Genomic DNA, 57,066 nt, shown 5'->3' with positions numbered 1-57,066 from the left:
CGTAGGGCATCACCGCGACGGCCGGTCCTCCCGGTGACCATTCCGTATCGAAACCAGGACTCCGCCGCCCCGGCCCCGGGCCTTTCGAAGGCCTCCGGGCGCCACGTTCCCGGTACGGCCGGTCATCGCCCCGACACGCGACGCCGTACTACATCTGGGGTCGCTTCAGGGAGACACCACTACATGTATGCTCGCTTCTGCTGTCGATGCAGGGGAACCCGGTGCGAATCCGGGACTGCCCCGCAGCGGTGTGCGGGCGGCTGGAGCAGCCGTACCCCGCGAGTCCGAGTACCTGCCGACGGTGTGCGCCACGGCCCTCCCGCAGAGGCCGCGCCGGCACGAGCAGTACCCCTCCGGGCCTCGCGGGCGGGCCGGGGAGTCACCGTCGCGCGACGCCGTCTGCGTTCGTGCCGTGCTCCCCTGCCCCGATCGGCCCGGTGCCCCCGATCACCGCCGCCGATCGCCGCCAGGAGAGAGCGCCTTGACCACCGCCGCCTCAGCCACCCTGCCCGCCCAGGGCTCCGGTACCGCCTTCACCGACCCGACGGTCTCCGACCCCGGCGGCGCCCTGCTGCGGCTGCTCACCGACCGCAGCTCCGACCTCACCGAGGTCGACCCCGGCCATGTCGCCGCCGCCGCGCTGCGCGGCCGTCACGCCGGCTCGGACTTCGCCGAACTGCGCGGGCTGGCCGTGGACGCCGCCGCGTCGATGATCGCCGAGGACCCCCAGTACTCGAAGCTGGCCGCCCGCCTGCTCGCCCTGGAGATCGTCGACGAGGCGAACAGCCAGGGCTCGGTGTCCTTCTCCGCCTCGATCGCCGTCGGCCACGCCGAGGGCCTGATCGGCGACACCACCGCCGCCTTCGTCGCCAAGCACGCCGCCGCCCTGGACGCGCTGGTCGACACCGAGGGCGACGACCGCTTCGAGTACTTCGGCCTGCGCACCGTGCAGTCCCGCTACCTGCTGCGCCACCCGATCACCCGCAAGGTGATCGAGACCCCGCAGCACTTCCTGCTCCGCGTCGCCTGCGGCCTGGCGGTCGGCGACAGCGAGCAGTCGGTGCGCGAGGTGGCCGAGCTGTACGGCCTGATGAGCCGCCTGGAGTACCTGACCTCCTCTCCGACGCTCTTCAACTCCGGTACCCGCCACCCGCAGATGTCGAGCTGCTACCTGCTCGACTCGCCGCTGGACAACCTGGACTCGATCTACAACCGCTACGCGCAGATCGCCCGGCTGTCCAAGCACGCCGGCGGCATCGGCCTGTCCTACTCGCGCATCCGCTCGCGCGGCAGCCTGATCCGCGGCACCAACGGCAAGTCCAACGGCATCGTGCCGTTCCTGCGCACCCTCGACTCCTCCGTCGCCGCCGTCAACCAGGGCGGCCGCCGCAAGGGCGCGGCCTGCGTCTACCTGGAGACCTGGCACGCCGACATCGAGGAGTTCCTGGAGCTGCGCGACAACACCGGCGAGGAGGCGCGCCGCACCCACAACCTCAACCTGGCGCACTGGATCCCGGACGAGTTCATGCGCCGGGTCAACGCCGACCAGGACTGGTCGCTGTTCTCCCCGGCCGACGTGCCGGAGCTGGTCGACCTGTGGGGCGCCGAGTTCGACGAGGCCTACCGCAAGGCCGAGCTGGCCGGCAAGGCCGTGCGCACCATCCCGGCGCAGACCCTGTACGCCCGCATGATGCGCACCCTGGCGCAGACCGGCAACGGCTGGATGACCTTCAAGGACGCCTCCAACCGCGCCGCCAACCAGACCGCGCTGCCGGGCCGCACCGTGCACTCGTCCAACCTGTGCACGGAGATCCTGGAGGTCACGGACGACTCCGAGACCGCCGTCTGCAACCTGGGCTCGGTCAACCTCGGCGCCCACGTGGCCGCGGGCGCGTCGGCCTCCGACCTCCTCGGCGCGATGGACTGGGAGCGGCTGGACGCCACCGTCCGCACCGCCGTGACGTTCCTCGACCGCGTGGTGGACATCAACTTCTACCCGACCACCGAGGCGGGCACCTCCAACTCCCGCTGGCGGCCGGTGGGCCTGGGCGTGATGGGCCTCCAGGACGTCTTCTTCAAGCTGCGGATCGACTTCGACTCCCCCGAGGCCGCCCGGCTGTCCACCCTCATCGCCGAGCGCATCATGCTCACCGCGTACGAGCGCTCCGCCGACCTGGCCGAGCAGCTCGGCCGCCACGAGGCGTACGGCGAGACCCGCGCCGCGCGCGGCGAGCTGCACATCGACCACTTCCCGTCGGCCGCCCCGCAGTGGGCCGAGAAGTGGGACGCGCTGCGCGCCCGGATCGCCGAGACCGGCCTGCGCAACTCGCTGCTGCTGGCCATCGCGCCGACCGCGACCATCGCGTCCATCGCCGGCGTGTACGAGTGCATCGAGCCGCAGGTGTCCAACCTGTTCAAGCGCGAGACGCTGTCCGGCGAGTTCCTCCAGGTCAACCCGTACCTGGTGCGCGAGCTCAAGGAGCTCGGCGTCTGGGACCAGCAGACCCGCGACGCGCTGCGCGACGCCAACGGCTCGGTGCAGGAGCTGAACTGGCTGCCGGCCGACGTGCGGTCGCTGTACCGGACGGCCTGGGAGCTGCCGCAGCGCGCGCTGATCGACCTGGCCGCGGCGCGGATGCCGTACCTGGACCAGAGCCAGTCCCTGAACCTGTTCATGGCGGCGCCGACCATCGGCAAGCTCAGCTCGATGTACGCCTACGCGTGGAAGGTCGGTCTCAAGACCACCTACTACCTGCGTTCGCGCCCGGCCACCCGCATCGCCCAGGCCGCCTCCGGCACCGCGCGCACGGCGGCGCCGGCGCCCGTGCCCGTGAACACCCCCGCCCTCACCCCGGAGCAGGAGGCCGCCATCGCCTGCTCCCTGGAGAACCCCGAGTCCTGCGAGGCCTGCCAGTAATGTCCCAGTCCGAAGACCGCAAGATGCTGCTCGACCCCGGCTTCGAGCTGACCCTGCGTCCGATGCGCTACCCGTCGTTCTACGACCGGTACCGGGACGCGATCAAGAACACCTGGACCGTGGAGGAGGTGGACCTGCACTCGGACGTCGCCGACCTGGCGAAGCTCAACGAGGGCGAGCGCCACCTCATCGGGCGACTGGTCGCGTTCTTCGCGACCGGCGACTCGATCGTCTCCAACAACGTGGTGCTGAGCCTCTACAAGCACATCAACTCCCCGGAGGCGCGGCTCTACCTGTCGCGCCAGCTCTTCGAGGAGGCCGTGCACGTCCAGTTCTACCTGACGCTGCTGGACACCTACCTGCCCGACCCGGAGGACCGCGCGGCCGCGTTCGCGGCGGTGGAGAACATCCCCTCCATCGCGCAGAAGGCCAAGTTCTGCTTCAAGTACATGAACGCGGTCGACCACATCGACTCGCTCCGGACGAAGGAGGACAGGCGGGCGTTCCTGCTCAACCTGATCTGCTTCGCGGCGTGTGTGGAAGGGCTGTTCTTCTACGGCGCGTTCGCCTACGTGTACTGGTTCCGGAGCCGTGGCCTGCTGCACGGTCTGGCGACCGGCACCAACTGGGTCTTCCGCGACGAGTCCATGCACATGGACTTCGCGATGTCGGTCGTGGACACGGTGCGCGAGGAGGAGCCCGACCTCTTCGACGACGAGATGGCCAAGCAGGTCACGGAGATGCTGGAGGAGGCCGTCGAGGCCGAGCTCCAGTTCGCCCAGGACCTGTGCGGCGACGGTCTCGCGGGCATGAATACCGAGTCCATGCGCCAGTACCTGGAGGCCGTGGCCGACCAGCGCCTCGCGCGGCTCGGCCTGCCGATCCGCTACGGGTCCACCAACCCGTTCGGCTTCATGGAGCTCCAGAACGTCCAGGAGCTGACCAACTTCTTCGAGCGCCGGGTGTCGGCGTACCAGGTCGCCGTCGAGGGCTCGGTCTCCTTCGACGACGACTTCTAGGAGTACGGATACGACAGGGGTGCCCCGCACGGCCACAGCCCGTGCGGGGCACCCCCGTTGTTTCATTCGGTCGGAAACTCCCCCGGCTTGACTCACTCGGCGCTGAACTCCCCCGCTGCTGCCCGGCGTTCGCGCCGGGCAGCAGCGGTACGGCGCTCAGGCCCGGGGCCGCGCGCCGAGTTCGGCGTCGGCGGCAGCCAGGATGCGGTCGAAGGTGCGGGCGATGAGGGGCTTGGCCAGCGCCCGGGTGAGGGCCGCGCCGAAGGGCAGGCGGACCTGGAAGGTGGTGGTCCACACGACCTCCGTCCCCCCGGCGGCCTCGGTGAAGGTCATCCGGCCGAGCTCGTGCCGGGACGGCGGCACGCTGCGCTCGACCGTGTAGTCGAAGCCGTGCGGCCGGTCGTAGGTGGTGACCCGCTCGCGGAACCAGCCGATCGCCCAGGTGTGCAGCCGCACCGCGCCCACGCCGTACGGCGCGCCGGCGCCCGGGCGGGCCAGCCGGGCCCGCAGGACGAGCGGGGAGCGGGTGTAGTTGGTGGTGGTGGCGCACCAGTCGAAGACGTCCTCGATCGGTGCGGCGATGACGCGTCGAACGGTCAGGGTCTCCACGGTCGTTCCCCTCTCTCGGCGGCAACGGCACGGACGTCGGCGCCCGCACCCACCCGGTGGACCGGGCACCGCCACGAGACGTGACACGGACACCTCCGCCCGTCGCGCGCGGGAAGTCGACCGGTCCGACGTCCCGCGCTGCCGTCGCTCCGAGCAGCCCGGCCCGTGCCGGTCCCGCGTACCGCCCCGCCGGGGCGACTCCGGGCGCGGGTGCGTGCGGGTGCGTTCACCGCCCCGCGCGCCGACGCGCGCCCCCGGGAGCTCGACTGTGCGCTCTACCGCACGGGTGACGGCCCCCCGACCATGAGGCGGACCGGAGTCGATCGGCAGCGAACGACGGTGGCGCGGCCGGATGTTCGACACCGTCCCGCGCCGTCGCGCACCATCGCCGTCGTCCGCCCCGGGGAGCGCAGCACTCCGCCGAAGACACCCACCGGGAGGATCGACATGACCGTCCGACTGCGACTGCCCCGCCGGGCCGCCGCCCTGGCCACCGCGGCCTTCTTCGCCGCCGCGGCCGCCGTCCCGCTCACGGCCACCGCCGCGCGGGCCGCGACCCCGATCTGCATCAGCGGCGCACTCCAGTACGACTACCGGTCCGCCGAGGACGGAACGGCCAAACCCACCCGCACCAAGCCGCTCCGCGACGCCGTCGTCGAGCTGTGGGGCGCCGAGAAGAGCACCGACACCGCGCACGCGCTCAATGTCGTGGGGGCCACCAGCCTCGACGACGGCAGCTACAACCTCTGCTACACCCCCACCACGACCACCTCGCTGAGCACCGTGTGGGTGAAGGTCTGGGCGGCATCCCTCGGCGCCGAGTGGCGGGTCGTCGACAGCGGCCGGTACTACACCATGGAATTGCCGGCCCTCTCCGACGTCACCGGCAACCGGAACATCGGCACGGCCAAGCCCCCGGCGGCCACGGCCCGGGCCTGGCACGTCTTCGACACCATCAGTTCCCTGTACTGGAAGCGCGCGAACCCCACCAGCTGGTGCTGGACCGCCAACGAGCCGAACGGGCACTGCACCACGCTCACCGTCGACTGGTGGGACCCCGGGAGCAACGGCACCGGGTGGTACAGCCCCTCGCAGAACACCGTCTTCCTCACCGGCGCCAACGCCGACTCCGAGCACCTGATCCTGCACGAGGCCAGCCACTTCCTCATGCACCACCTCTTCAACGGCCCGTGGCCGGACAGCTTCACCTGCCAGTCGCACTCCATCCGGTACGACATCCCCGCCGGGTGCGCGTGGGGGGAGGGCTTCGCCACCGCCTCCGCCGCCTACGTTCTCGGCGACTCCCGTTTCGTCTTCAGCGACGGCAGCAGCCAGGACTTCGTCTACGGCGCCGACTGGGGCGTCGGCGACGTCGTGGAGGGCAACGTCGCCGGCTCGCTCCTCGACCTGTGGCGCGGGGTCGACTCCGACTGGAGCGGGACCATCTCCGCGCTCGCCGCGCAGAAGCCGCTGACCTTCTCCGCCTACTTCACCACCGCCCGCCCGGCGGCGAACCCGCCGCTGCCCACCGGCAGCACGGCGCTCGCCAAGCTGGTCCCGCACGCCATCGACTACGGGCCCACGATCGTCGGCGACGGGAAGTCCCACGTCCTCACCGACGGCGGCTACCAGGTGCTCAACCGCGTCGGCGGGTGCAACGGCGCCACCGGCGCGAACGTCGAAGTCACCACCGCCGCCGCGCTCTCGTGGGGGCAGCAGTGGAAGGTCGACGCGAACTCCGACGGCACCGTACGGGTCTCCGACGCCTGCTACCAGCCGCTCACCCTCACGGCCCCCGCCGCCGCGGGCGGCACGGTCACCGTCAAGGCCTTCGACCCCGCCAACGCGTACCAGAAGTGGAAGCTCACCAGGAGCAACGGCACCGTGACGCTCACCAACCCGCAGACCGGACTGGCCCTCGACCGGACCAGCACCTACCCGGGCGACTTCGCGACCACCAAGGCCCCCAGCGGCTCGAACTCCCAGTCCTGGGCCCCCATCAGGTGACCTCGGCCGGCCCCGCCGCCCCGCAGGCGCGCGGGGCCGGTACGGAATCCCCGTACCGGCCCCGCCGACTGCCGCCCTGCGCCTACTCGTTCGGGACGGTCGCGTACTTCGGGGTGCCCTCGGCCATCTGCTTCAGGGCGTCCTTGCGGTCCCGCTTCGACAGCTTGTCGATGTAGAGGGTGCCGTACAGGTGGTCGGTCTCGTGCTGGAGGCAGCGGGAGAAGAAGCCGGTGCCCTCGACGCGGATCGGCTTGCCGTCCTTGTCGACGCCGGTGACCGCCGCGTAGTCCGGGCGGGCCAGCTCGGCGTAGGCGGTGGGGACGGAGAGGCAGCCCTCGTTGCCGTCGTCCAGGACCCGGCGGCGGTCGGCCGGGTACTCCTCCAGCACCGGGTTGACCACGTGGCCGATGTGGCGCACGCCCTCGTCGTCCGGGCAGTCGTAGACGAAGACCTTGAGGTCGACGCCGATCTGGTTGGCGGCGAGGCCGACCCCCTCGGCGGCGTACATCGACTGGAACATGTCGTCGATGAGCGCGGACAGCTCGCCGTCGAAGACGGTGACGTCCTTGACCTCGCGGTGCAGCACCGGGTTGCCGACGACGGTGATCGGGCGCGCGGTGCCCTTGCTGAGGTCGGGCTCCTCGCCGATCACCTTCACGGGCGTCTCGGGCGCCGTCCCCTCCACGTCGTGCTCGTGCTCGTGCTGCTCGGCCTGCTCCGCCATGTCTTCCGCTTCCGTCGGTGTACGCGTTACCTCACCAGGGTACTCAGCACACTTCTTCGAGATCCCGGTAAGCCCGGCTTCCGGGGGCGGCCGCGACCCAGCGGTCCAGCAGGGTGCGCACCAGGTGGGCCGGGGCGGCGATCCCGCACTCCCGCTCGACCAGCCAGGACATCCCGGCGGCGCCGCCCTGGCTGAGGTGGCTGAGGTGGCCCGGGTGGGCGGCGTCACCGTCGTCGTGCGGGTCGTGGTGGGCGGCGACGCCGTCGTCGGAGGCCATCCGGCTCTCCGAGCAGGCCCGGCACAGCAGCCGCACCGAGGAGGTCCAGTCCTCGGCGGCGTAGCCGGCGTCGGCGACCAGCCGTTCCAGCGCGTCGCGGTCCCCGGCGGTGGCGGCCTGGAGCAGCACCACGTAGGTCGGCACCGGGGAGGGCGCCCACAGCTCGATCTCGTCGAACACCGGGTAGGCGACGCCGTCGGTGACCCGCTCGCCGTGCGGGGCGCCGTCGTGCAGCACCACCTCGCCCCAGCGGCGGCCGGAGGACGGCAGCGGGATGGACAGCACCTCGATCCGGGCCGGGTCCAGCCGACGGCCCCAGACCACCTCGGACTCGCCGTCCGGGGAGAGCCGCACCGGGGTGGTGCCGAGGTCCAGGCTGACCGGGCCGTCCTGCTGCGCGGCGCCGCCGGGCAGCTTCAGCCCGTACGCCTGCCAGGCGCGGCGGGCCAGCGGCCAGTCCTGGAGGGCGGTGGCGGTGATGCCGAGGTTCCACCAGTCGGGGGCGCCGTGCTCGCGGTCCAGCAGGGCGACGGCGCGCAGGCCGGCCGAGCGGGCCTGCTCCCAGTCCCGGCGGAACTTGTGCAGCAGGGCCAGGTTGAACCAGGAGTCGGAGAGCCAGGGCTCCAGGTCGGCGGCCATCACCAGCAGCGCGCCGGCGTCCTCGTAGCGGCCGTCGCCGATCAGCGTGAAGGCCCGGTCGGTCGTCTGCCGCCAGGTGGCGGACGGCCGGTGCCGTGCCCGGTGGAAGATCCTCACGTTCGTCCCTGCCGTCGTCGTCCGCTCAAGTCCCGTGCCACCGTGCCCTTACCGCCTCGCACGGCGTTCGGGGCCCGGTGCCCCGGGTCGGTGTTCCACGCTACGACCGCATCCAACCACGCCCGCCCCCGCCCGCGCTCCCCACCGTCGAGGTTGGGGCCCGCCCCTCCCCAGCCTGCCTGTCCGATCCCGCCCGCTCAACCCCTGACGGCCGGAACCCGGCTCCCGGGCCCCGCACCGCGCGCGGACGGCCGGAGCCGCGCGCCCGGCCGCACCCCGGCCCGCGCACTCCCCGGCCCGGGCACACCCGGCCGACCCGCGCACGCCCCGGCCCGGGCGCGGCGACAGAGCCGCGCGCGGCGACAGCCCGCCCTCAGCGGCAGGCAGCCCGGCCGCCCACCCTGGCCAGCGCGTCCACCACGCGCGCGTCGTAGACCCGGCCACGGCCCAGCCGCAGCACCTCCAGCGCCTCCAGGTGTCCGACGGCCTCGCCGACGCCGCGGCCGCGGGCGGCCGTCAGCAGCTCGTCGTGGACGTTGGCGACCCGGATGATCCGGGAGGCGAGCGGCACCGCGCCGTCGCCGCAGGCGGGCCCGGTGCAGGGATCGGCCAGCCGGGCGACCTGCTCGGCGACCTCCCGGGGCACCCCGGTGCGGCTGATCACCTCGCTGCCGAGGCGGGCGATCCGCTGCTGCTCCGCGCAGGGCAGCAGCGCCGTGGCGCCGTCCGGCACCGGTTCGACCAGGGACAGCTGGCCGACGTCGTGCATCAGGGCGGCGTACTCCAGCAGAGCGAGCTCGCGGGTGCCCAGGCCCAGCTCGCGGCCCAGCGCGCACGCCGTGTCCGCGACCCTGCGCGCGTGCCCGTGCGGGGTGTAGCCGGCCAGCTCGGTGGCCCGGGCGAGGCTGGCGATGGTCTGCCCGGTGGTGGCCCGCACGGCGGCGGCCCGCCGGAAGGACATCTGGGCGAGCAGCAGCGGGGTGCAGAACAGCGGCAGCGCCCACAGCCCGACCTCGCCGGCCGCCAGGCTGACCAGCATCCCGGTGGCGACGATCGCCGAGCCGATGCCGAACAGCGAGCGCAGCTCGTCCTCCAGCGCCGCCGGGAACCGCGGCCCGCCGCCGGAGCGGCGCAGCAGCGCGGCGAGGGTCGCGTCGCAGAGCGCGGCCAGCGCGGCGACGGCGGTCAGGAACGCCCCGTACGCCGGGCCCTCGGGCGAGAACCGGTCGACCAGGCCGCCGTTGTAGAGCGGCTGGAAGACGGCGGCCGCGAAGCCGACGGCGAGCACCCGGCGGGCGGCCCCGTCGAGGCGGGCCGGGTCGCCCCCGGGCGTCCGACCGGGCCCGGGACGGCCGGACGGACGCCCGAGACGGCCCAGCTCGGGCCCCGGAAGGCTCGGCGCATCCCCCGGACGGCCGAGCGCATGACCCGGAGCGCCGCGCGCGTCCCCCGGAGCGCCGGGCGCGGGCCCGGGACCGCCCCGCAGAGCGCGCCGCGGCAGGACGAGGTCGGCCAGCCGCCCCAGCAGCAGGCCGGCCGCGGTCACCGCGACCACCTGGAGCGTCCCGTGCGCCGTCGGCACCCCGCGCAGCGGCCCGAGCAGGGCGTACGCCAGCGCGCCGGCCGCACCGATCGGCGCCTGCTCCCGATCCCCCGGAAGGGTGATGCGCACGCACTCGCCGACCGCGATCAGCGTGGCGAACGCCAGCGCGACCCCGGGCTCCGCGACCCCGCGCACCGCGACCGCGCCCAGGGCGAGCACGACCAGCGCGGCGGCCGTCGCGTGCACCGCGCGCGCGGTGCGCCCACAGGGCGCGCACCCCGACGCCCCACGCCCCGACGCCCCGTGCCCCGACGCCCTGACCCCCGAGGCCCCGACCCCGGGGGCCCGGGGCCCGAACACCGCCCGCCCGACGGCGGCGCGCCCCGCGACGCCCCGCCCCGCGACACCCCGGCCGACGGCGGCGAAGCCGGCGGCCGCCCGCCCGGCGGCCCTCACGGCTGCCCGGCCGCGGTGACGCCCCCGCCCTGGGGCGGTACCCCGCCCGGGGCCGCCCGGGCGGGCTCGGGCACCCCGAGCGGGATGTCCGGCACCGCCTGGAGGCAGTCCTCGTCGTGCACCACCGGCTGCCAGTCGTGCTCGGCCAGCGCGTCGATCAGCGCCCGCACCATCACCGGGTCGAACTGGCTGCCCGAGCAGCGCTCCAGCTCCGCGACCGCCTCGCCGACCGGCCGCCCGCGCCGGTAGGAGCGGGTGGAGGTCATCGAGTCGAAGGCGTCGGCGACGGAGATGATCCGGGCGAACTCGGGGATCCGGTCGCCGGCCAGCCCGCTCGGGTACCCCCGGCCGTCCAGCCGCTCGTGGTGGTGCAGGATCCCGGCGTGCGCCTCGCCGAGGAAGTCGATGCCGCGCACCAGCTCGTACCCGTAGACCGGGTGGATCTCCACCGCCCGGCGCTCCGCCTCGGTCAGCGGACCGTTTCTGCGCAGCAGCTCGGTGGCCACCCCGAGCTTGCCGACGTCGTGCAGGATCCCGGCGAAGCGCAGGGTGCGCAGCCGCTCGGCCTCCATGCCGAGCTGGGTGGCGATCAGCACCGAGGCCCGGCCGACCCGTTCGCTGTGCCCCCGGGTGTAGGAGTCCTTGATCTCCACCGCCTGCACCAGCGACTGCACGGTGGCCTGGTGGGCGTCCAGTTCGCGCTGGCCCTGGGCAAACACCCAGGCCGAGATGGACAGCGGCAGCAGCGCGAGCAGCGCCGCGAACGCGCCGTACGGGCCCTGCCAGAGCACCGCGACCATCAGCCCGCCGGCCGCGTGCACCAGCACCGGCAGCCCGCACGCGGAGTGCGCCCCGCGCAGCAGCACCCAGGCGCGGCGGCCCTCGCTGAGCATCAGCATCACGCCCACCACCGCCCCGTTGACCAGGCAGAACACCGCGACGGCGGCGAACCCGGGCAGCAGCGCGGCCGGGAAGCGGGAGCCGAGCAGCAGCTGCGGGCCGTGCAGCAGGTGGAAGGCGGCCGAGGAGGCGAAGGCGCACAGCGCGAGCTGGGAGCCGTTGAACAGCTGGCGCGGGCGGCAGCCGCGCCCGGTCGGCCCGCCGAGCAGCGCGGCCGGGGCGGCGACCAGCGCGGAGGCGGACGGCGGGAGCATCAGCGCCCCGGCGAACAGCACCGGGAAGAAGGCGTTCACCCCGGGCCGGCCGGGCGCCCGCTCGGGCGGCGGCGGCCGGCGCAGCAGCCGGCGCACCAGCACCAGGCAGGGGGTGGGCAGGCCCCGGGCCACGGACTCGCAGCAGCCGTGCAGGAAGGCCAGCAGCCCGACCTTGGGCCAGTCCACCGGCGCGCCGAGCCAGTGCGGCGTCCGGGGGGCGGCCGCGGCGGGCAGCAGCGGCACCAGGCAGCACAGCGCCGCCACCGGGACGGCCACCAGGTAGCACGCCGCCCCTCGCGGCAGGGTCGATCCTCCACAGTCGGTAGCGATCTCGACCTCCCCGCCGTACGGACACCGTGTTGCCCCCACGCGTCGGGCGGACCGACGGTGAGCGTCCGTCAGGAGAATAGGCCGCCGCCCCGGCGCAGGGACGCATGATGGCGCGATGGCGCAGTTGGCGCACCGCTAACTCACTCGATCGAGTGAGGGGCGCATGCGAGCAGAACGGGAGCGGCCCCGGGAGCGTGTGCTCCCGGGGCCGCTGCCCTTCTTGTCCGAACCGTCCGACGCGCACCCTCCGGCGGGCGGGCGGGCTACCGCACCCGGCACCCGACCACCCGGCCGGGCACCGTACGGCCGTTCGCCCGCGGAGCCGCCACCGAGCCCGGCCGACGAGCCGTCACCGGACGGGACCGTCCGGCGCCCCCGGGGGCGCCGAAACGTCACTCCACCTGGGCGCCGGCCTCGACGGGGGCTCCGGAGCGCTCGCCCGGCTCCGACCCCGCGCTCTTGCCCGGCCCGGGCGCCGGCCGCGCCGACTCGGCGTGCAACTCCACGGTGGTCTCCACCGAGACCACCAGCTGCTCGCCGGAGCGCTGCCCGGCCCGGATCGAGTCGATCCTGGCCAGCACCTTGCTGCGCAGGTCGGCCGGGGTGTCGTCACACCCGCAGGAGCGCTTGATCAGCGCCTTGATCGCCTGCTCCAGCCCGTACTGCCGCAGGCAGGGCGAGCACTCCTCGAAGTGTTCGCGCAACTTCGCGCAGTCGCCCTCGGGCATCTCGTTGTCGAGGAATTCATAGAGGTGGTCGAGGACCTCGCCACACTCCGTCTCGTGCGGATCGCCGCAGCTCATGAGCCCGAGCCCTTCGCTTCCTGCCCTGCCCCGCTGCCGGCCGGGACGAGCCCGCGCTCACGGGCGTAGTCCTCCAGCATGCCGCGCAGCTGACGGCGGCCGCGGTGCAGCCGGGACATCACCGTACCGATGGGAGTACCCATGATGTCCGCGATCTCCTTGTACGCAAAGCCCTCTACGTCCGCGAGATAGACGGCGATCCGGAATTCCTCCGGGATGGCCTGGAGCGCGTCCTTCACGTCGCTGTCGGGGAGGTGGTCGAGCGCCTGGGTCTCGGCCGAGCGCAGACCGGTCGACATGTGCGACTCGGCCCGGGCCAGCTGCCAGTCCTCGATCTCCTCCGCCGCGGTGCGCTGGGGCTCCCGCTGCTTCTTGCGGTACGAGTTGATGAACGTGTTGGTGAGGATGCGGTACAGCCAGGCCTTGAGGTTCGTGCCCTCGCGGAACTGGTGGAAGGACGCGTACGCCTTGGCGAACGCCTCCTGGAGCAGGTCCTCCGCGTCGGCCGGGTTGCGCGTCATGCGCAGCGCCGCCGAGTACATCGGATCCAGGTAGCCCAGGGCGTCGCGCTCGAAGCGCTCCCGCCGGGCCTCCTCGCTCTCCTCCGCCGACACCCGGTAGGTGTCCTCACCGATCGCCTCGGCCAGCTCCTCACCGGTGAGCGCCTCGCCCGTGGGCAGGGCGTCGCCCGGGCCACGGCCCGGATCGGCCTCGTGCTCGGTCCCGACGACCGGACCCACCTCCTCGGCATGACGGGTACGGCCCACGGTGGGCCGCCCAGAAATGGAGGATATCGGGCTGACGGGCTTCTCGCCCGCGTCGATCCAGTCCGACCACGAGGGGGCGAACGCCGCGGTGGCCTCGCGCTCCTCAGGCCGTTCGGGGCACGCGATCGAACCCATCTGCCCTGCCTCTCACCGGTGACTCGTGCTGACGGACACGACAACCACCCGCCCCCCGCCCGCATTCCCGCCCCGGCCCACCGTTCACTCGTACGCGTGAGCGAGCGGGAGCTCCCCGCTCACGGCCTCACACCAGCCGCAGCACGAAGTCCCCCACCGACGAGCAGATCAGGTCCAGCACCTCCTCCTGCCCCACCGGCGCCCGCTTGGGCACCTCGAAGCCGTGGCTGCCGTACGGCACCGCCACCAGCTCGTGCCCGGCCGGCAGGGGCGGGAACTCGGCCGGCCCGCCGAACGGGTCCGCCGCGCTCTGCACCACCAGCGTCGGCAGCCCCGACTCCAGCAGCTCCCCGGCCCGGCTCTTCTCCGGCTTGCCCGGCGGGTGCAGCGGGAACGCCAGCGCCACCACCCCGACCGCCCCGCTCACCGCGCCCGTCCGGCAGGCCACCCGCGCTCCGGCGCTGCGCCCGCCGACCACCAGCGGCAGCCCCTGCCCGGCCAGCCGCGCGGCCACCGGCCGCCAGGCGGCGTCCAGCGCCGCGGGCGCCGGGCCGAGCTTCTTCCCCGCCACCCGCCAGGGCTGCTCGACCAGCGCGACGGTGATCCCCCGGGCCGGCAGCCGCCCGGCCAGCGCCGCCAGGTCCCGGGCCCCGATCCCGCCGCCCGCGCCGTGGCCGAGCGCCAGCACGGCCGCCGGCCGCTCGGCCCGGTGGTAGCTGATCCGGGCGTCCCCGGCCTCGGTCGGGACCAGTTCGGTGGTGCTCATCGCGGTGCTCCAGGCGGGTTCGGATCAGAACAGGGTGGTCTCGTACTCGTCCTCGGCCCACGGCTCCTTGAGCTCCGGACCGTTGTTGCGGATGCTGCCGACCGCCGGGGAGACCGGCGTGGCCAGCAGCGCGCCCGGCGGCGGGGGCACCAGCAGCGGGCGCAGCCCGTCCGGGTCCGTGCGCCGCGGGTCCAGCCACGCGTCCCAGTCCGCCGGGTCCAGGAACAGCGGCATCCGCTCGTGGATCGGCGCCAGCGCCTCCTCGGCGTCCGTGGTGACGATCGTGAACGTCACCAGCCAGGCCTCCGGGTGGCCGGGCGGCACCGCGCGGTTGCGCCAGAACTCGTACAGCCCGGCCAGCGCCAGCGGGGTGCCGTCCGCCCGGGAGACGAAGTACGGCTTCTTGCGCGCCTTGCCGCGCTCCCCCGGCACCGTCTGCCACTCGTAGTAGCCGTCCACCGGCAGGATGCACCGGCGCGCGGCGAAGGCCTGCCGGTACGAGGGCTTCTCGTGCACCGTGTCGGACCGGGCGTTGATCATCTTCACCGCCGTCTCGGCGGAGTTCGACCACTGCGGCACCAGCCCCCAGCGCAGCACCCGCAGCTGGCGCAGCGGCTGCGGCCGCTCCTTCGCCGGCCGCTCCAGCACCACGAACGCGCTGTCGGTCGGCGCGACGTTCCAGTTCGGGTCGAGGGTCTCCGCGGGATCCCAGTGCTCGACGTCGAACAGCCCGACGATGTCCTCGGGCTTGCTGCTGGCTGCGAACCGACCGCACATGCGGGCCAGCTTGCCATGCCGCCCGCGGCCGGGGCCCGCCCGTCCGTCCACCGGTCCGGCCATCGGCTCATCCGCCCATCCGTCCGTCCGCTCATCCGCCCGCGGAACAGAACCGCCCCCTGCCTCCCGCCCGTCCTCCCGTGGGAGGCTGCCCCGAACGGCCGTACCCGGCGGCCGCGCGGCGAGCGCAGGCGGAGAGGACCCGATGCTGTACGCGAACGACGAGACCCTCGGCGGCCTGTGGAACCAGGTGACGGGCACCCAGGCCGCCCCGCCCGGCTGGCTGGTCCTGGCCACCGGCGCCGCCGCCCTGCTCACCGTCCTGGCACGCCCGCTGTGGCACGTCGCCCGCAACGCCGTCACCATCGCCCACGAGGGCGGCCACGGCCTGGTCGCCCTGGCCACCGGCCGCAAGCTGGCCGGCATCCGGCTGCACTCGGACACCTCCGGGCTCACCCTCTCCTACGGCCGCCCCACCGGCCCCGGCATGGTCCTCACCGCCGCCGCCGGCTACACCGCCCCGGCCCTGCTCGGCCTCGGCTGCGCCGCGCTGCTCGCCGCCGACCGGATCACCCTGCTGCTGTGGCTGGCGATCCTGCTGCTGCTCGCCCTGCTGCTGCGCATCCGCAACGCCTTCGGCTTCCTCACCGTGCTGGTCGCCGGCGGCGCCTTCTTCCTGGTCTCCTGGTTCGGCAGCGCCGAGGTCCAGGCCGGCTTCGCCTACCTCGGCTGCTGGTTCCTGCTCTTCGGCGCCGTCCGCCCCGTCCTGGAGCTCCAGCACCAGCGCCGGATCGGCTGGGCCCGCGACTCCGACGCCGACCAGCTCGCCCGGCTCACCCACGTGCCCGCCCTCGCCTGGGTCGCCGTCTTCCTGCTCGTCGCCCTCGCCTGCCTCGCCCTCGGCGCCGCCTGGCTGCTCCAGCCGCTGTCCTGACACCCGCCGCCCGACCGGGCCCTCCCGTGCGGCCGCCCGCCGAGTCGTTCCCGCACGGCCCCTAGACTTGCCCCATGACCGAGACCCTGTGGCCCGCCCCCGTCGCGACCAGCCCCGTCGACGCCACCGTGACCATCCCCGGCTCCAAGTCGGTCACCAACCGGGCCCTGGTGCTGGCGGCACTCGCCGACGGACCGGGCTGGGTGCGGCGCCCGCTGCGCAGCCGCGACTCCCAGCTGATGGCCGACGGCCTGCGCGCCCTCGGGGTCACCATCGAGGAGAAGGTCAACAACGACTCCGGCGGCATCGGCGGCGGCGAGGCCTGGCGGGTCATCCCCGCCCCCGCGCTGCTCGGCCCCGCCTCGGTCGACGTCGGCAACGCCGGCACCGTGATGCGCTTCCTGCCCCCGCTCGCCGTCCTCGCCGACGGCCCGGTGCACTTCGACGGCGACCCGCGCTGCTACGAGCGCCCCCAGCACGGCGTGATCAACGCCCTGCGCGCGCTCGGCGCCCGGATCGAGGACGGCGGCCGCGGCGCCTTCCCGCTCACCGTGCACGGCACCGGCTCGCTGGACGGCGGCCCGGTCGAGCTGGACGCCTCCTCCTCGTCCCAGTTCGTCTCCGCCCTGCTGCTGTCCGGCGCGCGCTACAACCACGGCATCGAGGTCCGCCACGTCGGCGGCCCGGTCCCCTCGCTGCCGCACATCCGGATGACCGTGGAGATGCTCCGGCTGGCCGGCGCCCAGGTCGACGCCCCCGAGGACGGCGGCGAGAAGGACGTCTGGCGGGTCACCCCCGGCGCCCTGATCGGCCGTGACCTGGTGGTCGAGCCGGACCTCTCCAACGCGGCGCCGTTCTTCGCCGCCGCGCTGGTCACCGGCGGCCGGGTCACCGTGCGGGACTGGCCCAAGCACACCACCCAGCCCGGTGACCAGCTGCGCGAGATCTACACCCGGATGGGTGGCGCCTGCGAGTTCACCGACGAGGGGCTCCAGTTCACCGGCGGCGGCCGGATCCACGGCATCGAGGCCGACCTCCACGACGTCGGCGAGCTCACCCCGGTGATCGCCGCCGTCGCCGCGCTCGCCGACTCCGAGTCCCACCTGTACGGCATCGCCCACCTGCGCCTGCACGAGACCGACCGGCTCGCCGCGCTCGCCAAGGAGATCAACGACCTGGGCGGCGACGTCACCGAGACCGAGGACGGCCTGCGGATCCGCCCGCGCCCGCTGCACGGCGGGATCTTCCACACCTACGAGGACCACCGCCTCGCCACCGCCGCCGCCGTGCTCGGCCTCGCCGTGCCCGGCGTGGACGTCGAGAACGTCGCCACCACCGCCAAGACCCTGCCCGACTTCCCCGGGATGTGGTCCGAGCTGCTCGGCGCAGCGGCGGCGGGCGTCTGAGCGGAGACTGAGCACATGCGCCGCTACGGCAAGGACGCCGACGAGGACGACATCCGCAACCGCCCCGCCCGCCGGGGCTCCCGGCCGCGGACCCGGATCCGGCCCAAGCACGAGGACGCCGCCGAGGCGATGGTGCTGACGGTCGACCGCGGCCGGATCACCTGCCTGGTCGACCCGGGGACGAAGCAGGAGCGCGAGGTCCTCGCCATGAAGGCCCGCGAGCTGGGCCGCAAGGGCGTCGTCGTCGGCGACGTGGTCAACCTGGTCGGCGACCTCTCCGGGGACGCCGACACCCTGGCCCGGATCGTCCGGGTCGAGGAGCGCAGCTCGGTGCTGCGGCGCACCGCGGACGACGACGACCCGTACGAGCGGATCGTCGTCGCCAACGCCGAGCAGCTGGCCATCGTGACCGCGCTGGCCGATCCGGAGCCGCGCCCCCGGCTGATCGACCGCTGCCTGGTGGCGGCGTACGACGCGGGCATGGAGCCGCTGCTGGTGCTCACCAAGTCCGACCTCGCCCCGGCGTCCACGCTGCTGGACTCCTACGCCCCGCTGGGCATCACCTACGTGGTGACCCGCCGCGACGAGCTGGAGACCACCGGCGCCGAGGCCGTCCGCGAACACCTGCGCGGGCTGTCCACGGTGTTCATCGGCCACTCCGGCGTCGGCAAGACCACCCTGGTCAACGCGCTCGTCCCGGACCGCCGGCGGCAGACCGGGCACGTCAACGCCGTCACCGGCCGCGGTCGGCACACCACCGTCTCCGCCCTGGCGCTGCGGCTGCCCCCGCCGCCCGGGGCCAGGCCGGGCTCGAAGCGGGCGCTGGACCCGGGCTGGGTGATCGACACGCCCGGCTTCCGCTCCTTCGGCCTGTCGCACATCGACCCGTCCCGGGTCATCCACGCCTTCCCCGACCTGGAGCCCGGCACGGCGGACTGCCCGCGCGCGTGCAGCCACGACGAGCCGGACTGCGCGCTGGACGCCTGGGTGGCCGACGGCCACGCCGAGGCCGCCCGGCTCTACTCGCTGCGCCGCCTGCTGGCCAGCAAGGAGGGCGAGGCGGACTGAGGCGCCGCCGCCCGCTCCCCGGACCGGTGGCCCGTTCGAGGTGTCGGAGCGCTCCCGGCTGGTGATCATAGGAAAGTCGGGCCGTACCCGGTCCGACCGTCGATCGACAGGGAGGGCACGGATGGCATGGGCCCTGGTGGTCCTGGCCGGCCTGCTGGAGACCGGCTTCGCGATCAACCTCAAGCTCAGCGAGGGCTTCACCAGGCTCTGGCCCACCATCAGCTTCTGCGTGTTCGCCCTCGGCAGCTTCGGCCTGCTCACCCTCTCGCTGAAGAGCCTGCCGGTGGGCCCCGCCTACGCGGTGTGGACGGGCATCGGCGCGGCCGGCACCGCGATCTACGGCATGGTCTTCCTGAACGAGACCAGCTCGGTGCTCAAGCTGGTCTCGATCTCGCTGGTGATCGCCGGCGTCATCGGCCTGCAACTCAGCGGTACGGCCCACTGAGTGGGCACTGAGCTAGGGTTTCGGGCATGGCCGACTACCACGACGACCTCCGACTCGCCCATGTCCTCGCCGACTCGGCCGACTCGGTCACCCTGGAGCGCTTCCGAGCCCTCGACCTGAAGGTCGAGACCAAGCCCGACCTCACCCCGGTGAGCGACGCCGACAAGGCCGCCGAGGAGCTGGTGCGCAGCGTGCTGCAGCGGGCCCGCCCGCGCGACGCCGTCCTCGGCGAGGAGTTCGGGCTCCAGGGCTCGGGCCCGCGCCGCTGGGTGATCGACCCGATCGACGGCACCAAGAACTACATCCGCGGCGTCCCGGTCTGGGCCACCCTGATCGCGCTGCTGGAGGACGGCCCGGACGGCGTCGAGCGCCCGGTGGTCGGCATCGTCTCCGCCCCCGCCCTGCAGCGCCGCTGGTGGGCGGCCAAGGGCCTCGGGGCGTTCGGCGGCCGCAGCCTGGCCAAGGCCTCCCGGCTGCACGTCTCCGGCGTCTCCCGGATCGAGGACGCGTCCTTCTCCTACTCCTCGCTCAGCGGCTGGGAGGAGCGCGGGCGCCTCGACCCGTTCCTGGACCTCACCCGCGCCTGCTGGCGCACCCGCGCGTACGGCGACTTCTGGTCCTACATGATGGTCGCCGAGGGCGCCGTCGACATCGCCGCCGAGCCCGAGCTGTCGCTGTGGGACATGGCGGCCAACTGCATCATCGTCGAGGAGGCCGGCGGCCGGTTCACCGGTCTGGACGGCGTCCCCGGCCCCGGCGGCGCCGACGCCGTCGCCTCCAACGGCCTGCTGCACGAGGAGACGCTGCGCCGGCTCTCGGTCTGACGCGGCGGCAGGCCTGCGCCCCGGCCGCAGGCCGCCGACACGGTTGCAGGCCCTGTGACCGGTGGGAGCCGGTCACAGGGCCTGCCGCTGGTACGGCCCGCCGCTACTTCTTGCGCAGCTCCCGGACCGCCGCTTCCAGCCGCTGCCCGAAGTCGGCGTCGGCCTTGCGGAAGTTGTCGACCGCGCGCTCCACGATGTCCTCGCGGTCCGCGGAGACCTTGGCGATGAAGCCCGACAGGTTGGCGACCAGGCGCTGCTTCTCGTCCTCCGAGAACAGCCGGTAGAGGTCGCCGGCCTGCACGAAGTCGTCGTCCTCGGCGTGCAGGGGCGCGACGTGGTTGCCGGTGAGGCCGTCGACGGCGGTCGCGGCCCACAGCGGGCGGCCGGTCTGCACCGGGCCGCCGAAGCTGTTCGGCTCGTAGTTCTTCTGCCGGCCGTGGCGGCCGTCGTACAGGTGTCCGTCCCGGCTGTTGGTGCGGGCCTCGGTGGCGTGCGGACGGTTCACCGGCAGGTGGTCGGCGTTGATGCCGACCCGGTAGCGGTGGGCGTCGGCGTACGCGAACAGCCGGCCCTGGAGCATCTTGTCCGGGGACGGGCCGATGCCGGGCACGAAGTGCGCGGGGGAGAAGACCGACTGCTCGACCTCGGCGAAGACGTTGTCGGGGTTGCGGTTGAGCTCCAGCTTGCCGATCTCGATCGGCGGGTAGTCGGCGTGCGGCCAGACCTTGGTCAGGTCGAAGGGGTTGAAGCGGTAGGTCGCCGCGTCGGCCGCCGGCATGATCTGGACCTGCACCGTCCAGCTGGGGAACTCGCCGCGCTCGATCGACTCGCGCAGGTCCCGCTGGTGGCTGTCCGGGTCCTCGCCGGCCAGGACGTTGGCCTCGGCCTGGGTGAGGTTGCGGATGCCCTGGTCGGTCTTGAAGTGGTACTTGACCCAGAAGTGCTCGCCGGCCTCGTTCTGCCACTGGTAGGTGTGCGAGCCGTAGCCGTTCATGTGCCGGTACGAGGCCGGGATGCCGCGGTCGCCGAACAGCCAGGTCACCTGGTGGGTTGACTCGGGCGACAGGCCCCAGAAGTCCCAGACGTTGTCCGCCTCCTGGGAGCCGGTGTACGGGTCCCGCTTCTGGGTGTGGATGAAGTCGGGGAACTTGATGGCGTCCCTGATGAAGAACACCGGGGTGTTGTTGCCGACGAGGTCGTAGTTGCCCTCCTCGGTGTAGAACTTCAGCGCGAAGCCGCGCGGGTCGCGCACCGCGTCGGCGGCGCCGAGGTTGCCCGCCACCGTGGAGAACCGCAGGAAGACCTCGGTCTGCTTGCCGACCTCGGACAGGAACGCCGCCCTGGTCCAGGGCGTGACGTCGGCGGTCACCGTGAAGGTGCCGTAGGCTCCGGCGCCGCGGGCGTGCACCACGCGCTCCGGGATCCGCTCCCGGTTGAAGTGCGCGAGCTTCTCGAACAGCAGCTGGTCCTGGATGAGCGCCGGGCCCCCGGCGCCCGCCGTCTCGGTGTTCTGGTTGTCGGCGACGGGGGCCCCCGCCTCCGTGGTCAGGGTCGGGCGCAGCGCGTCCTGGGTCGTCATGGGAGTGCCTCCGCGGTATCCGGTCGTGATGACACGATCCTAACTTGGACTTTGTCCAAGTCAACACTGGAACCAATCCCGGACCGTGACCTACCCTGGAGGGCATGAGCGACCTGCTGGAGAGACTGCGCACCCGCGGCTGGCGGCTGACGGCACAGCGCCGGGTCGTCGCGGAGGTCCTGGCGGGCGAGCACGTCCACCTCACCGCGGACGAGGTGCACGCCCGCGCGGCCTGCCGGCTGCCCGAGATCAGCCGCGCCACCGTCTACAACACGCTCGGCGAGCTCGTCGCCCTCGGGGAGGTCCTGGAGGTCGCCGCCGACGGCCGCGCCAAGCGCTACGACCCCAACGCCCACCGCGCCCACCAGCACCTGATCTGCTCGGGCTGCGGCGCCATCCGCGACGTCCACCCCGACGGCGACCCACTGGCCGCCCTGCCCGCCGCCGAACGCTTCGGCTTCACCGTCACCGCGGCCGAGGTCACCTACCGCGGCCTGTGCCCCGACTGCCGCCCCTGACCGGCCGGCCGGGGCGCGGGCAGGCCGCTACGCGCTCAGTTCGGCGTTCAGCGCGCCCAGCAGCCGGCCGGCCCGCTCCGCCACCTCGGCCGGCCCCGAGTCGATCGCCCGCCGGCACCAGTTCTCCGCCTGCACCGGCTCCCCGCGGCGCAGCGCCAGCAGGGCCAGGCGCAGCGCCGCCCGCCCGTGCCCGGCGTCCGCCGCCCGGGTGTACCAGAGCATCGCCTCGGCCTCGCTGTCCTGCCGGGCCAGCAGCAGCCCCAGGTTGAAGGCGGCACTGCGGCTGCCCGCCTCGGCGGCCCGCCGGTACCAGCTCTCGGCGATCTCCAGCGCCCCGCGCTCGGCCGCCCGCACGCCCATCCGCACCTGCGCCCGGCGGTGCCCGGCGTCGGCCGCCAGCGCGTACCAGTGCTCGGCCTCGGCGTCCGCGTCCCCGCGCCGGTCCAGCAGCGAGGCCAGCCGGAAGGCGCCCTCGGCCGAGCCGCCGGCCGCCGCCTGCCGGTAGCGCTCCAGCGCCCCCGCCACGTTGCCGCGCTGCTCCTGGACGACCGCGAGCTGGAGCGCCGCCTCGCCGTGCCCCTCGGCCGCCGCCCGCGCGTACCACTCCTGGGCCTGCCGCTGCTCGCCGCGCCCGGCGTGCAGCACGCCGAGGTTGAACGCGCCGTCCACGCTGCCGGCCTCGGCCGCCTTGGAGAACCACGGCTGGGCGCCGGACTCGTCCCCGCGCTGGAGCAGCACCACGGCCAGCGCGTTGCAGGCCTCCCGGTGCCCGGCGTACGCGGCCCGGCGGTACCACTGCTCGGCCTGCTGCTCGCGCCCGGTGCCCGCGCAGAGCAGGCCGAGGTTGAAGGCGCCGTTCTGGTCGCCCGCCTCCAGCGCGGCGCGGTACCAGTGCTCGGCCTCGGCGGCCTCGCCGCGGCTCGCGTGCAGCGCCCCCAGCGCGTTGGCGGCGTTGCCGTCCCCGGCCTCGGCGGCCTCCCGCCACCACTCGGCGGCCGCCGCCAGGTCCCCGGAGTCGCGCAGCAGGAAGCCCAGCGAGCAGGCCGCGCGCGGCTCCCCGTTCTGGGCGGCCTGCCGGTACCAGCGGGCCGCCTCCTCCAGCAGCGCCCGATCGGTGCGGGCGCGCTCCTCCAGCAGCACGCCCAGGCGCAGCGCGGCGCGGGCGTGGCTGCGGGCGGCGGCCGTGCGGTACCAGGTCTCGGCGGTCTCCTTGTCCCCGGCGGCCTCGCGCATCCGGGCCAGCCGGTAGGAGGCCTCCCGGTGCCCGGCGTCGGCGGAGACCTTGAACCAGCGCTCGGCGCGCACGTCCCGCCGGTGCTCCATCAGGTCGCCCAGGGCGTAGGCGCCCAGCGGGTGGCCGTGGTCCGCGGCGAAGTGCAGCCAGTACTCGGCGGCCTCCTCCTCGCCCTGGTCGCGCAGTTGCAGCCCGAGCGCGTGCGCGGCCGGCGCGCTGCCGGCCACCGCGGCCTGGCGCCACCACTGGCCGGCCTCCTCGCGGTGGCCCTGCTGGTGCAGCAGCACGCCGAGGTTGTTGGCGGCCGCGCGCAGCCCGGCGGCCGCGGCGGTGCGCAGGTAGGGCTCGGCGTCCTCCAGCTCGCCGCGGCGCAGCAGCAGGGTGCCCAGCCGGCAGGCGGCGTCCGGGTCGCCGTCGTCGGCGGCCTGCCGGTGGCGGGCCTCCAGCGCGGCGGACTCGCGGGCGGCGAGGGCGGTCTCGAAGCTGGTCGAGTCCAGGCCGGCCGGGTCGAGCGCGGCACCGGCGGCCGGCTCCCCGTCGGATTGCTCCCCGTACGCGCCGACGGCGGCGGCGAACTGGCGGGTCGGCACGTGGACGAGGCTGTCGGGCCCGTAGCCCGGGGCCGGGGGGCGGTCGGACAGTTCGCTGGTGCGCTGGGCGGGCAGGGCTCCGGGACGGCTGGCGGTGCGCTCGGCGCTCTCCGCCCAGGCGTCGGTGTCCGCCTCGGCTGCCGCCGCGGACCTGGCGCCTGACTTGCCGATCAGCCTCATGCCGACTCCCGCTCCCCCAGAGTGTCGCGGCATCGTGCCCCGGCCTGCGGCCGGGGGGACTGCCAGGAGAGGCGCCGGACCCGACGGCCGGTCAGCGGCCGTGCACCGTCCCCCATGTGTCCCATCGTCGCATCACCCAGTACCCGCGTACACCTGCCCCGGCCGAAATCCGGCGGGGCCGACCCGAAGCCGACGAAACTGCTTCGGCGCTTTGTCGATTTCCCGACACTTCGACCTCACAAACCCCGCTGCCGTCCTCCTTGGCGACGGTCGATAGTACCGGAGCGGTTCCTGCCGCTTCCGTGGCGAGAGACGGCGCGGCGGGACGGGCCCGCGGGGGACGGCGGGGCGGGGAGCGGCCCGGCGGGGAACGGTCCGCGAAACACCGGAGGCCCGGAGGAAGAATCCTCCGGGCCTCCGGCCTTTGTAGCGGGGACAGGATTTGAACCTGCGACCTCTGGGTTATGAGCCCAGCGAGCTACCGAGCTGCTCCACCCCGCGTCGGTGGTCAAACCATAGCACGGTCGCGGGGTGGAGCGGAAAACGGTTGCCGCAGCTCAGCGGGCTACGGCTGCGGGCCGGGCGATCCGCCGCCGGTGGCGCCCGGGGCGGGCGTGCCGGACGGGGCGGGCGCCGGGCTGCCGCCGCGGGCCGCCTCGGCGGCCTTCAGGGCGTCGCCGAGCGCCTTCTGGGCGTTGCCGTAGGCCACCCAGTCGCCGTTCTTGAACGCGGTCTGGCTGTCGTTGTACGCCTTCTCCGCGTCCGAGAGCGCCTTCGACAGCTCGGGCGAGATCGTCGCGCCCGGCGCCGGCGTGGTGGGCGTCGTCGGGGCCGTCCCGGTGCCCGGGTTGGAGGGCACGGTCGGGGTGGTCGACGGGGGCGCCCCGCCGAACACCTTCTTCAGCGCGGCCTCCAGGGTGTCCTCGAACGCCACGTTGTCGTCCCCGTACACCGCCAGGACCTTCTGCATCGTCGGGTACTTGGCACCGCGGCCGCGCACGTACACCGGCTCGATGTTGAGCAGTCCGCCGCCGACCGGCAGGGTCAGCAGGTTGCCGTACTCCAGCTCGGCGTCGCCGCCGCTCTTCAGCGCGAAGATCTGCTGGGCCACCTCCTGCCGGGAGTTGAACTTCGACTGCACCAGCCCGGGGCCGGGCGCGCCGCTCTCACCGGTCATCTTCAGGATGCGGATCTTCCCGTAGTCGTCCCCCGGGTCCGCGTTGACGGCCATGAACGCCGCCAGGTTGGGCCGCCCGTTGGGCACGAAGGTACTGGTCAGCGAGAAGCTCGCGGCGCTGGTGTCCGGCATCCGCACCGTCACGTAGTACGGCGGCTGGACCTGCTTGGTGTCGCTGGTCGGGTCCACCGGGGTCTGCCAGATGTCACTGCCGTTGAAGAACGAGTTGGCGTCGGTGACGTGGTACTGGCCGAGCAGGTCGCGCTGCACCTTGAACATGTCCTGCGGGTAGCGCAGGTGCGGCAGCAGCGTCTGCGGGATGTCCGCCTTCGGCTCCACGGTGCCCGGGAAGGCCTTCATCCAGGTCTTCAGCACCGGGTCCTTCTCGTCCCACTGGTAGAGCTTCACCTCGCCGGTGTAGGCGTCCACCGTGGCCTTGACCGAGTTGCGGATGTAGTTGACCTGGTTGGCGGCGGTCAGCAGCTCACCGCGCTGGTTGGTCAGCGAGTCCTTGGTGGCGGTGCCCAGCGTCGTCTTCGAGGAGAACGGGAAGCCGTCCGAGGTGGTGTAGCCGTCCAGCACCCACAGCACCCGGCCGTCCTGCACCACCGGGTACGGGTCGGCGTCGATCGACAGCCACGGCGCGACCTTCTCCACCCGCTCCTTCGGCGTCCGGTTGTAGATCACCTTGGCGCCGTCGCTGATCGCCCCCGCGTAGAGGATCTGCGGCTCGGCGAAGCGCACCGCATACGCGGCCCGGGTCAGCGGGTTGTCCAGCGAGACACCGCTGCCGCCGGTGTAGGTGTACTCGGCGTTCTGGCCGGTCTTGGGATCGGTGTAGTCGATCTCCTTGTTCGCGCCGCCGACGATCGAGTAGGTGGTGGTCTTCTCGCCGTAGTAGATCCGCTGCTGGTAGTCGCCCAGCGTGCCGGTGGCCGGCAGGCCCGACTCGGTGAACACCGGCTGGCCCTTGTCGTCCACCTGGTTGCCCTTGGCGACGACCGCGCCGTAGCCGTGGGTGTACTTGAAGTGGTCGTTGATCCAGTTGCGCTGCACGCCGTTGAGATCCAGCTCGCGCAGGCCGATCACGCTGTCCTGCTTGTCCTGCCCGCTGCCGTAGCGGTCCACGTCCAGCGTGCTCGGGAAGGCGTAGTAGTTGCGCTGCTGCTCCAGCGACTGGAACGCCGGCGAGACGACGTTCGGGTCCAGCAGCCGGATGTCCCCGACGGTCTGCGCGTCCGGCTTGAGCGCCTCCGCGTTGGTGGTGCCCTGCGGGCTGTACGGGGTGGTCTGCGCGTCCGCGATCCCGTACGCCTGGCGGGTGGCGTCGATGTTCTTCTGGATGTACGGCGTCTCCTTGGCCTGCTCGTTCGGCTTGACCTGGAACTGCTGCACGATCGCCGGGTACAGCCCGCCGATCAGCACCGCCGACAGCACCATCAGCCCCAGGCCGATCAGGGCCGGGGCCCAGGTGCGCCGGATCGGGGTCAGGAAGAACAGCACCGCGCAGATGATCGCGACGAAGAACAGGATGGTCTTGGCCGGCAGGAAGGCGTTCGCGTCCACGTAGCGCAGGCCGGTCCAGCCGGAGACGCCCTTGTACGAGCCGGTCTTCACCGCCAGCGCGTACCGGTCCAGCCAGTACGCGACGGCCTTCAGCAGCACGAACACGCCCAGCAGCACCGCGAGGTGCCCCTGCGCGCCCGTGCTCACCCGGCGGCCCGGGCCCTGGAGGCGCAGCCCGCCGTAGAGGTAGTGCACCAGCGCCGAGGTCAGCAGCGAGACGATCACCGCGCTGAACGCGAAGCCCAGCACGAACTCGTAGAACGGCAGGTCGAAGGCGTAGAACGAGACGTCCATGCCGAACTGCGAGTCCTTCTCACCGAAGGAGGTCGCGTTCGTCCACATCAGCCAGGTCCGCCACTGCCCGGAGGCCGCGGCGCCGGCCACCAGGCCGATCACCAGCGAGACGCCGATCAGCGCCCAACGCTTGAACGGCGCCAGGCCGGCCCGGTAGCGGTCCAGGCTCTGCTGCTCCACCGACATCGCCGACAGCGGCGGCCGCAGCCGGTGCGCCAGCCAGAGGTTGAAGCCGACGATCACCGCCATCAGCAGGCCGAACACGGCGAACAGGCCGACCTTCGTCCACAGCTGGGTGGTGAACACCGAGGAGAAGCGCACCGACCTGAACCACAGCCAGTCCGTCCAGAACCCCGCGAACATCACGAACAGCAGGAAGAGCACCGCGAGCACGCCCAGGGTCAGCAGGGCCACCCGCGCCCGCCGGGAGGGCGGGCCTACCCTGCGCCGGAAACCCGGCCCTGAGCGTTCGGGCATCTGGAAGACCACGGTGGCACCTCGGCTGTGTCGTCTGAATGGGGTCGGTCGTCAGGGAAACTTAACCAGGCTTCGGCCGAGTTCCCACCGTTAGCAGACGGTTACGACGCCCGCCCACCGCCGGCCGTCCCCGCCGCGGCTGCCGAGGCCGCCCGCGGCCGTCCGGTGAGCGCGCCCCGCCCGGCGTGTGAGGATTGAGGCATGTCCGACGCGTCTGATCTGAACAACTCCCCCGACGACGTCTCCAAGCTCCCGGCCGCCACCCCGCTGACCCGGGCCGCGCTGGAGATCGACGAGTACGCCGCCACCCTCGGCTGGGACCTCCCGGCCCGGCTGTTCGCCCTGGTGGACAGCGCCGCCCTGCGCAAGGCCGACCCGAAGATCGCCAAGCAGCTCGGCCTGGCCGAGGGCGACGAGGCCGGCCTGACCCCGATCGAGCAGGACGAGCTGCCGGCCGGCATGGAGCTCGACAAGTTCCTCGGCACCATCGCCTGGCCCGACGCCGTGGCGGGCTGCGCCCTGGTCGTCGAGCGCCTGATGCTGCCCCCGGGCGCCGAGCAGTCCCGCCCGCGCGGCGCCTCCGACGCCCAGCTCACCGAGTGGGTGGCCAACCACCCCCAGCGCGAGGAGGTGCGGATCACCGCCGCGGTGCTCCGCGACGGCAAGAAGGAGATCGCGCTGCGGCTGCGCTCCAAGGACGTCGCCCGCGAGGTGCTGACCGGCCCGGACCTGGTGCCCGGCCTGACCGACGCGCTGCTGGCGACCTTCGCCTGACGCCTGCGGGCGGCCGCCCCGGCGGCTGCCCGGCAGGTCCGGCGGCTGCCCGGCGGGTCCGCCCCGGTGGGCCGCTCCCGCGGTCCGTCCCCGTGGCTACCCGGCCGCGCAGGACGGCAGGGCGCCGGTCTGCCCGGAGCGGACCAGCTCCAGCGACTTCAGCGCGCCGTCCAGCGTGTCCGCCTTGATCAGGGTCAGCCCGGAGGGCGTGTTCTTGCTCGCCTCGGCGCAGTTCGAGGACGGGGTGAAGAAGTACTCGGCCCCGGCGTCCCGGGCGGCGATCAGCTTCATCGAGATGCCGCCGATCGGGCCGACCTTGCCGTCGTCGTCGATCGTCCCGGTGCCGGCCACGAACCTGCCGCCGGTGAGGTCCCCGCCCGGGGTGAGCTTGTCGATGATGCCCAGCGAGAACATCAGGCCGGCGCTCGGGCCGCCGACATCCTGGAGGCCGATGTCGATCTGGAACGGGTAGGTGTGCCGGATCCCGGTGCCGATGCCCACCACCGCGAGCCCGGCCCGCTCGGCGGGGGCGCTCGGGTCCAGGTCCTTGGCCCGTACGGTCGGGACGGTGACGTCCGTCTTCCCGCCCGGCGCGGCGGCACCGTTGGCGTCCTTGACCCGCGGCACGACGGTGAAGACCACCGACTCGCCCGGCTTGTGCCTGGTGACGGCCGCGGCCACCTGGTCGACCGCGCCGACCGGCGTGCCGTCCACCGCCACGATCTGGTCGCCCGCGTGCAGCCGGCCCTCGGCCGGGGCGCCCGCGGTGACCGACTTCACGATCAGCTCGCTGCCGACCGGGACGCCCAGCTGCTTGAGGGCCGCGGTGCGGGCGCTGTCCTCGGAGGAGGCGAACTCCTCCGCGTTCTGCTTCTTGGCGTCCGCGTCCGACTGCCCCTTGGGGTAGACGTTGTCGTGCGGCACCACCAGCACGTCGTCCCGCAGCCAGCCGACCACCGCGTTGACCAGGCTGGGCTCGTACTTCGCCCCGGTGACCTGCACGGTGGTCATGTTGAGGTGCCCGGTCGTCGGGTACGACTCGTGCCCGCTGATGCTGATCACCGGCTTGCCGCCCTGGTTGCCGAGCGTGTTGTACGTCGGCCCCGGGCTCATCTCCGTGTACGGAACCTTCATCAGCACCGAGACGCAGAGCAGCGCTATGAGCAGCAGGGTGGCAGCGAGCATCGTCGCGGAGCGGCGTGGCATGCCTCGACAGTACGGGACGGGCCTGAACGGACGCCCGCCGGGCTACCTGCCTGAGCCCTCGCCGGGAGTGGCCGCACCGGCGGTGGTGCGCTCCATCGCGGCCATGAAACGCCGGTGCTCGGCGAGTGAGGCGGGGTCACCGGTGGCCCGCGGGGCCCGCTGGGCCCACCCCGCCCAGAGGGCGGCGACCAGGACGGCGACAACCGGAATGATCAACCAGGCGAGCACACCCATGTCAGCACTCCCAGCTCGTCGTGTCTATGAGCAGATTAACCACTCCGGCGGACAACGCGGCCGACGCCGTCCGGGTTACGGGGCGGCCGATCGGCTCACTTCCAGGGAGTATCCGGAGCAGCGTCACGGACCCGTTGGAGTGAGGGCGCGGCGCGCCTGCCCCGACGGACGCACGGGGTGTGCCGCCCGGTTCCGCGGCTCTCAGCAGCCGCCGGCGCCGACCCACTCCTCCGCGCCGTCGGAGAAGACCTGGTGCTTCCAGATCGGCACCTCGTGCTTGAGGTCGTCGATCAGCCGGCGCGCGGCCGCGAAGGCCTCGCCGCGGTGGGCGCAGGAGACCGCGACGATCACGGCCTTGTCGGTGATCTCCAGCCGGCCCACCCGGTGGACCGCGGCGAGCGCCCGGACCGGGAACTCCGCGACCACCTTCTCGGCGATCCGGCGCATCTCCCGCTCGGCGGTGGGGTGGCAGCTGTACTCCAGCACCGAGACCGGCTTGCCGCCGTCGTGGTCCCGGACCGTCCCGACGAAGACGGTGGTGCCGCCGGCCGCGTCGTCGCCGACCGCCTCGTACACCTCGTCCAGCGAGAGCGGGGTCTCGCGGATGGCGAGCAGGCGGATGGGGTCGTGGTTGTCGGACATGACCCCATGATTCCCCATCCGGCACGGTGCGCGGCAAGCCCTTTCCGCTTCACGGTTCCGGAATTTCGCATCGTGAGAAGAGACGCCGTGCGGCGGCCGACCGGTCGCAACCGGCGGATCAGAACCGGCGCCGCTTGCGGGCCCGGCGCACCAGCGCCGCCGTACCCACCAGGGCCACCGTCGCCCCGGCCGCCCCCAGGCTGGTCGCCGCCTCCTTGCCGCCCAGCCGCCGCCCGGCCACCGCGTGCTTGCCGGACACCTGCTCCAGCAGCTCGGCCAGCACCTGCTCGTTGGTGTGCGCCGGGCGCCAGCCCGCCTCGTGCAGCCGACTGCCGGACACCACCCACGGGTACATGGTGTACGCGAGGTCCCCCGCCGGAGCCGGGGTCAGGCCCAGCCGGTGCAGCCGGGCGGCCGTGCCCAGCGCCAGCGAGGCGGGCAGCTCCATCCGCCGGATCCCGGACAGCCGCTCCACGTCCTCCTGCTCCAGCCAGCCGTCGCAGCCGACCGTCACCTCGCCCTCGACCAGGCCCAGCGCCGCGTACTCCAGCGCCGCCGCCAGGTCCTCCACGTGGCAGAACTGCCAGCACGGCCGGGAGCCGGCCACCACCAGCAGCCGGGGCGCCTCGAAGTGCCGGGTCAGCACGGTGTCCACGCCGGGGCCCACCACCACGGCCGGGCGCAGCACCGTCACCTGGAGGCCCGGGTGGGCGCGCGGCGCCCGGCGGGCCAGCCGCTCGATCTCCAGCAGGTCCCCGACCAGCGAGGCCTCCTCGGTGGCCCGCAGTTCGGAGTCCTCGGCCAGCGGCACCTCGTTGTCGGCCAGCGCGCCGTAGACCATCGCCGAGGTGCACAGCACCACCCGGTGCACCCCGGCGGCCGCGGCCGCGGTCAGCACCGTCTGGGCGCCGCGCACGTTGTAGGCGCTGCGGGCCCGGGCGTCGGACTCCATCCCGAAGTCCATCGCCAGGTGCACCACCACGTCGACCCCGGCCAGCCGCTCGGCCACCGCCGGGTCGCGCACGTCGAGCACCCGCCACTGCACGCCCGGCACGTCCCCGCGCCGGTCGTCCACCGCCAGGACCCTGCGCACGTGCGGGGAGGCCACCAGCCGGGCGGCCACCCGCTCGCCCAGCACCCCCGCCGCGCCCGTGACCGCCACGGTCAGCGGCCGTCCGCCGTAGGCTGGAGGCGGCGACGCCGTGGTGTCCGGGGCGTCCTCTCCTCCGGTCAGCCCAGAGCGAACGTCCGAAGGCGGGGAACTCACCGGCCATCCTCCACGGTTAGCTTTATGTGCGTACGGACGTGTGTCACGTACGTCCATCCTGCCCGAGGCGAAGGCCCGGCGGTGCACCCGGCGCGGGCCTGCCGCGCGGGAGCCGCCCCCGAGTCCCCCACTCCGCCGCCGTCCCGGGCGCAGACTTTCCCGCCACACCCGCATGACGGCCGACCGGATCGAGGACCCCGTGAGCGACCTTCCCTTCGGATTCGGCGTTCCGCCCGAGGAGCCCGAGGACGGCAAGGCCAAGCCCGACGACGCGCAGCAGAAGAAGGACCAGGACCAGCCGGGCAGCGGCCCGCAGCCCTTCGGCTTCGGGGCCGGCAACCCCTTCGGCGCGATGTTCGGCATGCCCGGTGCCCCCGGCGGCGGGGCCGACAACCCCTTCGCCGCGATGTTCGGCGGCATGAACCCGGGCGACCTCGGCGCCGCGTTCCAGCAGCTCGGCCAGATGCTCTCGTTCGAGGGCGGCCCGGTGAACTGGGACCTCGCCAAGAACATCGCGCGTCAGACCGTCGTCGCCGAGCCCGCCGAGGGCAAGAGCAAGGACCGCTCGGTCAGCGCGGCCGAGCGCTCCGCCGTCGCCGAGGCCGTCCGCCTGGCCGACCTGTGGCTCGACGGCTCCACCGAGTTCCCCTCCGGCGCCGGCACCGCCGTCGCCTGGAGCCGCGCCGAGTGGATCGAGGCCACCCTCCCGGTCTGGAAGGACCTGGTGGACCCGGTCGCCGAGCGGGTCGGCAACGCCATGGGCGGCGTCCTGCCCGAGGAGATGCAGGCCATGGCCGGCCCGCTGATGGGCGTGATGCGCTCGATGGGCGGCGCCATGTTCGGCACCCAGATCGGCCAGGCGCTCGGCGCGCTGGCCGGCGAGGTGGTCGGCTCGACCGACGTCGGCCTGCCGCTCGCCCCGGCCGGCCGGGCCGCGCTGCTGCCGCAGAACGTCGCCGAGTTCGGCGAGGGCCTGAGCGTGCCCGCCGACGAGGTCCGGCTCTACCTCGCCCTGCGCGAGGCCGCCCACCAGCGGCTCTTCGCCCACGTGCCGTGGCTGCGGGCCCACCTGCTGGGCGCCGTCGAGGCCTACGCCCGCGGCATCAAGGTCGACGCCTCCCGGATGGAGGAGCTGGTCGGCCAGCTCGACCCGAGCAACCCGGAGGCGCTCCAGGAGGCCCTGGCCGGCGGCCTGCTCCAGCCCGAGGACACCCCCGAGCAGAAGGCCGCGCTCGCCCGCCTGGAGACGGCGCTCGCGCTGGTCGAGGGCTGGGTCGACGCCGTCGTGCACGCCGCCGCGGAGCCGCACCTGCCGCAGGCCGGCGCACTGCGCGAGACCGTCCGCCGCCGCCGCGCGGCCGGTGGGCCCGCCGAGCAGACCTTCGCCACCCTGGTCGGCCTGGAGCTGCGCCCGCGCCGCCTGCGCGACGCCTCCCGGCTCTGGGCGCTGCTCGCCGACGCCCGCGGCATCGAGGGCCGTGACGCGCTCTGGGAGCACCCGGACATGCTGCCCACCGCCGCCGACCTGGACGACCCGGACGCCTTCGTCCACCGGGGCACCGGCGACGACCTGGCGGGCGGCCTCGACTTCGACGCGATCGACAAGCTGCTCGGCGAGGCCGCGGCCGGCAAGCCCGACCTCGGCAAGAAGCCCGGCCCCGGCACGGAGGGCGAGCAGCCGGGGAGCGACGAGGACGGCACCAACGGGAAGGGCGAGCCCACCGCATGACGGCCACCGAGACGCCCGCCGCCGCCACCGGCCTGCACGCGGACGCCGTCCGCACCCTGGCCGGGTGGCGGCCCGCCGACCCGGACCAGGAGCGGCTGCGGCTCGACTACCTGGAGCACCTCGCCGACCGGCCGGACGGCCTGTACCGCTCCTGCCTGCCCGCGCACATCACCGCCAGCGCGGCGGTCGTCGACCCGCACGCCGGGCGGGTGCTGCTGACCCTGCACCCGAAGGTCGGCATGTGGCTCCAGATGGGCGGGCACTGCGAGCCGGGCGACCGCGACCTCGCCTCGGCCGCGCTGCGCGAGGCCGTCGAGGAGTCCGGCATCCCGGACCTGGTGCTGCTGGAGAGCGGCGGCGCCCCGGTGCCGGCCAAGCTGGACCGGCACCTGGTGCGCTGCACCGGCAAGGACCGGCCGGAGAACACCCACCTGGACGTCCAGTACATCGCGCTGGCCCCGGCCGGCGCCCAGGCCCTGATCAGCGAGGAGTCGCTGGACCTGCGCTGGTTCGACTACGACCGGCTGCCGGAGCTCACCGACCACTCGGTGCGCGACCTGGTGGCCCGGGCCCGGCAGCTGACCGGCTGAGGTGAGGCACCCGGAAGGGGGCGCCGGCCGTAGCGGCCCGCGCCCCCTTCCGCCGTTGCTCCGGTCGGTACGGGCCGGGAGCCGGCCCCGGAGCGCCCCCGGACGCGGGACGCCAGGGGCGCGGCCTCAGCCGCAGGAGGCCGCCGGATCCGGCCCGGACGGGCCCCGGCCCGCGTGCCGTGCGCCGGGGATGTGCGGCAGCCGGGCCGCGGAGACCACGCCCTCCAGGTAGCCGCGGGCCCGCTCGGTCCGCGGGTAGGCCTCCAACAGGGCCCAGAAGGCCGGGCCGTGGTCCGGCACCAGCAGGTGCGCCAGTTCGTGCAGCAGCACGTAGTCCAGCACGTACTCGGGCATGCCCTGGAGGCGGTGGGAGAGGCGGATCGTGCCCTCGCTGGGGGTGCAGGAGCCCCAGCGGGAGTTCTGGTTGGTGACCCAGCGGACCTGGCGGGGCCGGGCGCGGCCGTCCAGGTAGGCGGCCGAGAGGTCACGGGCCCGGGCCATCAGGGCCTCGTCCCCGGGGATCCGCCGGGACTCCTGGGCGGCGAGCTTCTCCAGCATCTGCGCGACCCAGCGCTGCTCCTCGGCGTGCGACATCCGGGCCGGGATCAGCACGACGGTGCGGTCGCCCTCGCGGTAGGCGGAGACGGTGCGGCTGCGGCGGGCGCTGCGGCGCACCTCGACCCGGCCGCGGTCGTGCGCCTCGGGGGCCGCGCCGCCGACGGGCGGCGGCTGCGGGGCCGGCCTCGGCTGCTGCCGCTGGTCCGGCCGCCCGCGCGTGGTCGGCGCCGCGGTCTGCGATCCGGACGCCGCAGGGGCACGCCGACGCGACGCCGGTGGATGGGAGTCCCGCTCGGCTGCCATGGCACACGACGTTACCCGGTAGCACGGACAGAAGTCCGCTGCCGTGGCCGGAATCTTTCATGGAGCGGTCGGGAACGAAAAGCCGACGGGGGGTGTCCGGAAAGCGACACCGGAGAGGATGGGCAGTTATCCACAGGGCATGCGAACGGATCGCCCGACCATATGCACAGGCCTGTGGACAACCGCGCGCACGAGGTCGGCGTGATGGGGCAGGCTGCGGTCGGCCGTCCGGAAACGATCGGAAGGGAGACCGTCGTGCGCCTCGCCCTCAAACCCGCGCTGTCCCGCAGCTGGCGGGACTCGGAGACCTTGCAGTTCGGCACCGTCACCCGGTTCGCCGGGGTGCTCGGCAACGCCGACCAGACCCTCTGCGACTTCCTCGCACTGCTCGACGGGACGCGCGAGCGGCCGGAGCTGCTGGACGAGGGCGAACGCATCGGGCTCGGCCGCGAACCGGCCGCCACCCTGCTCGACGGCCTGGCGGAGACCGGCCTGCTGGACGACGCGGAGGCCGGCCGCCGCGCGCTGGCCCGCTTCCCCGCGCCGCAGCAGGGCCTGCTCGGGCCGGACCTCGCCTCGCTCTCCCTGGTCCACTCCGGGCCGGGCGCCGGCCCGGCCGTCCTCGGCCGCCGGGCCGACGCGCGGATCGAGGTGCGCGGCGCGGGCCGGGTCGGGGCCGCCGTGGCGGCGGTGCTCGCCGCGGGCGGCACCGGCAGCGTCACGGTGGCGGACGCCGGCCGGGTGCGGCCCGGCGACTGCTCCCCCGCCGGGCTGCCGCCCGGGGACGTCGGGCGGCTGCGCTCGACGGCGGCCCGGGAGGCGGTGCTGCGCGCCTCGGGGCGGCCGCCGGCACCCGCGCCCAGGCGTCGGCCCGGGGCCCCGCCACCGGACTTCGTGGTCCTCGCGCCCCGGGACGGCAGCGCCGCCTTCGCGGGCGGGACGTACGAGGCCCGGCTGCTGCTGCGGGCCGGGGTGCCGCACCTGTACGTGGGCGTGGTCGAGGAGTTCGGCGTCGTCGGGCCGCTGGTGGTCCCCGGGGTGTCGGCCTGCGGGCACTGCCTGGTGCTGCGGCGGGAGGACGAGGACGCGGCCTGGCCGCGGGTGCTGGCGCAGCTGGCCGACGGCGGGCCGGGCCGGGCCCGCACCCCGGCCTGCGACACGGCGCTCGCCACCGCGGTGGCCGGGCTGGCGGCGCTGCACGTCCAGGTGTTCCTGGACGGCGGGCGCCCGCCGAGCGTGGACGGCTGGTGCGAGCTCTCGGCCGGGGACGGCATGCCCCGGCGGCTGCGGCTGCGCGGGCACCCGGACTGCGGGTGCCTCTGGCAGCCGCTGCCCCCGGGGTGAGGGCCCGGGGGCCCGACTCCCCGCCCCGCCCCACGGAATTCCGAGGGGCACGCAGCGGGGAGCGGGCACAATGGCGTAGAGACGGTCGGCCGTCCGGAACCGGGGGGCCAGGGATTGGAGGCCAGGGGTGAGCGATCTTCCGCGCAAGGCAGTGACCCGCACGGCACGGCTCGCCGCCCTGCCACTGGGGATCGCCGGTCGCGCCACGCTCGGCCTGGGCAGGCGGATCGGCGGCCGCTCCGCCGAGGTCGTCACCGCCGAGCTCCAACAGGCCACCGCGGACCAGCTGTTCAAGGTGCTCGGCGAGCTCAAGGGCGGGGCGATGAAGTTCGGGCAGGTGCTGTCCGTCTTCGAGGCGGCGCTGCCCGAGGAGGTCGCCGGGCCCTACCGGGCGGCGCTCACCAAGCTCCAGGACGCCGCGCCCCCGATGCCCGCCGGCACGGTGCACACCGCGCTCGCCCAGCGGCTCGGCGACGACTGGCGCGGGCTGTTCCGGGAGTTCGACGACCGGCCCGCGGCCGCCGCCTCGATCGGCCAGGTGCACCGGGCGGTCTGGCACGACGGCCGTGCGGTCGCCGTCAAGGTCCAGTACCCGGGCGCGGGCGACGCCCTGCTCTCGGACCTCACCCAGCTGAGCCGGGTGGCCTGGCTGCTGGGCCCGCTGATCCCCGGGCTGGACGTCAAGCCGCTGATCACCGAGCTGCGCGAGCGCGTCTCGGAGGAGCTGGACTACGCGCTGGAGGCCCAGGCCCAGCGCCGGCACGCCGAGGAGTTCGCCGACGACCCGGACATCGTCGTGCCGGGTGTGGTCGCCCAGGCCGACCAGGTGCTGGTCACCGAGTGGATGGGCGGCACCCCGCTGGCCGAGGTGATCGCGGGCGGCACCCAGGAGGAGCGCGACCGCGCCGGGCAGCTGCTGGCCCGGTTCCTGTTCGCCGGCCCGTCCCGGACGGGCCTGCTGCACGCCGATCCGCACCCGGGCAACTTCCGGCTGCTGAAGGACGACGGCCCGGTGGCGGGCTGGCGGCTGGGCGTGCTGGACTTCGGCACCGTGGACCGGCTGCCCGGCGGCCTGCCCGCGCCGATCGGGGCCTCGCTGCGGATGGCGCTGGCCGGGGACGCGGCGGGCGTCCTGCGGATGCTGCGCGAGGAGGGCTTCGTGAAGCCCTCGATCCGGCTGGACCCGGACGCGGTGCTGGACTACCTGCTGCCGATCATCGAGCCGGCCGCGGTGGAGGACTTCCACTTCACCCGGGCGTGGATGCGCGCCCAGGCGGCCCGGATCGCCGACCCTCGCTCGCCCGCCTACAACCTGGGCAAGCAGCTGAACCTGCCGCCCGCGTACCTGCTGATCCACCGGGTGACGCTGAGCACCATCGGGGTGCTCTGCCAGCTGGGCGCCAAGGCGCCGTTCCGCGCGGAGATGCTGGAGTGGCTCCCGGAGTTCGCCGAGCGGGCCCCGGCGCCGCCCGCGAAGGCCGTCCCGGCCCGCGAGGACTGACCGCGCCCCGTGGCAACGGCCGCAGGCCGCTCCCCTGGCGACGGGGAGCGGCCTGCGGCACGACGGGGGTGGGCCGGAGCCCGGCGGCGCGACGGGCTACATCAGCGCGACGGCGAGCGCCTTGCGGGCGCGCATCGAGGCCCGCTCGGCACGCTGCCGGAGCTTGCGGGCCCGCGCGACCCGGATGACGAGCCGTTGGTTCTCGGCCTCGTGCATCCTGTCTTGCATATGGGCACGGGCCAGGGATTCGTGGAGGAGTTGCATCTCGAGGATCCTGTTCTGGGTCTGGAGTTCGGTGGCCTGCTCGGCGCGGGCGGTCGGGTCGACGGCGGCGGGGTTCATGTCGTGGTCCTGCTCGTGGTGCTTGCTCGGGAACGGAATGCGGGCTGCGGCGTCGGCCTTGGCGGCGGCGATCCGCACGGACCGGCGCAGGGCGCTGTCCAGCGGGGGCTGCTCTCCCCGGCGGACGACCCTGGCCTCGTGGGCGGGGTTCATGCCATGACCTCGGTCTTGCGCGGACGGCCACGGGGCCGCTTGCGGGCCACCACGACGCCCTGGACGAACAGCTCGCCGCCCCAGACGCCCCACGGCTCGCGCCGCTCCAGCGCGCCGGCCAGACAGGCCTCCTTCACCGGGCAGGTGCCGCAGAGGGACTTCGCGTACTCGACGTCGGCCGGCGTCTCCGCGAAGAAGACCTCGGGGTCGAAGGCGCGGCAGGGGATGGGGAGACCGAGGGACTCGGCCTGCTCGATGGAGCTGAGCTGCATGGAAGGAACCTCCGGGGGGTCGGCCTGGTCGGCCTTGGTGATCTGGCTTGTCGGCGGTACGGACGGGGTGGGCGGTGTGATGACCGTGGACACTGTGGGCGTCTTCCTCGTCTTTTCTCGGTGGTTCCGGCCCAGGGGACTGGTGGTGCTGGGCCGGAGGCCCCGGAGGGCCTGGGTGGTCTTGCGTACCGGACAAAACAGAAGGGCCGCGGATCCCGGTGTGACGGGTTCCGCGGCCCTGGAGGTGCCGACCTGAGGCTGGCTCAGGTTCGTTCTCTCCAGGGTTCAGGGCCGCGGAAGGCCTGCATCCGGATGGCCTTGGCGCCCATGAAGGCGGCCATGGCCTGGTTGATCAGCTGCTCGTTCTGCTTCTGGGTGTTTCCGGCACCGATGACCCGCGCATAGCCGCCATGCATGGCGGCGGCTACGGCCGCCTTCGGCGCCTGGGTCGGTCGCTCGTCGCGCAGGGAGCACGACGTGCCGAACGACGCCCAGTCACGGGACAGACCGGTCTCGACAGACGTGCCTTCGACGCTCCTGCTGCCCGTGAAGCACAGATCAGTGTGTCCGAGACCACTGACAGCGGGGACGACGGAGACACCGGTGGTGTCGAGACCCAGACCGGTGCCACGGAGCTCCGCGAACGCCCGCAGGCGGGCGGCACGCAGGGAGGCATCGACAACGGTCCGGCCAGTCATTTTGGTGATCATGATGTTTCCCACTGTCTTCGCCTCCTCTCGGCGTCTCGCGGAGCCTGGTCTCCCTGGCTCCGAATGTTCGGATGTCTGTCTCGGTCGAGCTCTCGGGCGAGGGGCACCGGCACAGGTTTCACCCCGTGCGACCGCGTCCCCTTGACCGCTCCGGCAGGCTATTGCGCTCCCGGTACGCGGCGCAAACTATTTTTCACGCGAGTTCTTCGCCGCGTCACACGACGGGTTCCGGAACCCCCGGGACGGGCCTCCGGGCCGCGCCCGGACCGGCTCAGGCCGGATCGGCCGGACCGCCGTCCTCGACGTCGTCCGGATCCTCCTCGGGCTCCTCCCCCGCACACAACGAGAGCACGGCGGCCCCGTACTTGTCCAGCTTCATCGCCCCGACCCCGGAGATGGCCGCCAGCTCCCCGCGGCCGGCGGGCACGTCCTCGGCGATCGCCATCAGCGTGGCGTCGGTGAACACCACGTAGGCCGGCGCGCCCTGCTTCCTCGCCTGCCGGGCCCGCCACTCGCGCAGCCGCTCGTACAGCCCCTCGTCCATCGTGGACGGGCAGCTCTCGCAGCGGCGCAGCTTGCGTTCGACGGCCTCGGTGAGCACCCGGTCGCAGACCCGGCACTTGACCGGCCCGCGGACCCGCCGCGCGGCGGAGCGCTCGCCGGGCTCGACGCCCCCGCGCCCGCCGCGCGCGCCGGTGCGCGCGCCCGGGGCGGCGGAGCCGGGGCGCAGCCCGTCCAGGAAGCGGCTCGGCTTGCGGCTGGCCCGGCCGCCCGGGGAGCGGGAGAGCGCCCAGGAGAGGGAGAGGTGCTTGCGGGCCCGGGTGACGCCGACGTAGAGGAGGCGGCGCTCCTCCTCGACCTGCTCGTCGGTCTTGGCGTAGATGATCGGCAGGGTGCCCTCGGTGAGGCCGACCAGGAAGACGGCGTCCCACTCCAGGCCCTTGGCGGCGTGCAGCGAGGCGAGCGTGACGCCCTCGACGGCCGGGGCGTGCTGGGCCGCGGCGCGGGCGTCCAGCTCGGCGACGTAGGCGGCGAGGTCGGTGGCCTGGCCGGCCTCGGTGCGGGTGCGTTCGAACTCCTCGGCCAGCCGGACCAGCGCGGCCAGCGACTCCCAGCGGTCGCGGACGGCACCGGAGCCGGCCGGGGGCTCGGCGGTGAAGCCGCGGGCGGCCAGCACCGCGCGGACCTGGCCGGCCAGGTCCGGGGCGCCGTCGGTGAGCGGGTCGGAGGCGGCCCGGGCGGCGCCGCGCAGCAGCACCCCGGCGTCCCGGACCTCGGGGCGCTCGAAGAACCGCTCGGCGCCCTTGAGCTGGTAGGGGACGCCGAGGTCGGCGAGGGCCTGCTCGTAGACCTCGGACTGGCCGTTGGTGCGGAACAGCACGGCGATCTCGCTGGCGCGCACCCCGGCGGCGAGCAGTTCCCTGATCCGGCGCCCGGTGGTCTCGGCCTCGGTGGGCTCGTCCTCGTACTCGGTGTAGACGGGCTCGGGGCCGGCCTCGCGCTGGGAGACGAGCTCCAGGCGGTGCCGGGCGGCCTCGCCGCGGGCCTGGGAGAGCAGTCCGTTGGCGAGGTGGACGACCTGGGGGGTGGAGCGGTAGTCGCGGACCAGCTTGACCACGGTGGCCCCGGGGTGGCGGCCGCGGAAGTTCAGCAGGTAGTCGGGGGTGGCTCCGGTGAAGGAGTAGATGGTCTGGCTGGCGTCGCCGACGACGCAGAGGCTGGCGCCGCCGTCGGGGCCGGTCCACTGGTCGAGCAGGCGCTGCTGGAGCGGGGAGACGTCCTGGTACTCGTCGACGGTGAAGTGCCGGTACTGCGAGCGGACCTGGTCGGCGATGTCCGGGCGGTCCTCCAGGATGGCGGCGGTGAGCAGCAGGACGTCCTCGAAGTCGATGCTGCCGCGGCGGGTCTTGGCCTCCTCGTAGACGCGGTAGACCTGGGCGGTCTCGGCAGGGTCCCGGGGGGCCTCGCGGCCGGACTTGGCGACCGCCGCGGGATAGTCCTCGGGCGCGGTCTGGGTGACCTTGGCCCATTCGATCTCGGCGGTGAGGTCGCGCAGCTCGGTGCGCTGGACGCGCAGGCCGCAGCGGCCGGCCGCCTCGGCGACCAGCTGGACCTTGCGCTCCAGGAGCTGGGGCACGGGGCCGCCGACGGCGCGCGGCCAGAAGTACTGGAGCTGGCGCAGCGCGGCGGCGTGGAAGGTGCGGGCCTGGACGCCCTCGGCGCCGAGCTGGCGCAGCCGGCCGCGCATCTCCCCGGCGGCGCGGGCGGTGAAGGTGACGGCGAGGACCTGCTGGGCGTGGTAGACGCCGCTGCGCACGCCGTAGGCGATCCGGTGGGTGATGGCGCGGGTCTTGCCGGTGCCGGCGCCGGCCAGCACGCAGACCGGGCCGTGCAGGGCGGTGGCGACGGCGCGCTGCTCGGGGTCGAGCCCGGCGAGCACGGCGTCCGGGCCCGTGGCGGCGCCGGGGTCGGCCCAGGGCGAGCCCTGGGGGCCGTCGTAGGGGCTGCCGCTCAAGAGGTCTTCCTGCATGCGTTCCATCCTCTCAGCCCGGTGGGACATCGCGGACGGGGTTGTCCACAGGCCCGGTGTGATCGCAGGATGATCGCCGTGTGCGACGGTCGGCGACGCGCCGGAATGCCCGCCGCCCGGTGGACGTTCCTCCCGGAGACCGTACGCCCCCTCTTTCCGAAGGAGCCCCCTCGATGTCCGGCAGCGTGACGATGTACAGCACGACCTGGTGTGGGTACTGCAACCGCCTCAAGAGCCAGCTGGAGCGTGAAGGCATCGGCTACACCGAGATCAACATCGAGGAGGACCCTGCCTCGGCGTCCTTCGTCGAGTCGGTGAACAACGGCAACCAGACCGTCCCGACGGTGCTCGTGACGCCGGCCGGCGGCGGCGAGCAGGTCGTGATGACCAACCCGAGCCTGCTCCAGGTCAAGAAGGCCCTGGCGGCCTGACCCTCCGCGCCCGTCCGGCCCGGGCCCGCCGGTGCCGGCGGGCCCGGCGGGCGTCACGGTGCGTCGGCCCGGGCCGGGTCGACGGGCGTGGCCGGGGCGGGCAGCGTGGTGCGGGCGCCGAGGTCGCCGACGCCGTAGACGAGCCGGCTGCGGTCGGCCGAGTAGCGCGTCTCGATGACCCGCACCGGCCCGCGCCGGTCGTAGGTGACGCGGGTCTGCACCATCAGCGGCACGCCGGGGCCGCCCTGGAACCACTGGGCCTCCTCGGGCCCGGGCATCCGCGCGACGAGGTGGTCCAGCGCGCCGACCTCGGTGCGCCCGAGGGTGGCGAGCACCGCCTCGTCGCCGCCCTCGACCGGGTCCGGCTCCATGAGCGGGGTGCCGGCGGCGAGGCCGGCCCGGTAGTGGCTCTCCTCGATGGAGTAGGGCTCGCGGTCGAGCAGCCGCAGCTGGCGGCGGACCACCACGGCCTCGCCGGGGCGCAGTCCGAGCCGTTCGGCGATGTCCACCCGGGCCCGGACGATCATCATCTCGAAGTCCGTGCCGAGCTCCCGGCCGGCGTCGGCGGCCTCGCCGAGGTACACCGCGGAGGGCGCGGCGAGGCAGTCGCGCGGCGCCGGGGGCAGTCCGGGCCCGTAGGCGCGGTGGTCCAGGACGGGGTGTTCGCGCAGGTACGTGCCCTTGCCCTGGAGGCGGACCAGGCGGCCCTCGTTGACCAGGACGTCGACGGCGAGCCGGACGGTGTTGCGGGCGACGCCGTACTGGCGCTCCAGTTCGCTCTCGACCGGCAGGGCGGCGTCGGCGGTGAACTCGCCTTCGGCGATCCGGCGGCGCAGGTCGGCGGCGAGGCGCTGGTATTTGGGGGATTGGGCGGTGCCCCGGGGGATTGTCACCCTGGTGAATGTAGCGAGCGCGGTGAGCCGGTTTCAGCCGTTTCCGGCAATATCGTCCGAGCGGGTTGACGGCCCGGCCGTACCCGCGCCTCCCGGTAGCAGAACTGGCCCGTCCGGATACGAACAGCTGGCCGCGGCGAATTCCGGAAGGGATCAGGGAGAAAATGGGGGGCGCGTGGAATTGACCACGCGCCCCCTTTCGAGCGGCCGCTTTCCCGCGGAACCGTCGCTACCGGAACGGCCGGCCCCGGAACCCCGGCACCGCACCGGCCGGCGCCGGACCCCGGCCCCGGAACCCGCCCGGCTACCAGCGCGCCGCCGAGGGCAGCGGCTCCCCGTACCAGAGCTCGACCAGGTGCCGGGCGATCGAGATGCCGGACGGCGGCAGGATCTCCCCCGCCTCCATCCCGGCGCGCAGCTCCTCGCGGGAGAACCAGCGCGCCTCGGCCAGCTCCTCCCCGTCCACGGTGATCTCGGTGCCGCCGGGCAGCGCCCTGCCCAGGAAGCCGAGCATCAGGCTGGACGGGAACGGCCAGGGCTGGCTGGCGACGTAGCGCACCTCGCCGACCCGCACGCCCGCCTCCTCCTGCACCTCGCGGGCCACCGCCTGCTCGATCGACTCCCCCGGCTCGACGAAGCCGGCCAGCGTCGACCAGCGGCCCTCCGGCCACAGCGCCTGACGGCCGAGCAGGCAGCGGTCCTGCTCGTCGGTGATCACCATGATCACCGCCGGGTCGGTGCGCGGGTAGTGCTCGGCCGCGCAGGACGTGCAGCGCCGCACGTGCCCGGCGCCGGCCTTCTCGGTCGGGTGCCCGCAGCGCGAGCAGAAGCTGTGCAGCCGGTGCCAGTGCTCCAGCGCGACCGCGTGCACCAGCAGTCCGGCGTCCCGGTCGGACAGCAGCCCGCCGACCTCGCGCAGCCCGGCCGGGCGGGCGTCGCCGTCCAGCCGCCCGGGCAGGCTCTCGCCGGCCAGCGCGAAGTAGGAGACGCCCTCCTCGTCGGTGCCGAGGAAGTACCGGTCGCCGGTCTGCGGGGCCTCGAAGGACGGCAGCAGCACGAGCTCGGTGCCCTGCGCGGTGTCGACCACGAACGCCTCGCCGCCGGCGATCGGCAGGACCCGGGTGCTCGGGTGGCTCCAGGCGGCCGCCAGCCAGGGCTCGTCGAAACGGTGCTCGGCCGCCCGGTCCACCCCGGACCGGGCCAGGGCCAGGGGCAGCGGGCGCTCGGTCTCAGGCACGGTGCTCACGTCTGTTCCATCCCCATGTGGTGAATCATCCGGATGAGTGATCTGGCGGCCCCGGTGCGCGCGGCGGCACGCGCGCCCTCGGTGCGCACGGCGGGGGTCATGCCCCCGGCCGGACGTTCTCGGCCAGGTCGCCCCAGAGGTACGCGGCGGTCTCCACGCCCTTGGCCAGCAGGTCCAGCTCGACCTTCTCGTTGACCGAGTGCCAGCCGTCCGAGGGCACCGAGATGCCGAGGAACAGCACCGGCGCGCCCAGCACGTCCTGGAGGTCGGCCGCCGGGCCGGAGCCGCCCTCGCGGGTGAAGAGGATCCGCTGCTCGAAGGCGCGCCCCATCGCCCGGACGACGGACCGCAGCGCCGGGTGGTCCAGTGGGGTCAGGCAGGGCCTGGTCGCGCCGGGGAAGGCCAGCTCGTACCGGACGCCCTCGGGCACCCGCGCGGCCACCCAGGCCCGCACCGCCTCCCGGACCTGCTCCACCTCCTGCCCGGCGACCAGCCGGAAGGACAGCTTGAGGTGCGCCGAGGCGGGCACGATGGTCTTGGCGCCGGGGCCGGTGTAGCCGCCCCAGATGCCGTTGACCTCGGCGGTCGGACGGGCCCAGACCCGCTCCAGGGTGGAGTAGCCGGCCTCGCCGCGGGTCCCGTGCGACTTGGCGACCCCCAGCCACTGCTCCTCGTCGAAGGGCAGCTCGGCGAAGAGCTCGCGCTCGGTCGCGGTCAGCTCGACGACGCCGTCGTAGAAGCCCGGGATGGCGACCCTGCGGTCCGCGTCGTGCAGGGCGGCGGCGAGCTCCGCCGCGACCTGGGCCGGGTTGGGGACGGCGCCGCCGAAGGAGCCGGAGTGGATGTCGGTGTCGGGCCCGTACAGGTCCACCTGGGCGTCGGCCAGGCCGCGCATCCCGGTGCAGACGGTCGGCGTCGTCGCGGACCACATGCCGGTGTCCGAGATGACGACCACGTCGGCGGCCAGCCGCCCGGCCTCGCGCCGGACCAGCTCGACGAAGTTCGGCGAGCCGGACTCCTCCTCGCCCTCGATCAGCAGCTTGAGGTTGACGGCCGGCGCGGTGCGGCCGGTGGCGGCCAGGTGGGCGCGCACCCCCAGGGTGTGGAAGAACACCTGGCCCTTGTCGTCGGCCGCCCCGCGGGCGTACAGCCGGCCGTCGACCACGGTCGGGGTGAACGGCTCGGTGTCCCAGCCGTCCTCCCGGGCCGCGGGCTGCACGTCGTGGTGCCCGTAGACCAGGACGGTCGGCGCGGACGGGTCCCCGGAGGGCCACTCGGCGAACACCGCCGGCAGCCCGTCGGTCTCCCACACCTCGGCCACCGGGAAGCCGGTCTCGCCCAGCTTCGCGGCCAGCCACTCGGCCGAGCGCCGCACGTCGCCGGCCCGGTCCGGGTCGGCGGAGACCGAGGGGATCGCCAGCCACTCGGAGAGGTCGGCGAGGAAGGCGGCGTAGTGGCTGTCGATGTAGGAGCGGACGGCGCTGTCCGGGGTTCTCGTCATACCGACGACTGTAGTTCGCCCGTGCGGGTCCCTGCCCCGGCCGTCCGGCTGCCGGGCGCCGTCGGGGCTGTAACCTCCGTCACCCCCGTCGCGGCCCTGACGTGCGACGGGGGTGGTGCGAAAGGTGCGCCGGGCTCAGCCGGAACGGCGCAGCAGGGTGATCCGCGAGCGGGTCAGCAGCGCGGCGAGGCCGGCCGCGAGCACCGGCAGCACCAGGACGGTGGCGGCGATGGTGGGCCACGGGAACACCAGGGTCGCCTTGTTGGCGAGCTCCTCGGCGCTCATCCCGGGGTAGCTGTTCGCCACGGCCTCGACCTTGCGCAGCGCCACGCCCGGCACCACGCCGCAGACCACGCCGAGCAGGGCGCCCATGGCGGCGATCACGCCGCACTGGAAGCCGGACAGCGAGCGCCGGATGCGGGGTTCGGCGCCGACCGCCGCGAGGGTGGTCAGGTCGCGCTGGGAGTCGGCGGCGGCCAGTCCGGTGGCGATGCCGGCCGCGCCGAGGGCGACCAGGGCGGCGAACGCGTTGAGGCCGAGGCGGACCAGGTCGGTCCGGGACTCGTAGCCGCGTTCGATCTTGAGCACCTCGTGGTCGTGGAGCTTGGCCAGCGCGCCGGCGGCCTTCTGCCGGGCGCCGTCGGAGGGCATCACGGCGGGCAGCCAGACCGAGCCGGCCGGGGCGGTGGAGAAGCCGAGCCGGGCGGCGGTGGCCGGGCTGACCACGACCTGGGCCGGGGCGGGCAGCGCGGGCTCGGCGAGCACGGCGTCCACCGCGACCTCGGTGTAGACCGGCTTGCCGGCGACGGTGCCGGCCCCCGCCGGCGCGGGGGTGTCGTACCGGAGGGCGACCTTGCCGTCCTTGACGTAGCGGGCGTCGAAGACCACGGCCTTGCCGGCCGCGAGGGCCTGGCCGGCCCCCTGGTCGGTGACGCCGTAGAGGTTGCGCAGCAGGGTGGCGTCGCCGGCGGTCACCGGGCTGAAGGTGCTGCCGCGCCGGCGGTCGCTCTGGCAGCGCTTGTCGGTGGCCAGCGTCCGCTCGCGCTCGGCCTGGGAGATGCCGGTCTCCTGGTCGAAGAGCGGGCAGCGGTCCTCCTTGGGCAGTTCGACGGTGAGGTAGCCGCAGGAGGTGTCCCCGCCGCAGTCACCCTTGGGCTGGACGCGCAGGGCGTCGGCGCGCGGGCCGAGGTCGGGGATGCTGTGCTCGACGGCGGCGCGCATGTGCGGCAGCAGCTTGTCGTCGAGCATCCAGCCGTCGCCGAGCAGGACGGCGCCGGAGGGTCCGGAGGCGACGTAGTCGCGCCGGGCCTCCTCGTCGACGCTGGCCAGGTAGACGCTGACCGCGACGGAGCCGGCGACGGCGGCCATCACCGCGGCCACGGCGGGCGCGGTGCGGCCGCGGTGGCGCACCGAGTCGCGCAGGGCGAGCCGGGGGCCGAGCGGGAGCCAGCGGCCGAGCCGGCCGAAGATGCCGACCAGGAACGGGACGAGGGCGACCATGCCGAGCTCGGCGACGGCCGAGCCGCCGAGGACGGCGAAGCTGCGGTTGCCGACGCCGCTGGCGGCGCCGAAGAGGGCGAGGGCCGCGCCGCCGCCGATCATCAGCAGCCCCAGGGCGGCGAGCTTGCGGCTCGGCGGCTTGAGCGTGTCGCGGCCGGTGAGCGCGGCGACGACGTCCTGGCGGGAGGCCTGGACGGCGGGCACCACGGCGGCCAGCAGGCCGGTGACGAGGCCGACCGCGAGGATGCCGAGCAGGTCGAGCGGCGTCACGCCGAAGTGGCCGAAGCGCTGGCCGGCGGACTCCTCGGCCTGCGTGCGCAGCAGGGCGACCAGGCCGGTGCCGGCGGCCGAGCCGATCAGCGCGCCGGTGACGCCGAGGACGATGCCGCCGCCGAGCACGACCGCGCGGACGTTGGCGCGTTCACCGCCGGCGGCGGCGAGCAGGCCGAGCTGCCGCCGGGAGCGCCGGGCCCCGACGGCGAAGGCGGGGCCCGCGAGCAGGACGATCTCCAGCAGGGCCATGCCGACGACGGTGGCGAGGATGACGACGTCGGTCCGGTCGAAGAAGGTGGTGTCGTCGGCGCCGGATTGCTTCTGGTCGACGTAGTACGGGACCTGGTCGCGGGGCGGCGGGTCGAGCAGGACGGCGCGGGAGGTCATCCGGAAGCCGTACCGGTTGAGCTCGGTGACCTTCTGCCAGTCGAGCACGGCCCCGGCCGGGAGCTTGACCAGCCAGCGGGTGGGCTCGGTGCCGGCGCGCTCGTCCGGCTCCTTGGGGAGGCGCTCCAGCAGGGTGCCGGGCCGGGTGGTGAGCTCGGTGGCGCGCAGGTCGCCGGGGTACTCGTAGGCGCCGGTGATGGTGAAGGAGGTGGACTCCAGCCCGCGGACGGAGGTCTGGTCGCCGATCCTGAGGCCGGAGCGCTTGAGGAAGTCGGTGGTGACGGCGGCCTCGTTGTCCGCGGTGGGGGCGCGGCCGTCGACGAGGTCGATCCGGCCCCGCCAGACCGGGTCGGTCAGGTCGGCCTCGCCGACCCGGGTGCTGAGCAGGCCCTCGGTGCTGCGCGCCGCCGTGTACGGGCCCTGGCGCTCGGGCACCAGGGTGGCGCCGGCCGGGAGCAGTTGGCGGGCCAGTTCGGCGGGGGCGGTGTCGAGGGCGCGCTGCTGCTCGGGGCTGTACCTGGGGGTTTCTCCCTCCTTGAGGTCGTCCTTGGGGCTTCGGATGGTGAAGCCCTTCTCGGGGTCGGGCGCCTGCTTGACGGAGGCACCGCGTTCGACCATGTCCAGTTCGCCGGCGGCCTGGCCCATGACCCGTACGGCGCGTTCGGCGGGCGTCAGTTCGGCGCTGCGGAAGACGACGTCGGCGCCGGTGACGCCGAGGACGGGCAGGGCGACCATGGCGATGACCAGGGCGCTGCGGCCCTTGGCGCGCAGGGCGTCGCGGCGGGCGATGCGCAGGGCGACCCGCCAGGCGCTGAGCTTCACTCGTCCACCTTCAGGCTGTTGTTCGCGGCGCTGACGAGCAGGCTGGCGGCGTCCTGGCTGGCGGACTCGTCGACCATCCGGCCGTCGCGCAGGAAGACGACCCGGTCGGCCCAGGCGGCGTGCCGGGCCTCGTGGGTGACCATCATGGCGGCGGCGCCGGCGTCGCAGCGGGCGCGCAGGACGGCGAGGACGGCCTCGCCGGTGGTGGAGTCGAGGGCGCCGGTGGGCTCGTCGGCGAGGACGAGGCGGCGGTCGCCGATCAGGGCGCGGGCGATGGCGACGCGCTGCTGCTGGCCGCCGGACATGTCGTCGGGGAAGCGGTCGGCGAGTTCGGGGATGCCGAGCTCCTCCAGGGCGGCGAGCGCCTCGCGGCGGGCCGCGCGGGTGGACAGCCCGTCGAGTTCGCGGGGCAGCGAGATGTTCTCGGCGGCGGTCAGCGCCGGTATCAGGTTGTAGTCCTGGAAGACGTAGCCGACGGAGCGGCGGCGGACCTGGGCGAGCTTCCTGCGGTTGAGCTCGCCGAGCGCGACGCCCTCGACCAGGACCCGGCCGCCGCTCGGCGTGTCGAGTCCGCCGGCCAGGGTGAGCAGGGTCGACTTGCCGGAGCCCGACGGGCCCATGACGGCGACGAACTCGCCGGGGTGGACCTTGAGGTCGACGCCGCGCAGGGCCTGGACCTCGGTGGCGCCGTGGCCGTGGACGCGGATGACGTTCTCCAGGTGGAGCACCGGCGTCTGCCGGGACTCTTCGGTGTGGGACACGTGATTCCCCCCTTGTACGTGGTGGGGCCCGGTGTCGGGACCGGGCCGGGTGGTTCGGGTGGTGCGGGGGCTCAGGCGCGCAGCCGGCGGCCGCGCTTGACGGGGGCCGCGCCGTCGCGCGCGGCCTCGGCGGCGCGGGCCCGCAGCAGTTCGGCCTGCTGGGCCAACCGCGTCTCGCAGTGGTCGAGCCAGCGGATCTCTGCCTCGGTCTGGAAGATGAGCTGGTCGAGGACGAGCAGCCAGGCCAGGTCGTTGCTCTCGGAGGGCACCGCGCCGGCGCGCTTCTCGCCCGCGAGGGCCCGGCCCTTGAGCCGGGTGTAGTCCTGGAGCGCCTTGATGCTGTGCCGGCGCTGGCCCTGGACGACGGCGGAGACGTCCACACCCGGGACGGTCACCGCCATGGCGAGCTTGATCGCCAGTTCGTCGCGCGGGGGGTTGGTCCGGGGCACCGGGGTGTCGAACCAGGCCCGCAGCTCCTCCCGGCCGGCCTCGGTGGCGGCGTAGAACTGGTGGCCCTCGTCGTCCTCCCCGGCGGGCTCGACCAGTCCGTCGCGCTCCAGTCGCGACAGCGTCGTGTAGACCTGCCCGACGTTGAGCGGCCAGGTGGCGCCGGTGCGCGCCTCGAACTCGGTGCGCAGCTGGTAGCCGTAGCGAGGGCCCTGGTCGAGCAGGGCGAGCAGACCGTGACGGATGGACATACCGAGTATGTATACCCGGTATGCCCTACCGTCTCAAGCCGGGCCCGGCCGCCCGGCGGAGCGGGTACCGTCGTGCGGTGTGAGCCAGTTGCGCATCGCCACCTTCAACCTCTTGCACGGCCAGCCCCTCGCCCCGGACGGTGCCCCGCGGCCCTACCCGGCCGACGCCGGCGGGCCGTTGGCCGAGGCGGTGGCCGCGCTGGACGCCGACGTGCTGGCGCTCCAGGAGGTGGACCGGCACCAGGCGCGCTCCGGCGGCACCGACCAGGCGGCGGTGGCGGCCGCGGCGATGGGCGCCAAGGACTGGCGCTTCGCCGCCGCGCTGCACGGCCGCCCGGCGGCGGTGGCGGGCTGGGTGCGGGAGCCGTCCGGCCCGGACGGCCTGCGGGTGTACGGCCCGGGCGAGGTGGGCGACGGCGCCCCGCCCTCGTACGGGACGGCGCTGCTGACGCGGCTTCCGGTGCGGCACTGGCGGGCCCGGCGGTTCGCCCCGGCGCCGTTCGGGCTGCCGCTGCGGGTGGCCGGGCGGCGCGGCCTGACGCCGGTGCCGGACGAGCCGCGGGCGGCACTGGCGGCCGTCCTGGAGGGCGAGCGGGGGCCGTTCACCGTGGTGGCGGCGCACCTGTCCTTCGTCCCCGGCTGGAACATGGCGCAGCTGGCCGGCATCCGGCGCTGGATCGCCGACCTGCCCCGGCCGTACCTGGTGCTGGGCGACTTCAACCTGGTCGGCGCGGTGCCGCGGACGGTGCTCGGCGGGGCGACGGCGCTGGAGCGCACCGCGCCGCGGGCGCGGGTGCGCGAGCTGCGGGCGGCCCGGCGGGCCCGGCCCGCCCTGGCCGAGCCGCGCCGGCGCCGGGTGCGCGAGCCGCGCCCCCGGCTCCAGGGCTGGTACGACCTGGCGCGCACCCCGACCTACCCCTCGCACCGGCCCGCGGTGCAGTTCGACCACGTGCTGGCGGTCGGGGTGCCGCGCACGGCGGTCGGCCCGGCGGCGGCGCCGCGCACGGCGGTGTCGGACCACCGCCCGCTGCTGGTCGAGGTGTCGCTGTAGGGCCCGGGCCCCCGGCGCCTACTGGCGCGCCAGGACCCCGGCCTGCTGCGGGAGGTGGACGAGGGCCGCGGGCGGCTCCCCGGGCGCGAGGGCGGTCGGCGGGTCGAACTGGAGCAGCAGCATGGCGGCGTCGTCGCCGAGCTGGCGCCCGACGTGGCGCACCACGTCCTCGTGCAGGCGCTGCAGGACGTCGGCCGGGCGGTCGGCGGCGCAGTGCGGGAAGCGTTCGGCGAGCGGGTAGAAGACGCCGGCGCGGTCGCGGGCCTCGATCACGCCGTCGGTGAACAGCAGCACCCGGTCGTCGTCCTGGAGCATCAGCCGGTGCACCGGCGGGCGGACGTCGGCCGGGTCGAGCACGCCCAGCGGCGGTACCGTCTCGGCGAGTTCGAGCGGCCGGACCTCGCCGCCGCGCAGCAGCAGCGGGGCCGGGTGGCCGCAGTTGACGATCTCGGCGGCGCCGTCCGGGCGGACCCCGATCAGCACCAGGGTGACGAACTCCTCCTCCACGCCCGGGTGGTCGTTCTCGTGCAGGGCGCGGTCGAGGCTGACGGCCAGCCAGCCGGCCACCCGGTCGAGGTCGGCCTCCTGGTGGGCGGCCTCGCGGAAGGCCCCGAGCACGGCGGCGGCCGTCTCGACCGCGCCGAGGCCCTTGCCCCGGACGTCGCCGACCACGGCCCGCACCCCGTGCCGGGTGTTGACGACTTCGTAGAGGTCGCCGCCGATCCGGGCGTGCGCGGCGGCGGCCTCGTAGTGGACGGCGGCCCGCACGGTGCCGACCCGCTCGGGGACGGGCCGCAGCAGCACCCGGCGGGCGATCGAGGCGACGAGCTGGGCGTCGGCCAGCGCCCGCTCCTGACGCAGCCGCAGAGTGGCGCTGACCCACCCGATCGCGGCGACGAGCAGGATCGCGAAGACGCTGGCGGCGTGCACGGACTCGCCGATCGTGTCGCTGCGGATGGCCATCAGGAAGGCCGCCGCCTCGGTGCCCAGACCGATGGCGAGCGGGTACCAGGTTCGGCGGCTGACCACGGCGGCCAGCGCGGGGACGGCGGTGAGGGCCGGTTCGACCGTCACCTCGGTGCCGCTGAGGTAGTCGAGGGCGACGATCAGCACCATGCCGATGAACGGCAGCGACAGTGCCGTCCTCGGCCAGGTGCCCGTCGCGCGCGGAGCGGGCGCCGGTGCCGGCCCGGCGAACCGCTCTCTGATCCATCCGGTCGCGCTCAACTTCGGTCTCTCCAGCAGAAGACGCCGATGCCCGGGGGCACCTGCGGTGATGACTGAGGGTCAGGGAATACGGACCTCGCTGGCGGCCGGAGCACGGGGGTTGACCGGTTACCGACCCCACAATAGGCGCGAAACGTGCACGACGCACAGGTTTCGGGCATCGGCGTGATGACTTGGATGCTCTGCGTGACTCAATAGTCACTGTTCCCGATCAGGAGCCGTTCCAACTCTTTTCGGTCAGGAAGTCCTGTCGGTCGCACGATTCGGCCGCTGCGGACGTACAGGAACGAAGCCGTGACCTGCTCGGGATCGACGCCCGCGTGCTCGGCCCAGGCCAGCCGGTAGACCGCGAGCTGCAACGGGTCGGCGGTCTCCTCCCGGTGGGTCTTCCAGTCCACCACTTCGTAGCGTGACGCACCACCGGATTCCGACATCCCGTCACCTTCCCGGTAGACGGCGTCGATCCTCCCCCGCACCACGCGCCCCGCCAGCACCAGCTGGAACGGCGCCTCCACCCGGTGGGGCTTGCGCTGCGCGTACGGGGTGCGCAGGAACGCCTCCTTGAGCCGCTCCAGGTCCTGCTCGTCCTCGATGCCGTCGTCGTCGGCGCCGGGCAGCGCGCCCGGCTCGACCAGCAGCAGCGGCTCGATCCGGGACTGCACCCAGGCGTGGAAGCGGGTGCCGCGCCGGGCCGCCGGCTGCGGGGGGCGCGGCATCGGGCGGGCCAGCTCCTGGGCGAAGCCGTCCGGGTCGGCGGCCAGCCGCAGCAGCTGGGTGGCGGACAGCGCGGCGGGCAGCGGCACGTCCCGCGCGGTGCGCCGGGAGCGCTCCAACTCGCCCAGCAGCGCGGTCAGGTCGCGGTCCCAGGAGGCGACCTGCCGCTGGTCCTCGGGGGCCATCTCCTCGGCCTCGGGGGCGGGCGCCCCGGCGATCCGCGCGCGCACCACCTGGGCGACCCTGCGGCGGGCGTGCTGGGCGGCCGGGTCCAGCGGCAGCGGCCAGGGGCGCTCGACGGGTGCGGCCAGCGCCGGGTTCACGGCGCCCTTCTCCGGCTGCTCGGCCCAGTGCTCGACCTCCCCGGCACCGGGCCGCTCGCAGTGCTCGCGCAGCTGTTCCAGGAAGGCGGACGGGCCGCGGACGGTCTTCTGGCTCGGCCCCCACCAGTGCCCGGAGGCCAGCAGCAGCGACCGGGGCCGGGTGAACGCCACGTAGCCCAGGCGCAGTTCCTCGACGGCGGAGTGGTCGGCCAGCTCCTTCCTGAACGCCGCCACCGACTTCCCGCTCCACCCGCCCCGCACGTCGGGCAGAGTTCCGGCGTCGCCGCGCAGGGCGTGCGGGAGCACCCGCTTGGTGCTCGTCCAGCGCTCGCGCGGGCTGGACGAGGGGAACGCGCCCCGGACCAACCCGGGGACGGCCACCACGTCCCACTCCAGGCCCTTGGACTTGTGCGCGGTGAGCACCTTCACGGTGTCCTCGCCCCCGGGCAGGCTGCTGTCCAGACCGCGCTCGTACTCCTGGGCGGCGCGCAGGAAGCCGAGGAAGGCGGCCAGGCCGGGGTCCCCGTCGAGGTCGGCGAAGGAGGCGGCGACGTCCAGGAAGGCGTGCAGGGTCTCCCGCCGCCGGGCGGCCAGCGCCTGCGGGGAGGCGGCGAGTTCGACCTCCAGGCCGGTGACGGACAGCACCCGGTGCAGCACGTCCATCAGCGGGTCGGCGAGCGAGCGGCGCAGGTCGCGCAGCTCGGCGGCGAGCCGGGCGAAGCGCACCCGCGCCTCGGCGGAGAACGGCAGCTCGTCGGGCTGGTCCGGCTCCAGGAAGGTCTCCACCGCGTCGGCCAGCGAGACCACCTCCGTCGGGTCGGCCTCGGCGACCGCCGCGGCCAGCGCCTCGACGCCCTCGGGCCGGTCGGTGCGCACCAGGCCGGCGGCCCGGCGGCCGAGCAGCGCGAGGTCGCGCGGGCCGATCCGCCAGCGCGGGCCGATCAGCAGGCGCACCAGCGCGGCGTTGGCCGTCGGGTCCTGCAGCACCTCGCAGACCGCCACCAGGTCGGCCACCTCGGGCAGTTGGAGCAGCCCGCCGAGGCCCACCACCTCGACCGGCACCTCCCGGGCGACCAGCGCGGCGTGGATGTCCGGGAAGGCCGCCCCGCCGCGGCACAGCACGGCGATCCGGCCGGGCGCGGTGCCGGTGCGCACCAGGTGGGCGACCGAGTCGGCCAGCCAGTCGACCTCCTCGGCGTGGGTGGGCAGCAGCGCCGCGCGCACGTAGCCGTCCTGCTCGGCGCCGGGGGCCGGGCGCAGCGCCTCCACGCCCTCGTGCATCTCGCGCAGCGGGGCGGCGAGGGCGTTGGCGAAGGCGAGCAGCCGGCCGCCGCTGCGGCGGTTCTCGCTGAGCGCGTAGCGCTCGGCGGGGCGGCCGTCGGCCTTCGGGAAGTGCCGGGGGAACTCGTCGAGGTTGGCCACCGAGGCGCCGCGCCAGCCGTAGATCGCCTGGCACGGGTCGCCGACGGCGGTCACCGGGTGGCCGCTGCCGGCGCCGTCGCCGTCGGCCGGGGCGCCGAAGAGCCCGGCGAGCATCAGCCGCTGGGCGACCGAGGTGTCCTGGTACTCGTCCAGCAGCACCACCCTGAACTGGCCGCGCAGCAGTTCGCCGACCTCCGGGCGCTGCTGGGCGAGACGGGCGGCGGCGGCGATCTGGTCGCCGAAGTCCATCAGCCCGGCGGAGCGCTTGCGGCGGCGGTACTCCTCGACCAGGCGCAGCAGCTCCTGCCGGGCCCGGGCGGTGGCCGGGACGGCCCGCAGGTCGTCGTTGGTCAGCCGGACGGTGGCGAGGGTGTCCAGCAGTTCCTCGTCGAACGCGCGCAGGGCCTGCGGCTCGACCAGGTGCTCGGCGAGCTCGCCGTCCAGGGCGGTCAGGTCGGCGACGAGGTTGGCGAAGGTGCCGGTGAGCGCGGGGAACGGGCCGCGGGCGGTGCGCAGCACCTTGGCGGCGAGCTGGAAGCGGGTGGCGTCGGCGAGCAGCCGCACGTCCGGTTCGATGCCGATCCGCAGGCCGTGCTCCTTGAGCAGCCGCCCGGCGAAGGCGTGGTAGGTGGAGATCTCCGGGTCGCCGAGCGGCTCGGCGTCGTCCCGGTCCACGATCCCGGCGCGCAGCAGGGAGGCGCGGACCCGTTCGGAGAGCTCGGCGGCGGCCTTGTTGGTGAAGGTGAGGCCGAGCACCTCCTCGGGCCGTACGGCTCCGGAGCCGACCAGCCAGACCACCCGCGCGGCCATCACCGTGGTCTTGCCGGAGCCGGCCCCGGCCACGATCACGGCCGGTTCCAGCGGAGCGCCGATCGCCGCCATCTGCTCCCGGTTGAACGGGATCCCCAGCAGCTCCTTGAGCTGGTCGGGATGGCTGAGCACGGCGGTCACCCCGCAACCGTAACCGGAGCGGCGGACAAACCCCGCCCGGCCGTCGCCCGCCGGACGCCCGGCCCCTCCCAAGCCCGCCGACGCCCGGCCCGCCCCGGGCCCCGCTCGGCTACTCGACCAGCTGGGCCCCGTCGCGCTGGGCGGAGCAGCTGCGGCGGAAGGCGCAGCGGTCGCAGCCGCCGCCGGTCTGCGGGACGAACCGCTCGGCGAGGACCCGGCCGGCCGCCTCGGCGAGCAGGTTCTCGATCCAGGGCTCGCCCTGCGGCGGTTCCTGCCGCTGCACCTTGGGGGTGTCCTGGGCGGCCTTGGCGGCCGGCTCGCGCAGGTGGACCAGTTCCGCGCCGCCGGTGTCCGGCGGGCCCCCGGTGAAGCCGGGCAGCTCGTTCAGGGCGCCGGCCCGGACGGCGAGCTGGTAGACGGCGAGCTGCTTGTGCTCGGGCAGCGACTTGTCGGTGGGTATCTGCTTGCCGGTCTTGAAGTCGACCACGTAGGCGCGCCCGGCGGCGTCCTTCTCCACCCGGTCCATCGAGCCGCGGATGCGCACCGAGACACCGCCGACGTCGAGGGTGACGTCGAAGCCGTGCTCGGTGGCGACGAGGTCCCGGCCGCGCTCCAGGACGTGCCAGTTGAGGAAGCGCTCCAGGGCGGAGCGGGCCTCGCTCTTCTCCTGGTGGGACTTCCAGGGCGCGTCGAAGGCCAGCGCGTCCCAGACCGTGTCCAGCCGTTCCATCAGCACGGCGAGGTCGGCCGGGGTGCGGCCGGAGCCGACCTCGTCGGCGAGGGCGTGCACCACGTTGCCGAAGCCCTGGGCCGCCGAGCCCGCGCCGCGCGCCCGCACCTCCTTGTCCAGGAACCACTGGAGGGAGCAGCTCTCCAGCTGCTCCAGCCCGCTGCCGGACAGCCGCACCGGCACGTCGGCGCTGCGCAGCGGCTCGGGGGCGGCGGTCGGGTCGTCCAGGCCCCACCAGCGCTCGGGGCGGGCGGCGGGCACCAGCGGCTGCCCCTCCTCGTCGGTGGCGGCGGCGAGGGTGGCGAGCCGTTCGGCGGCGGCGCGGCGCAGTTCGGGCGAGCGGGCGGGGTCGACGGTGACGGCGCGCAGTTCGGCGACGAGCGCGGCGACGGACAGCGGGCGGCGCGGGCGGTGGGTGACGTCCTCGACGGTGACCGGCGGGGTGCGGCGGACCACCTTGCCCGTCCTGGGGTCGACGTCCTCGCGGTAGAGCTCGCGCAGGAAGCGGGACGGCTCGTCGCCGTCGTCGGCGGAGGCCTTGACGGCGGTGACGATCAGCCGCTCCCGGGCGCGGGTCGCGGCGACGTAGAAGAGCCGGCGCTCCTCGCCGAGCAGCGCGCCCGGGGAGAGCGGTTCGGCGAGGCCGTCA

46 protein-coding genes, 1 tRNA gene and 1 riboswitch (1 of these 48 only partly in view) are annotated in these 57,066 nt (G+C 74.4%); of the genes, 16 read left to right on the top strand and 31 right to left on the bottom strand.

The features are described 5' to 3' along the window. Nucleotides 1–170 precede the first annotated feature (170 nt). Nucleotides 171–315, top strand: a riboswitch (cobalamin riboswitch). Nucleotides 316–505: 190 nt separating this feature from the next. Both ACH5AR_RS25870 and ACH5AR_RS25865 read left to right on the top strand, forming a co-directional pair. Beyond that, entirely contained in the window at nucleotides 506–2,917 is a 2,412-nt protein-coding gene (locus ACH5AR_RS25870) for a ribonucleoside-diphosphate reductase subunit alpha (protein ID WP_396303917.1), read from the top strand. Continuing rightward, entirely contained in the window at nucleotides 2,917–3,936 is a 1,020-nt protein-coding gene (locus tag ACH5AR_RS25865) for a ribonucleotide-diphosphate reductase subunit beta (protein ID WP_396303887.1), read from the top strand. The genes ACH5AR_RS25870 and ACH5AR_RS25865 overlap by 1 nt, the downstream gene beginning before the upstream one ends. A gap of 156 nt (nucleotides 3,937–4,092) precedes the next feature. Here ACH5AR_RS25865 and ACH5AR_RS25860 read toward each other — a convergent pair whose 3' ends face one another. Continuing rightward, nucleotides 4,093–4,545 (bottom strand): SRPBCC family protein, encoded by a 453-nt coding sequence (locus ACH5AR_RS25860; RefSeq protein ID WP_396303886.1) that lies wholly within the window; start codon nucleotides 4,543–4,545, stop codon nucleotides 4,093–4,095. A 447-nt stretch (nucleotides 4,546–4,992) separates the two neighbouring features. Between ACH5AR_RS25860 and ACH5AR_RS25855 the strand changes: the two genes are divergently transcribed. After that, a complete protein-coding gene (locus tag ACH5AR_RS25855; protein ID WP_396303885.1) occupies nucleotides 4,993–6,552 on the top strand; it encodes an RICIN domain-containing protein in 1,560 nt (519 codons plus the stop codon). 82 nt (nucleotides 6,553–6,634) lie between these two features. Here ACH5AR_RS25855 and def read toward each other — a convergent pair whose 3' ends face one another. The 8 genes from def to ACH5AR_RS25815 form a co-directional block, all read right to left on the bottom strand. Further along, nucleotides 6,635–7,276, bottom strand: coding sequence for a peptide deformylase (gene def, locus ACH5AR_RS25850; protein ID WP_396303884.1), 642 nt, complete (start codon nucleotides 7,274–7,276; stop codon nucleotides 6,635–6,637). A 43-nt stretch (nucleotides 7,277–7,319) separates the two neighbouring features. Further along, nucleotides 7,320–8,309, bottom strand: coding sequence for a tetratricopeptide repeat protein (locus tag ACH5AR_RS25845; RefSeq protein ID WP_396303883.1), 990 nt, complete (start codon nucleotides 8,307–8,309; stop codon nucleotides 7,320–7,322). Between the two features lie 373 nt (nucleotides 8,310–8,682). After that, nucleotides 8,683–10,098, bottom strand: a complete 1,416-nt coding sequence (locus ACH5AR_RS25840; RefSeq protein WP_396303882.1) for an HD-GYP domain-containing protein — start codon at nucleotides 10,096–10,098, stop codon at nucleotides 8,683–8,685. A 206-nt stretch (nucleotides 10,099–10,304) separates the two neighbouring features. Then, complete coding sequence (locus tag ACH5AR_RS25835) at nucleotides 10,305–11,738, bottom strand: HD-GYP domain-containing protein (protein WP_396303881.1); 1,434 nt, start codon at nucleotides 11,736–11,738, stop codon at nucleotides 10,305–10,307. Nucleotides 11,739–12,184: 446 nt separating this feature from the next. Then, nucleotides 12,185–12,595, bottom strand: coding sequence for a mycothiol system anti-sigma-R factor (rsrA, locus tag ACH5AR_RS25830; RefSeq protein ID WP_396303880.1), 411 nt, complete (start codon nucleotides 12,593–12,595; stop codon nucleotides 12,185–12,187). Then, complete coding sequence (locus ACH5AR_RS25825; RefSeq protein ID WP_049655069.1) at nucleotides 12,592–13,242, bottom strand: sigma-70 family RNA polymerase sigma factor; 651 nt, start codon at nucleotides 13,240–13,242, stop codon at nucleotides 12,592–12,594. Before ACH5AR_RS25825 ends, rsrA begins: the two co-directional genes overlap by 4 nt. Before the next feature lie 382 nt (nucleotides 13,243–13,624). Beyond that, on the bottom strand, nucleotides 13,625–14,263 hold the full coding sequence (locus tag ACH5AR_RS25820) for an alpha/beta family hydrolase (RefSeq protein ID WP_396303879.1): 639 nt from the start codon (nucleotides 14,261–14,263) through the stop codon (nucleotides 13,625–13,627). A 24-nt stretch (nucleotides 14,264–14,287) separates the two neighbouring features. Beyond that, nucleotides 14,288–15,040 (bottom strand): SOS response-associated peptidase, encoded by a 753-nt coding sequence (locus tag ACH5AR_RS25815; RefSeq protein ID WP_396303878.1) that lies wholly within the window; start codon nucleotides 15,038–15,040, stop codon nucleotides 14,288–14,290. Nucleotides 15,041–15,245: 205 nt separating this feature from the next. Here ACH5AR_RS25815 and ACH5AR_RS25810 point away from each other — a divergent pair, with 205 nt between their 5' ends. The 5 genes from ACH5AR_RS25810 to hisN all read left to right on the top strand — a co-directional run bounded on the left by ACH5AR_RS25810 (nucleotide 15,246) and on the right by hisN (nucleotide 19,717). After that, nucleotides 15,246–15,974 carry a M50 family metallopeptidase gene (locus ACH5AR_RS25810; protein ID WP_396303877.1) on the top strand — a complete coding sequence of 243 codons (729 nt, stop codon included), beginning with the start codon at nucleotides 15,246–15,248 and terminating at the stop codon, nucleotides 15,972–15,974. 74 nt (nucleotides 15,975–16,048) lie between these two features. Beyond that, complete coding sequence (gene aroA / locus ACH5AR_RS25805) at nucleotides 16,049–17,380, top strand: 3-phosphoshikimate 1-carboxyvinyltransferase (RefSeq protein ID WP_396303876.1); 1,332 nt, start codon at nucleotides 16,049–16,051, stop codon at nucleotides 17,378–17,380. Nucleotides 17,381–17,395: 15 nt separating this feature from the next. After that, nucleotides 17,396–18,448, top strand: a complete 1,053-nt coding sequence (gene rsgA, locus ACH5AR_RS25800; protein ID WP_396303875.1) for a ribosome small subunit-dependent GTPase A — start codon at nucleotides 17,396–17,398, stop codon at nucleotides 18,446–18,448. A gap of 121 nt (nucleotides 18,449–18,569) precedes the next feature. Beyond that, nucleotides 18,570–18,893: a DMT family transporter gene (locus ACH5AR_RS25795; protein WP_396303874.1), complete on the top strand. Its 324-nt coding sequence runs from the start codon at nucleotides 18,570–18,572 to the stop codon at nucleotides 18,891–18,893. Nucleotides 18,894–18,919: 26 nt separating this feature from the next. Then, nucleotides 18,920–19,717 (top strand): histidinol-phosphatase, encoded by a 798-nt coding sequence (hisN, locus tag ACH5AR_RS25790; RefSeq protein WP_396303873.1) that lies wholly within the window; start codon nucleotides 18,920–18,922, stop codon nucleotides 19,715–19,717. A gap of 103 nt (nucleotides 19,718–19,820) precedes the next feature. Here hisN and ACH5AR_RS25785 read toward each other — a convergent pair whose 3' ends face one another. After that, a complete protein-coding gene (locus tag ACH5AR_RS25785) occupies nucleotides 19,821–21,296 on the bottom strand; it encodes a catalase (protein ID WP_396303872.1) in 1,476 nt (491 codons plus the stop codon). 104 nt (nucleotides 21,297–21,400) lie between these two features. Here ACH5AR_RS25785 and ACH5AR_RS25780 point away from each other — a divergent pair, with 104 nt between their 5' ends. Then, complete coding sequence (locus ACH5AR_RS25780) at nucleotides 21,401–21,814, top strand: Fur family transcriptional regulator (protein ID WP_396303871.1); 414 nt, start codon at nucleotides 21,401–21,403, stop codon at nucleotides 21,812–21,814. A 27-nt stretch (nucleotides 21,815–21,841) separates the two neighbouring features. Here the strand turns inward: ACH5AR_RS25780 and ACH5AR_RS25775 are convergent, their stop codons facing one another. The 3 genes from ACH5AR_RS25775 to ACH5AR_RS25765 form a co-directional block, all read right to left on the bottom strand. Further along, a complete protein-coding gene (locus ACH5AR_RS25775; RefSeq protein WP_396303870.1) occupies nucleotides 21,842–23,818 on the bottom strand; it encodes a tetratricopeptide repeat protein in 1,977 nt (658 codons plus the stop codon). Nucleotides 23,819–24,245: 427 nt separating this feature from the next. Further along, nucleotides 24,246–24,319: transfer RNA gene (locus ACH5AR_RS25770), tRNA-Met, on the bottom strand. Nucleotides 24,320–24,383: 64 nt separating this feature from the next. After that, nucleotides 24,384–27,332, bottom strand: coding sequence for a UPF0182 family protein (locus ACH5AR_RS25765; RefSeq protein WP_396303869.1), 2,949 nt, complete (start codon nucleotides 27,330–27,332; stop codon nucleotides 24,384–24,386). Nucleotides 27,333–27,533: 201 nt separating this feature from the next. Here ACH5AR_RS25765 and ACH5AR_RS25760 point away from each other — a divergent pair, with 201 nt between their 5' ends. Further along, the gene (locus ACH5AR_RS25760; RefSeq protein ID WP_396303868.1) at nucleotides 27,534–28,106 is read left to right on the top strand and encodes a PPA1309 family protein; all 573 of its coding nucleotides are present in this window, start codon (nucleotides 27,534–27,536) and stop codon (nucleotides 28,104–28,106) included. Nucleotides 28,107–28,202: 96 nt separating this feature from the next. Here ACH5AR_RS25760 and ACH5AR_RS25755 read toward each other — a convergent pair whose 3' ends face one another. From ACH5AR_RS25755 to ACH5AR_RS25740, 4 genes are all read right to left on the bottom strand, one after another. Next, nucleotides 28,203–29,312, bottom strand: coding sequence for a PDZ domain-containing protein (locus ACH5AR_RS25755; protein WP_396303867.1), 1,110 nt, complete (start codon nucleotides 29,310–29,312; stop codon nucleotides 28,203–28,205). A gap of 42 nt (nucleotides 29,313–29,354) precedes the next feature. Continuing rightward, nucleotides 29,355–29,528 (bottom strand): hypothetical protein, encoded by a 174-nt coding sequence (locus ACH5AR_RS25750; RefSeq protein WP_396303866.1) that lies wholly within the window; start codon nucleotides 29,526–29,528, stop codon nucleotides 29,355–29,357. A gap of 219 nt (nucleotides 29,529–29,747) precedes the next feature. Further along, nucleotides 29,748–30,188, bottom strand: a complete 441-nt coding sequence (locus ACH5AR_RS25745) for a molybdenum cofactor biosynthesis protein MoaE (RefSeq protein ID WP_396303865.1) — start codon at nucleotides 30,186–30,188, stop codon at nucleotides 29,748–29,750. Between the two features lie 118 nt (nucleotides 30,189–30,306). After that, nucleotides 30,307–31,455: an NAD-dependent epimerase/dehydratase family protein gene (locus ACH5AR_RS25740; protein ID WP_396303864.1), complete on the bottom strand. Its 1,149-nt coding sequence runs from the start codon at nucleotides 31,453–31,455 to the stop codon at nucleotides 30,307–30,309. Nucleotides 31,456–31,654: 199 nt separating this feature from the next. Here ACH5AR_RS25740 and ACH5AR_RS25735 point away from each other — a divergent pair, with 199 nt between their 5' ends. Together ACH5AR_RS25735 and ACH5AR_RS25730 are read left to right on the top strand one after the other, a co-directional pair. After that, on the top strand, nucleotides 31,655–33,184 hold the full coding sequence (locus tag ACH5AR_RS25735) for a zinc-dependent metalloprotease (protein WP_396303863.1): 1,530 nt from the start codon (nucleotides 31,655–31,657) through the stop codon (nucleotides 33,182–33,184). Further along, a complete protein-coding gene (locus tag ACH5AR_RS25730) occupies nucleotides 33,181–33,774 on the top strand; it encodes an NUDIX hydrolase (protein WP_396303862.1) in 594 nt (197 codons plus the stop codon). The genes ACH5AR_RS25735 and ACH5AR_RS25730 overlap by 4 nt, the downstream gene beginning before the upstream one ends. Before the next feature lie 126 nt (nucleotides 33,775–33,900). Here the strand turns inward: ACH5AR_RS25730 and ACH5AR_RS25725 are convergent, their stop codons facing one another. Then, nucleotides 33,901–34,635, bottom strand: a complete 735-nt coding sequence (locus tag ACH5AR_RS25725) for a M48 family metallopeptidase (RefSeq protein WP_396303861.1) — start codon at nucleotides 34,633–34,635, stop codon at nucleotides 33,901–33,903. Between the two features lie 174 nt (nucleotides 34,636–34,809). Between ACH5AR_RS25725 and ACH5AR_RS25720 the strand changes: the two genes are divergently transcribed. Both ACH5AR_RS25720 and ACH5AR_RS25715 read left to right on the top strand, forming a co-directional pair. After that, on the top strand, nucleotides 34,810–35,979 hold the full coding sequence (locus ACH5AR_RS25720; RefSeq protein ID WP_396303860.1) for a ThiF family adenylyltransferase: 1,170 nt from the start codon (nucleotides 34,810–34,812) through the stop codon (nucleotides 35,977–35,979). 127 nt (nucleotides 35,980–36,106) lie between these two features. Then, nucleotides 36,107–37,480 carry an ABC1 kinase family protein gene (locus ACH5AR_RS25715; RefSeq protein WP_396303859.1) on the top strand — a complete coding sequence of 458 codons (1,374 nt, stop codon included), beginning with the start codon at nucleotides 36,107–36,109 and terminating at the stop codon, nucleotides 37,478–37,480. 96 nt (nucleotides 37,481–37,576) lie between these two features. Here the strand turns inward: ACH5AR_RS25715 and ACH5AR_RS25710 are convergent, their stop codons facing one another. The 4 genes from ACH5AR_RS25710 to ACH5AR_RS25695 form a co-directional block, all read right to left on the bottom strand. Then, nucleotides 37,577–37,975 carry a hypothetical protein gene (locus ACH5AR_RS25710; RefSeq protein WP_396303858.1) on the bottom strand — a complete coding sequence of 133 codons (399 nt, stop codon included), beginning with the start codon at nucleotides 37,973–37,975 and terminating at the stop codon, nucleotides 37,577–37,579. Continuing rightward, nucleotides 37,972–38,340, bottom strand: a complete 369-nt coding sequence (locus ACH5AR_RS25705) for a WhiB family transcriptional regulator (RefSeq protein WP_369808359.1) — start codon at nucleotides 38,338–38,340, stop codon at nucleotides 37,972–37,974. The genes ACH5AR_RS25710 and ACH5AR_RS25705 overlap by 4 nt, the downstream gene beginning before the upstream one ends. Nucleotides 38,341–38,510: 170 nt before the next feature. Next, nucleotides 38,511–38,969 carry a hypothetical protein gene (locus ACH5AR_RS25700; protein ID WP_396303857.1) on the bottom strand — a complete coding sequence of 153 codons (459 nt, stop codon included), beginning with the start codon at nucleotides 38,967–38,969 and terminating at the stop codon, nucleotides 38,511–38,513. 259 nt (nucleotides 38,970–39,228) lie between these two features. Next, nucleotides 39,229–41,397, bottom strand: coding sequence for an ATP-dependent DNA helicase UvrD2 (locus ACH5AR_RS25695; protein WP_396303916.1), 2,169 nt, complete (start codon nucleotides 41,395–41,397; stop codon nucleotides 39,229–39,231). Between the two features lie 263 nt (nucleotides 41,398–41,660). On the opposite strand from ACH5AR_RS25695, the gene ACH5AR_RS25690 reads away from it, so the two are divergent. Continuing rightward, a complete protein-coding gene (locus tag ACH5AR_RS25690; protein WP_396303856.1) occupies nucleotides 41,661–41,918 on the top strand; it encodes a mycoredoxin in 258 nt (85 codons plus the stop codon). Nucleotides 41,919–41,971: 53 nt separating this feature from the next. Here ACH5AR_RS25690 and ACH5AR_RS25685 read toward each other — a convergent pair whose 3' ends face one another. From ACH5AR_RS25685 to ACH5AR_RS25660, 6 genes are all read right to left on the bottom strand, one after another. Continuing rightward, nucleotides 41,972–42,811, bottom strand: coding sequence for a GntR family transcriptional regulator (locus ACH5AR_RS25685; RefSeq protein ID WP_396303855.1), 840 nt, complete (start codon nucleotides 42,809–42,811; stop codon nucleotides 41,972–41,974). A gap of 304 nt (nucleotides 42,812–43,115) precedes the next feature. Continuing rightward, nucleotides 43,116–44,057 carry an NAD(+) diphosphatase gene (gene nudC / locus ACH5AR_RS25680; RefSeq protein ID WP_396303854.1) on the bottom strand — a complete coding sequence of 314 codons (942 nt, stop codon included), beginning with the start codon at nucleotides 44,055–44,057 and terminating at the stop codon, nucleotides 43,116–43,118. Nucleotides 44,058–44,154: 97 nt separating this feature from the next. Continuing rightward, nucleotides 44,155–45,558 carry a dipeptidase gene (locus ACH5AR_RS25675; protein WP_396303853.1) on the bottom strand — a complete coding sequence of 468 codons (1,404 nt, stop codon included), beginning with the start codon at nucleotides 45,556–45,558 and terminating at the stop codon, nucleotides 44,155–44,157. Nucleotides 45,559–45,693: 135 nt separating this feature from the next. Beyond that, nucleotides 45,694–48,540, bottom strand: coding sequence for an ABC transporter permease (locus ACH5AR_RS25670; protein WP_396303852.1), 2,847 nt, complete (start codon nucleotides 48,538–48,540; stop codon nucleotides 45,694–45,696). Next, nucleotides 48,537–49,301: an ABC transporter ATP-binding protein gene (locus tag ACH5AR_RS25665; protein ID WP_396303851.1), complete on the bottom strand. Its 765-nt coding sequence runs from the start codon at nucleotides 49,299–49,301 to the stop codon at nucleotides 48,537–48,539. Before ACH5AR_RS25665 ends, ACH5AR_RS25670 begins: the two co-directional genes overlap by 4 nt. 71 nt (nucleotides 49,302–49,372) lie before the next feature. Next, nucleotides 49,373–49,999 carry a PadR family transcriptional regulator gene (locus tag ACH5AR_RS25660; RefSeq protein ID WP_396303850.1) on the bottom strand — a complete coding sequence of 209 codons (627 nt, stop codon included), beginning with the start codon at nucleotides 49,997–49,999 and terminating at the stop codon, nucleotides 49,373–49,375. A 79-nt stretch (nucleotides 50,000–50,078) separates the two neighbouring features. Here ACH5AR_RS25660 and ACH5AR_RS25655 point away from each other — a divergent pair, with 79 nt between their 5' ends. Beyond that, the gene (locus ACH5AR_RS25655; protein WP_396303849.1) at nucleotides 50,079–51,050 is read left to right on the top strand and encodes an endonuclease/exonuclease/phosphatase family protein; all 972 of its coding nucleotides are present in this window, start codon (nucleotides 50,079–50,081) and stop codon (nucleotides 51,048–51,050) included. 18 nt (nucleotides 51,051–51,068) lie between these two features. Here the strand turns inward: ACH5AR_RS25655 and ACH5AR_RS25650 are convergent, their stop codons facing one another. From ACH5AR_RS25650 to ACH5AR_RS25640, 3 genes are all read right to left on the bottom strand, one after another. After that, nucleotides 51,069–52,277 carry a PP2C family protein-serine/threonine phosphatase gene (locus ACH5AR_RS25650; RefSeq protein WP_396303848.1) on the bottom strand — a complete coding sequence of 403 codons (1,209 nt, stop codon included), beginning with the start codon at nucleotides 52,275–52,277 and terminating at the stop codon, nucleotides 51,069–51,071. Nucleotides 52,278–52,468: 191 nt separating this feature from the next. Then, complete coding sequence (locus ACH5AR_RS25645; RefSeq protein ID WP_396303847.1) at nucleotides 52,469–55,687, bottom strand: UvrD-helicase domain-containing protein; 3,219 nt, start codon at nucleotides 55,685–55,687, stop codon at nucleotides 52,469–52,471. Between the two features lie 109 nt (nucleotides 55,688–55,796). After that, a protein-coding gene (locus tag ACH5AR_RS25640; protein ID WP_396303846.1) for an ATP-dependent helicase crosses the window boundary here: on the bottom strand, nucleotides 55,797–57,066 show its final stretch. It continues 2,051 nt past the right edge of the window; 1,270 of the gene's 3,321 nt are visible here — the last part of the coding sequence; the start codon falls outside the window, past its right edge; it ends in the stop codon at nucleotides 55,797–55,799.

The sequence above is a fragment of the Kitasatospora sp. NPDC018619 genome, assembly GCF_044391605.1.
In the GTDB taxonomy this organism is placed as follows: Bacteria; Actinomycetota; Actinomycetes; order Streptomycetales; family Streptomycetaceae; genus Kitasatospora.
The sequence above is the reverse complement of the archived record's forward strand: the minus strand, read 5'-3'. Positions and strand labels throughout refer to the sequence as shown.

What these genes read in the sequence shown, in the direction of transcription:
- aroA (WP_396303876.1), top strand. Translation starts at nt 16,049, where the DNA reads ATGACCGAGACCCTGTGGCCCGCCCCCGTCGCGACCAGCCCCGTCGAC.
- ACH5AR_RS25775 (WP_396303870.1), bottom strand. Translation starts at nt 23,818, where the DNA reads ATGAGGCTGATCGGCAAGTCAGGCGCCAGGTCCGCGGCGGCAGCCGAG.
- ACH5AR_RS25725 (WP_396303861.1), bottom strand. Translation starts at nt 34,635, where the DNA reads ATGGCAGCCGAGCGGGACTCCCATCCACCGGCGTCGCGTCGGCGTGCC.
- ACH5AR_RS25730 (WP_396303862.1), top strand. Translation starts at nt 33,181, where the DNA reads ATGACGGCCACCGAGACGCCCGCCGCCGCCACCGGCCTGCACGCGGAC.
- rsgA (WP_396303875.1), top strand. Translation starts at nt 17,396, where the DNA reads ATGCGCCGCTACGGCAAGGACGCCGACGAGGACGACATCCGCAACCGC.
- rsrA (WP_396303880.1), bottom strand. Translation starts at nt 12,595, where the DNA reads ATGAGCTGCGGCGATCCGCACGAGACGGAGTGTGGCGAGGTCCTCGAC.
- ACH5AR_RS25760 (WP_396303868.1), top strand. Translation starts at nt 27,534, where the DNA reads ATGTCCGACGCGTCTGATCTGAACAACTCCCCCGACGACGTCTCCAAG.
- ACH5AR_RS25855 (WP_396303885.1), top strand. Translation starts at nt 4,993, where the DNA reads ATGACCGTCCGACTGCGACTGCCCCGCCGGGCCGCCGCCCTGGCCACC.
- ACH5AR_RS25810 (WP_396303877.1), top strand. Translation starts at nt 15,246, where the DNA reads ATGCTGTACGCGAACGACGAGACCCTCGGCGGCCTGTGGAACCAGGTG.
- def (WP_396303884.1), bottom strand. Translation starts at nt 7,276, where the DNA reads ATGGCGGAGCAGGCCGAGCAGCACGAGCACGAGCACGACGTGGAGGGG.
- ACH5AR_RS25785 (WP_396303872.1), bottom strand. Translation starts at nt 21,296, where the DNA reads ATGACGACCCAGGACGCGCTGCGCCCGACCCTGACCACGGAGGCGGGG.
- ACH5AR_RS25660 (WP_396303850.1), bottom strand. Translation starts at nt 49,999, where the DNA reads ATGTCCATCCGTCACGGTCTGCTCGCCCTGCTCGACCAGGGCCCTCGC.
- ACH5AR_RS25710 (WP_396303858.1), bottom strand. Translation starts at nt 37,975, where the DNA reads ATGAACCCCGCCCACGAGGCCAGGGTCGTCCGCCGGGGAGAGCAGCCC.
- ACH5AR_RS25865 (WP_396303887.1), top strand. Translation starts at nt 2,917, where the DNA reads ATGTCCCAGTCCGAAGACCGCAAGATGCTGCTCGACCCCGGCTTCGAG.
- ACH5AR_RS25675 (WP_396303853.1), bottom strand. Translation starts at nt 45,558, where the DNA reads ATGACGAGAACCCCGGACAGCGCCGTCCGCTCCTACATCGACAGCCAC.
- ACH5AR_RS25690 (WP_396303856.1), top strand. Translation starts at nt 41,661, where the DNA reads ATGTCCGGCAGCGTGACGATGTACAGCACGACCTGGTGTGGGTACTGC.
- ACH5AR_RS25795 (WP_396303874.1), top strand. Translation starts at nt 18,570, where the DNA reads ATGGCATGGGCCCTGGTGGTCCTGGCCGGCCTGCTGGAGACCGGCTTC.
- hisN (WP_396303873.1), top strand. Translation starts at nt 18,920, where the DNA reads ATGGCCGACTACCACGACGACCTCCGACTCGCCCATGTCCTCGCCGAC.
- ACH5AR_RS25755 (WP_396303867.1), bottom strand. Translation starts at nt 29,312, where the DNA reads ATGCCACGCCGCTCCGCGACGATGCTCGCTGCCACCCTGCTGCTCATA.
- ACH5AR_RS25815 (WP_396303878.1), bottom strand. Translation starts at nt 15,040, where the DNA reads ATGTGCGGTCGGTTCGCAGCCAGCAGCAAGCCCGAGGACATCGTCGGG.
- ACH5AR_RS25780 (WP_396303871.1), top strand. Translation starts at nt 21,401, where the DNA reads ATGAGCGACCTGCTGGAGAGACTGCGCACCCGCGGCTGGCGGCTGACG.
- ACH5AR_RS25745 (WP_396303865.1), bottom strand. Translation starts at nt 30,188, where the DNA reads ATGTCCGACAACCACGACCCCATCCGCCTGCTCGCCATCCGCGAGACC.
- ACH5AR_RS25820 (WP_396303879.1), bottom strand. Translation starts at nt 14,263, where the DNA reads ATGAGCACCACCGAACTGGTCCCGACCGAGGCCGGGGACGCCCGGATC.
- ACH5AR_RS25765 (WP_396303869.1), bottom strand. Translation starts at nt 27,332, where the DNA reads ATGCCCGAACGCTCAGGGCCGGGTTTCCGGCGCAGGGTAGGCCCGCCC.